General features: G+C 33.9%; 44 protein-coding genes (2 of these 44 only partly in view). 25 read left to right on the top strand and 19 right to left on the bottom strand.

From position 1 onward, the window contains the following. Positions 1–190, bottom strand: the start of a protein-coding gene (locus AC3ITQ_RS07810) for a SusC/RagA family TonB-linked outer membrane protein (RefSeq protein WP_489237830.1). It extends 2930 nt beyond the left edge of the window; the window shows 190 of its 3120 coding nt (coding positions 1–190); its start codon is at positions 188–190; the stop codon falls past the left edge of the window. 345 nt (positions 191–535) lie between these two features. Here AC3ITQ_RS07810 and AC3ITQ_RS07805 point away from each other — a divergent pair, with 345 nt between their 5' ends. After that, complete coding sequence (locus tag AC3ITQ_RS07805; RefSeq protein ID WP_489237828.1) at positions 536–3406, top strand: triple tyrosine motif-containing protein; 2871 nt, start codon at positions 536–538, stop codon at positions 3404–3406. 38 nt (positions 3407–3444) lie between these two features. On the opposite strand, the gene AC3ITQ_RS07800 is transcribed toward AC3ITQ_RS07805, so the two are convergent. After that, positions 3445–4731: a UDP-N-acetylmuramoyl-tripeptide--D-alanyl-D-alanine ligase gene (locus AC3ITQ_RS07800; protein WP_489237826.1), complete on the bottom strand. Its 1287-nt coding sequence runs from the start codon at positions 4729–4731 to the stop codon at positions 3445–3447. A gap of 117 nt (positions 4732–4848) precedes the next feature. Beyond that, on the bottom strand, positions 4849–6531 hold the full coding sequence (gldJ, locus tag AC3ITQ_RS07795) for a gliding motility lipoprotein GldJ (protein WP_375033847.1): 1683 nt from the start codon (positions 6529–6531) through the stop codon (positions 4849–4851). Positions 6532–6745: 214 nt separating this feature from the next. On the opposite strand from gldJ, the gene porU reads away from it, so the two are divergent. From porU to AC3ITQ_RS07755, 8 genes are all read left to right on the top strand, one after another. Then, entirely contained in the window at positions 6746–10582 is a 3837-nt protein-coding gene (gene porU, locus AC3ITQ_RS07790) for a type IX secretion system sortase PorU (RefSeq protein ID WP_489237823.1), read from the top strand. 41 nt (positions 10583–10623) lie between these two features. Next, positions 10624–11826: a type IX secretion system outer membrane channel protein PorV gene (gene porV / locus AC3ITQ_RS07785; protein WP_489237821.1), complete on the top strand. Its 1203-nt coding sequence runs from the start codon at positions 10624–10626 to the stop codon at positions 11824–11826. A gap of 78 nt (positions 11827–11904) precedes the next feature. Next, complete coding sequence (cdd, locus tag AC3ITQ_RS07780; RefSeq protein WP_489237819.1) at positions 11905–12387, top strand: cytidine deaminase; 483 nt, start codon at positions 11905–11907, stop codon at positions 12385–12387. 157 nt (positions 12388–12544) lie between these two features. Next, positions 12545–13543: a pyruvate dehydrogenase (acetyl-transferring) E1 component subunit alpha gene (gene pdhA, locus AC3ITQ_RS07775; protein ID WP_489237817.1), complete on the top strand. Its 999-nt coding sequence runs from the start codon at positions 12545–12547 to the stop codon at positions 13541–13543. Between the two features lie 6 nt (positions 13544–13549). Next, the gene (locus tag AC3ITQ_RS07770) at positions 13550–15193 is read left to right on the top strand and encodes a dihydrolipoyl dehydrogenase family protein (RefSeq protein WP_489237815.1); all 1644 of its coding nucleotides are present in this window, start codon (positions 13550–13552) and stop codon (positions 15191–15193) included. A gap of 91 nt (positions 15194–15284) precedes the next feature. Then, positions 15285–17135, top strand: coding sequence for a hydrolase/aminopeptidase (locus tag AC3ITQ_RS07765; protein ID WP_489237813.1), 1851 nt, complete (start codon positions 15285–15287; stop codon positions 17133–17135). 480 nt (positions 17136–17615) lie between these two features. Further along, positions 17616–18167: a carboxymuconolactone decarboxylase family protein gene (locus AC3ITQ_RS07760; RefSeq protein ID WP_489237812.1), complete on the top strand. Its 552-nt coding sequence runs from the start codon at positions 17616–17618 to the stop codon at positions 18165–18167. Positions 18168–18245: 78 nt separating this feature from the next. Then, entirely contained in the window at positions 18246–19124 is an 879-nt protein-coding gene (locus AC3ITQ_RS07755; RefSeq protein WP_489237810.1) for a helix-turn-helix domain-containing protein, read from the top strand. Here the strand turns inward: AC3ITQ_RS07755 and AC3ITQ_RS07750 are convergent. Beyond that, positions 19121–20365, bottom strand: a complete 1245-nt coding sequence (locus AC3ITQ_RS07750; protein ID WP_489237808.1) for a glycosyltransferase — start codon at positions 20363–20365, stop codon at positions 19121–19123. The genes AC3ITQ_RS07755 and AC3ITQ_RS07750 overlap by 4 nt on opposite strands. Before the next feature lie 114 nt (positions 20366–20479). On the opposite strand from AC3ITQ_RS07750, the gene AC3ITQ_RS07745 reads away from it, so the two are divergent. The 4 genes from AC3ITQ_RS07745 to AC3ITQ_RS07730 all read left to right on the top strand — a co-directional run bounded on the left by AC3ITQ_RS07745 (position 20480) and on the right by AC3ITQ_RS07730 (position 26526). Beyond that, positions 20480–21061, top strand: a complete 582-nt coding sequence (locus AC3ITQ_RS07745; RefSeq protein ID WP_489237807.1) for a MiaE family protein — start codon at positions 20480–20482, stop codon at positions 21059–21061. Positions 21062–21112: 51 nt separating this feature from the next. Further along, positions 21113–23869 carry an AsmA family protein gene (locus AC3ITQ_RS07740; protein ID WP_489237805.1) on the top strand — a complete coding sequence of 919 codons (2757 nt, stop codon included), beginning with the start codon at positions 21113–21115 and terminating at the stop codon, positions 23867–23869. Positions 23870–23973: 104 nt separating this feature from the next. Further along, positions 23974–24786 (top strand): helix-turn-helix domain-containing protein, encoded by an 813-nt coding sequence (locus tag AC3ITQ_RS07735; protein WP_489237803.1) that lies wholly within the window; start codon positions 23974–23976, stop codon positions 24784–24786. A gap of 75 nt (positions 24787–24861) precedes the next feature. Beyond that, positions 24862–26526, top strand: a complete 1665-nt coding sequence (locus tag AC3ITQ_RS07730) for a serine hydrolase domain-containing protein (protein WP_489237801.1) — start codon at positions 24862–24864, stop codon at positions 26524–26526. A gap of 111 nt (positions 26527–26637) precedes the next feature. On the opposite strand, the gene rpmA is transcribed toward AC3ITQ_RS07730, so the two are convergent. Together rpmA and rplU are read right to left on the bottom strand one after the other, a co-directional pair. Next, positions 26638–26898 (bottom strand): 50S ribosomal protein L27, encoded by a 261-nt coding sequence (rpmA, locus tag AC3ITQ_RS07725; protein WP_017497241.1) that lies wholly within the window; start codon positions 26896–26898, stop codon positions 26638–26640. Positions 26899–26922: 24 nt separating this feature from the next. Then, positions 26923–27360: a 50S ribosomal protein L21 gene (gene rplU / locus AC3ITQ_RS07720; RefSeq protein WP_194658520.1), complete on the bottom strand. Its 438-nt coding sequence runs from the start codon at positions 27358–27360 to the stop codon at positions 26923–26925. Positions 27361–27632: 272 nt separating this feature from the next. Here rplU and AC3ITQ_RS07715 point away from each other — a divergent pair, with 272 nt between their 5' ends. Together AC3ITQ_RS07715 and AC3ITQ_RS07710 are read left to right on the top strand one after the other, a co-directional pair. Further along, on the top strand, positions 27633–28955 hold the full coding sequence (locus AC3ITQ_RS07715) for a M16 family metallopeptidase (RefSeq protein WP_489237799.1): 1323 nt from the start codon (positions 27633–27635) through the stop codon (positions 28953–28955). 13 nt (positions 28956–28968) lie between these two features. Beyond that, complete coding sequence (locus AC3ITQ_RS07710; protein WP_489237797.1) at positions 28969–31017, top strand: M16 family metallopeptidase; 2049 nt, start codon at positions 28969–28971, stop codon at positions 31015–31017. Between the two features lie 83 nt (positions 31018–31100). Here the strand turns inward: AC3ITQ_RS07710 and AC3ITQ_RS07705 are convergent, their stop codons facing one another. After that, on the bottom strand, positions 31101–31967 hold the full coding sequence (locus tag AC3ITQ_RS07705; protein WP_489237795.1) for a DMT family transporter: 867 nt from the start codon (positions 31965–31967) through the stop codon (positions 31101–31103). A 102-nt stretch (positions 31968–32069) separates the two neighbouring features. On the opposite strand from AC3ITQ_RS07705, the gene AC3ITQ_RS07700 reads away from it, so the two are divergent. Continuing rightward, positions 32070–32447, top strand: a complete 378-nt coding sequence (locus AC3ITQ_RS07700; RefSeq protein WP_072970444.1) for a heavy-metal-associated domain-containing protein — start codon at positions 32070–32072, stop codon at positions 32445–32447. Between the two features lie 113 nt (positions 32448–32560). After that, on the top strand, positions 32561–32800 hold the full coding sequence (locus AC3ITQ_RS07695) for a hypothetical protein (protein WP_489237793.1): 240 nt from the start codon (positions 32561–32563) through the stop codon (positions 32798–32800). A gap of 36 nt (positions 32801–32836) precedes the next feature. Here AC3ITQ_RS07695 and gldD read toward each other — a convergent pair whose 3' ends face one another. From gldD to mutY, 4 genes are read right to left on the bottom strand one after another with little or no spacing between them, the layout of a single operon-like run. Further along, on the bottom strand, positions 32837–33397 hold the full coding sequence (gene gldD / locus AC3ITQ_RS07690) for a gliding motility lipoprotein GldD (RefSeq protein ID WP_489237791.1): 561 nt from the start codon (positions 33395–33397) through the stop codon (positions 32837–32839). A gap of 1 nt (position 33398) precedes the next feature. Then, complete coding sequence (locus AC3ITQ_RS07685) at positions 33399–34694, bottom strand: gliding motility-associated protein GldE (RefSeq protein WP_489237789.1); 1296 nt, start codon at positions 34692–34694, stop codon at positions 33399–33401. 23 nt (positions 34695–34717) lie between these two features. After that, positions 34718–35158, bottom strand: a complete 441-nt coding sequence (locus AC3ITQ_RS07680) for a single-stranded DNA-binding protein (protein WP_056190304.1) — start codon at positions 35156–35158, stop codon at positions 34718–34720. 36 nt (positions 35159–35194) lie between these two features. Then, positions 35195–36241 (bottom strand): A/G-specific adenine glycosylase, encoded by a 1047-nt coding sequence (gene mutY, locus AC3ITQ_RS07675; RefSeq protein ID WP_489237787.1) that lies wholly within the window; start codon positions 36239–36241, stop codon positions 35195–35197. Positions 36242–36381: 140 nt separating this feature from the next. Here mutY and AC3ITQ_RS07670 point away from each other — a divergent pair, with 140 nt between their 5' ends. Next, positions 36382–36672 carry an HU family DNA-binding protein gene (locus AC3ITQ_RS07670; protein ID WP_007805026.1) on the top strand — a complete coding sequence of 97 codons (291 nt, stop codon included), beginning with the start codon at positions 36382–36384 and terminating at the stop codon, positions 36670–36672. 387 nt (positions 36673–37059) lie between these two features. After that, positions 37060–38604: an Rne/Rng family ribonuclease gene (locus AC3ITQ_RS07665; protein WP_375033827.1), complete on the top strand. Its 1545-nt coding sequence runs from the start codon at positions 37060–37062 to the stop codon at positions 38602–38604. 151 nt (positions 38605–38755) lie between these two features. Here the strand turns inward: AC3ITQ_RS07665 and pbpC are convergent, their stop codons facing one another. The 3 genes from pbpC to AC3ITQ_RS07650 all read right to left on the bottom strand — a co-directional run bounded on the left by pbpC (position 38756) and on the right by AC3ITQ_RS07650 (position 47674). After that, positions 38756–41131: a penicillin-binding protein 1C gene (gene pbpC, locus AC3ITQ_RS07660; RefSeq protein WP_489237784.1), complete on the bottom strand. Its 2376-nt coding sequence runs from the start codon at positions 41129–41131 to the stop codon at positions 38756–38758. Positions 41132–41289: 158 nt separating this feature from the next. Next, entirely contained in the window at positions 41290–41880 is a 591-nt protein-coding gene (locus AC3ITQ_RS07655; RefSeq protein ID WP_026983820.1) for a transposase, read from the bottom strand. A 115-nt stretch (positions 41881–41995) separates the two neighbouring features. Then, a complete protein-coding gene (locus AC3ITQ_RS07650) occupies positions 41996–47674 on the bottom strand; it encodes an alpha-2-macroglobulin family protein (RefSeq protein WP_489237782.1) in 5679 nt (1892 codons plus the stop codon). Between the two features lie 231 nt (positions 47675–47905). Here AC3ITQ_RS07650 and AC3ITQ_RS07645 point away from each other — a divergent pair, with 231 nt between their 5' ends. Continuing rightward, positions 47906–48436, top strand: a complete 531-nt coding sequence (locus AC3ITQ_RS07645) for a hypothetical protein (RefSeq protein ID WP_489237781.1) — start codon at positions 47906–47908, stop codon at positions 48434–48436. 30 nt (positions 48437–48466) lie between these two features. Here AC3ITQ_RS07645 and AC3ITQ_RS07640 read toward each other — a convergent pair whose 3' ends face one another. Both AC3ITQ_RS07640 and AC3ITQ_RS07635 read right to left on the bottom strand, forming a co-directional pair. Next, the gene (locus tag AC3ITQ_RS07640) at positions 48467–49099 is read right to left on the bottom strand and encodes a hypothetical protein (protein WP_489237779.1); all 633 of its coding nucleotides are present in this window, start codon (positions 49097–49099) and stop codon (positions 48467–48469) included. A 20-nt stretch (positions 49100–49119) separates the two neighbouring features. Continuing rightward, positions 49120–49563 (bottom strand): nucleoside deaminase, encoded by a 444-nt coding sequence (locus AC3ITQ_RS07635; RefSeq protein ID WP_489237778.1) that lies wholly within the window; start codon positions 49561–49563, stop codon positions 49120–49122. Positions 49564–49782: 219 nt separating this feature from the next. Here AC3ITQ_RS07635 and AC3ITQ_RS07630 point away from each other — a divergent pair, with 219 nt between their 5' ends. From AC3ITQ_RS07630 to AC3ITQ_RS07615, 4 genes are read left to right on the top strand one after another with little or no spacing between them, the layout of a single operon-like run. Further along, the gene (locus AC3ITQ_RS07630) at positions 49783–50619 is read left to right on the top strand and encodes an energy transducer TonB (protein ID WP_489237776.1); all 837 of its coding nucleotides are present in this window, start codon (positions 49783–49785) and stop codon (positions 50617–50619) included. Further along, a complete protein-coding gene (locus AC3ITQ_RS07625; RefSeq protein ID WP_489237774.1) occupies positions 50619–51485 on the top strand; it encodes a hypothetical protein in 867 nt (288 codons plus the stop codon). The genes AC3ITQ_RS07630 and AC3ITQ_RS07625 overlap by 1 nt, the downstream gene beginning before the upstream one ends. Before the next feature lie 53 nt (positions 51486–51538). Next, complete coding sequence (locus AC3ITQ_RS07620) at positions 51539–53326, top strand: 1-deoxy-D-xylulose-5-phosphate synthase (RefSeq protein ID WP_489237772.1); 1788 nt, start codon at positions 51539–51541, stop codon at positions 53324–53326. A gap of 35 nt (positions 53327–53361) precedes the next feature. Further along, a complete protein-coding gene (locus AC3ITQ_RS07615; protein ID WP_489237771.1) occupies positions 53362–54363 on the top strand; it encodes a DUF3078 domain-containing protein in 1002 nt (333 codons plus the stop codon). A gap of 89 nt (positions 54364–54452) precedes the next feature. On the opposite strand, the gene AC3ITQ_RS07610 is transcribed toward AC3ITQ_RS07615, so the two are convergent. From AC3ITQ_RS07610 to AC3ITQ_RS07600, 3 genes are all read right to left on the bottom strand, one after another. Beyond that, positions 54453–55799: a deoxyguanosinetriphosphate triphosphohydrolase gene (locus tag AC3ITQ_RS07610; RefSeq protein WP_489237769.1), complete on the bottom strand. Its 1347-nt coding sequence runs from the start codon at positions 55797–55799 to the stop codon at positions 54453–54455. A 67-nt stretch (positions 55800–55866) separates the two neighbouring features. Continuing rightward, positions 55867–56343, bottom strand: coding sequence for an RDD family protein (locus AC3ITQ_RS07605; protein WP_489237767.1), 477 nt, complete (start codon positions 56341–56343; stop codon positions 55867–55869). Between the two features lie 56 nt (positions 56344–56399). Then, on the bottom strand, positions 56400–56861 hold the full coding sequence (locus AC3ITQ_RS07600; protein WP_056190279.1) for an Lrp/AsnC family transcriptional regulator: 462 nt from the start codon (positions 56859–56861) through the stop codon (positions 56400–56402). Positions 56862–57018: 157 nt separating this feature from the next. Here AC3ITQ_RS07600 and metE point away from each other — a divergent pair, with 157 nt between their 5' ends. Next, a protein-coding gene (metE, locus tag AC3ITQ_RS07595; protein ID WP_489237765.1) for a 5-methyltetrahydropteroyltriglutamate--homocysteine S-methyltransferase crosses the window boundary here: on the top strand, positions 57019–57671 show its 5' portion. 1672 nt of this gene lie beyond the right edge of the window; only the first 653 of its 2325 coding nucleotides appear in the window; it begins with the start codon at positions 57019–57021; its stop codon lies off the right edge, out of view.

Here is a 57671-nt window from a genome sequence, read left to right as displayed (position 1 = left end):
TAATTTGGAATTTCCCGTCAAAATCTGATGCCGTTGATTTTGTTGTTCCCTTTAATACAATAGTTGCACCCGGAACTGGCATTCCACTCTCATCGTTTATCATCCCATTTACCGTGACATCCTGAGCCACAGCTATAACCGAGAATAACAAAGACGAAATACAAAAAATAAGTAATTTTGTTAATTTCATTTTTCTAAAAATTTTGGTTAATTAATTAGTAATTTGATGCAATAATAATCTTAATTTTTTACTATCAGCAATTTAAATTCCCTACAAAAACACATCAAAGTAAAATTTATAACGTTACAAAAACACATCATTTTTTTTATAATAATCTAATTTACAATATTTTAAAATTAAAATTTAAGATGTTATGAAAATGTTAATTATAAAAATAAACACTACAGTTGTATAAGAATGCTTATTTTTATCAATAAAACACACTACTACCTCGTTGTAGTAATTACAAAAACACATCAAATAACTGAAATACAAATAGTTATATATAAAAAATTGAAATAAATTAAAAAATTCATGAAATTGATAAAATCATATTTTATTATTATTTTTTTTACATTATTCACAACAGCATTTTTTGGGCAAGTCAAAAGTATAGGTTTGCCTGATGTAAGAAATTACAAGCGAAACGAATATAAAGGAGGAACCCAAAATTGGAACATTGGACAGGATAAAAATGGAAACCTCTATTTTGCCAATAATAATGGTCTTTTGCAATTTGACGGTTCATCCTGGAGAAAATATCCGTTGCCTAATTTAACCTCTGTACGCTGTTTAAAAATTGATGACTCAGGAAAAATTTATGTAGGCGGCTACAATGAATTTGGTTATTTCCAGCCAAATGAAAAAGGAAAACTAAAATACACATCGTTAGCCAAAAGTGTAGATAAAAACAAAATCAAAATAATTGATTTCATATGGAAGATTCACACCCTAAACAATCAAACCATTTTTCAGTCTTTTGCCAGAGCATACATCTTTAAAGATGGAAAACTTACTATTTTAAAAGCTCCAAAACGATTTCAATTTTCATTTGTAGTCAACAACAAACTATATTTTCAGGATATAGATAAAGGAATATTAGAATACCGAAATGGAAAACTATACGCTCTGCCAAACACAACCAGCCTTAATAACACCGAAGTGTGGGGAATGTATGCTCTAGACAAAAGTAAAATCTTAATTATAACACTTGAAAAAGGATTGTTTATCTATGAGAAGAATACCGTAAAGCCATGGGATACTGAAGCTAATAATTTTGTAAAAAAGAACAACTCACTGGGAGGAGCTACAATAGAAAATAATTTCATTGTTTTAAACTCTGTACTAGATGGTATTGCTATTTGTGATTTCAATGGTAAAATAATACAACATCTCAATCGAAAAAAAGGATTACAAAACAATACTGTTTTAACATCCTTTATTGACAATAAAAACAACCTATGGCTTGGTCTCGACAATGGTATTGCTTTTGTAAACGAAGGATCTCCTTTTACCTATTTTGGTTTCAGCTATGACATTAGTACTGTTTATGCCTCCGTAATTCATGAAGGAAATTTATACGTCGCAACAAACCAAGGTGTTTTTTATCATGCGTGGAACAACAGCTTTAAAGAAGACACTTTTAAACTTGTCGAAGGAACTACTGCACAATCATGGAATGTTCAGGTCATTGATAATGAATTAATTTGTTCAAACAACAGAGGAGCCCTAGTTATAAAAGGTGGAAGAGTTACCAATACAATCGATTCCAAAGGTTATTTTGGTTTTAAAAACATCCCAAACCGACCTGGCTTTTTTATAGGATCAAATTATGATGGATTTGCCATTTTTCAAAAGACATCTGGCGGATTAATCTATAAGAATCAGATTATTGGCTTTGACAAATCATCAAATAGTTTTGAGCTTGATAAATCGTTTTTATGGCTAAAAAAAGACGAATCAATTTACAGAATGTCTCTGAGCAATGATTTAACAAGATTTTCATCCATCAAAAAGATAGACCATTTAAGCACTCAATATAAAAATATTGGAAGCATCCAGAAAATTGACAATCAATTATACTTCCAGACGAATAACCATTTTTATAAATACTCTCAGGAGCAGGATTTATTTTATGAGGATAAGAATTTATCTAAATTATTCAGGAATATACCTAATATAAATGCATTGAGTGAAGATTCTCAATCGAACTTATGGTATGCCTTTGACGAATCTCTCGGTGTATTAATGAAGCGAAACAAATATTACACCAATATCGTCGCTCCTTTTTCAAACTTAACAGGGAATTTGGTTAGTAATTATTTGTCTGTCACTACCATTGACTCTAAGAATATTTTTATTGGATTGACAGACGGGTTAGCCCATTACGATTCTGAACTCTTGAATAATTATGTAACAAAACCAAAAGCTTTTATTCGAAGCTTTTCTTTTCCAGGCGATACTATTGTATTGGGAAACAACCAAAATAAAATTGAGAACATTCGAATTCCATATTCGTCAAACCATGTGCGTTTTACATTTTCATCACCTACATATGAAAACCTTGAAAATGTAGAATTCTCTTATCAACTGGAACCTTTTGATGACAAATGGAGCAACTGGTCAACCATGTCGATCAAAGAATACACAAATCTTCGTGAAGGAGATTACAAAATGAATGTAAAAGTTAGAAACAGCTACGGAATTCAATCCGAACCGTCAACACTTTTATTTACTGTTTCTCCACCTTGGTACAGACACTTTTTGGCATTCATCATTTATTTTGTTTTAATCATCATTGCGATCTATGTTATTTCGAACCGAATCAAAATGAAGATCAGAAAAAACAAATATTATGAAACGATAGAACAAAGAAGATTGTATCTTGAAAAAGAATCAAGAATCAGGCAAGAGCAATACGACCTTGAAAAAGAAATTGAAAAACTGAAAAATGATAAACTTCAGATCAAAATCCTGGCAAAAGATAAAGAATTAGTAAATAACTCTTTGCAGGTTGTAAAGAAAAATAAAATCCTAAACGGAATTATTCACAAACTAAAAGAAATTGACGTTGATGCGCTTGACGATTCAACAAAATTTCAAGTCAGCAAACTAAATAAAAGTATTGTAAAGGAAGTGAATACAGACAAAAGCTGGAAAGATCTTGAGAAACACATCAAGAACGTTCACTTTGAGTTTTTGAAGCGTTTAAAGGAAAAATACCCAACTATATCACCGCGAGAACTTGACTTATCAACTTATTTGTTAATGAATATGTCAACCAAAGAAATTGCAGAAATCATGAATATTTCGACTGGTGGAGTTGAGCTGGCGAGATATCGCTTAAGAAAAAAATTAGGCTTAAATAAAAAAGAAAACCTAATAGGTTTTCTTATGAGTATCTAAAAATTAAAAAGCCATTCGTTGTAACGAATGGCTTTTTATTATGAAATATATTCCAAAGTACGCTCGAGCGCCATTCCTCTGGAACCTTTTATTAAAATGGCATTATTTTCAAAGTGCATTGTTTTTAGATGGTTTGAAAAATCCTCAAATGTTTCAAAAAATTGAATATTTTCACTAGCAATCTTATTTTCATAAAATGCCTTTCCAATCAAATAGCAAATTGATCTATTTTGATTTAGTAAAGATTCAACGATTATTTTATGTTCTTGCTGACTCTCCTTTCCTAATTCAAACATATCGCCTAGCACCATCACTTTATTATGACTATCCAATTGAAGAAAATTTGCAATAGCCACTGCCATACTACTCGGATTAGCATTATAAGCATCGAGGATAATCTGATTAGATCCTTTTTTTAACAATTGAGATCTGTTATTTTCCGGAATATAATTTTCAATAGCCTCTTTTACAGCTTCATTATCCACTTTAAAATAACGACCAATGGAAACTGCAGCATTTATATTATTTGAATTATACAGGCCAATTAAATGCGATTCAACAGTAAAATTTTCATAATCTACCACCACAAAAGGATTTGCAGCAATGTTTTCAATTTTCACATCAGCTTGATCATTTTTTACGCCAAAAGTAAATGATTTTATACCTACAGATTTTTCGATCTGAATTGGATCCTCCAGATTAACGAAGACAATTTTATCGTTCTTGGCTAAATATTGATACATTTCGCTTTTACCTTCTATTACACCTTCTACACCTCCAAAACCCTCTAAATGCGCTTTTCCAAAATTGGTGATGTATCCATAATCAGGCTGAGCAATTTCACATAAAAATTCAATTTCTTTTTTATGATTCGCTCCCATCTCAACAATTCCAATTTCAGTTTCTGTATTAAAACTTAACAATGTCAATGGAACTCCAATATGATTGTTCAGATTTCCAACTGTCGCTTTCGTTTTGTACTTTTTAGATAAAACTACATTAATAAGTTCTTTTGTTGTTGTCTTTCCGTTACTTCCGGTCAGGGCAATAATTGGCAATTTTAAATAAGCACGATGAAATTTTGCCAATTCCTGTAAAGTTTCTAAACTATTTTGGACAAGAATAGTTCTTTCATCTACCAGATAAGATTCATTATCAATGATAACAAATAAAGCTCCTAACTCAAGTGCTTGTTTAGCAAAAGCATTTGCATCAAAGTTTTCGCCTTTAATGGCAAAAAACATGGAATCTTTTTCAATTTTTCGTGTGTCAATTGAAAGAGATTTACATTGTAAAAACAGTTTATGAATTTCCTGAATATTCATTTATAAATTTTTTATAGATCGTAAAAGTAGAAAAAAATAAATACAAAAAATTCCAAATTCCACACTGAAATATTCAGCTTTTGGAATTTGGAATTTTTGTTATTGAATTTCTAAAACTTAGTTTCTAGGCGATTTTCTTTTTTCAGCTTTTGAACCTACTCTAGACATTGCACATCTGAATCCTATGTAATCAGTTGCCATATCCTGAGGAAAATATCTTCTTTGAGCCGGATCTAACCAATATGCTCTGTCTCTCCAAGAACCTCCTTTATAAACTCTTACTTTGTCATCGATCAAAGTAGTACGTTTACTTGAGTTATCATATTTTCTAGTCATCTGACCTAAACTATCAGTAGTGATATTATGTTTAGGAGAATTATACATTGTCTGATCTGCTTTTGGCCCTGACTCAGAATCTCCAAAGTCAAAATATCTAGAAGATTGTTTATCACCATCTCTATAATTGATATTATCGCTTGTACTGAAATTTGTTCTCAAATATGTTTCTTGTTCGTCAACTGGAACCTGTGCGATTTCTCCCGGAAGATTTCTTGCTACAACTTTTCCGTTACTTAAAGTATCATATTTAATGTTAGCAGTTGAAACGATTTCAATTTTACCGTCTTTACCAATTTTGTTTTTAGCATATTGATTTCCTCTGTAGTAGTTAAAATCATTTGCTTCATTATCAATAATAGGTCTGTAAACATCGGCTACCCATTCTGCAACGTTACCAGCCATATCGTATAATCCAAAATCATTTGGCGCATAACTTTTTACAGAGTTTGTAATATCAGCTCCATCATCAGACCAACCTGCAATTCCACCGTAATCACCGTTTCCTTGTTTAAAGTTAGCCAATTGATCTCCTTTGTTTTTACGTTTTGATGAACGTGTATAATCTCCGGACCAAGGATATTTCTTTTGTCCTTTGTAAATATTGTATTCTCTTTGCCCTACATCTGCCGCAGCTGCATACTCCCATTCTGCTTCAGTAGGAAGTCTGTACTCAGGTAAAATAACTCCAGAAGAACGTTGTGCGTATACATTTTTCTCTTCTACGACACCATCTTTATTAGGTTTAGATTTTCTTCCGTTTGGATTTTTCTTTAACACCAATTCTTCGTTACCACCATAAGTAGTAGAAGGTGAAGCAAGGTAAGCTTCAGTGTTAAATAAACTTTCGGCACTTACATCATTAGTTTTAGCACCTCTTTTAAGGTATCCGTCTTTTTCAAGAACAGCTTCGTTTACACGGTCTGTTCTCCATTTACTAAATTCAACTGCCTGAATCCAGTTTACCCCAACTACAGGATAGTTAGCATATGAAGGATGTCTTAAGTAGTTATTAGTCATCGTTTCGTTGTATCCAAGACGATTTCTCCATACTAAAGTATCTGGCGATGCTCCTTCGTAAATATTCTTGTAATTTTCTTCTGTTGGAGGAAAAACTTTCTTCAACCACTCCAGGTATTCTAAGTACATACCGTTCGTAACTTCAGTTTCATCCATGTAGAATGATTGAACGTGTTGTTGAGTCGGCGTGTTATTCCAATCGTGCATAACATCATCCTGTACTTTACCCATAGTAAATGTACCTCCTTCAACAAAAACTAAACCAGGACCAGCCTGTTGTTTTTTCCCTGCATTTCTGGCAGAAGTTCCATTCTGACTATCTACGTCCCAACCTGTTGCTCGAGAAGCGTGACTGGAACTCGATTTTTTGCTACAACTAGCCGTGCCCAACATCAATACCATTGACATCATTAATTGCAAGGCTACAATTTTGTTTACTTTCATACTCATTCTTAGGTGATAAATTTAGGTGCTGCAATATAATAATTAACATTTAATTAGCAACATCTGTTCTAATAATTTTATTTCACTGTTTTTTTACCAGAAAATAACCTATAGTTACGAACGCAAAAATATACTTTTTATTATTTACTGTAACATGAAATACTATATTTTTACTTAGTAAAATAATTAAAAAATAATATCTAGTTTTCAACTTATGAAACAGCGCCTAATCTTATCTCTTTTTCTTTTTCCAATTTTGGCATTTTCCCAAATAAATGGGGGCTTCACAATAGATTGGAAAACTAAAAAAGAAATGAGTTTTGGAGATTTAAAAATAACCATTCCCTATTTTTCAGGCAACAGTTTCAGGTACGATAATTCAAAAAAAAGCATAACATTACTGCTCAATTTGAATCAAACTGACTATTCCAACTCTTCATCGATTCAAATTTCCAACATTATTTATGAATCGGTCTTACTATCGGACTTAGGTGATTTATCTCTTGAAAACATCCCCGCAAAACCAAATGAAACGTTAAAAATCGCTTCCTCAAGAGACAAAAGACAATTTTTTCTTTCTCTTTCGCCCCTCATTAAAGAAGGGAATAGCATTAAACGGATTCGGTCATTCTCATATAAAGTAAACAATAGCACATCCAAAAACAGCACTGCTTCTGTCACACAAAAATCGAGTGTTATTCAAAATTCTATATTAGCAAGTGGAGACTGGTACCGTTTTTATATCGAAAAATCAGGTGTTTATAAAATTTCAAAAGCATTTTTACAAAGTTTAGGATTTGACGCCTCTAAAGCAGACCCTAAAAGAATTAAAATTTATGGAAACGGAGGTAGAATGCTGCCTTTAATGAACAGCACTTATTATCCAGATGACCTAACAGAGAATGCTATTCAAATTGTTGGCGAATCCGATGGCATTTTCGACAATGAGGATTATATTCTTTTTTATGCCGAAGGAACGGATAACTGGAGCTCTGAGAGCCAGACAAATCTCAATTTATTTGACAACAAATCTTATTATTATATAACGGTAAGCGGTGGAGATGGTAAAAGAATTTCAAACCTGAATCAGCCTTCTGCAAGCACCACACTGGAGCTAAACACGTTTGATGACTATCAATTTCATGAAATCGACCAAACAAACATTGCACACTTAGGGCGCCAATGGTTCGGAGAATCATTCGACATTAATCAGGAACAGGAATTTACATTCGCATTTCCAAACCTCGAAACCTCAGTACCATTAAAAATTGAAGTCAACACCGCTTCAGCCGCTTACACTCCTACTTCATTTGCAATTGCCACCAACGGACAAAACATCGGCACTATTAACTTCAATGCATTGATACAAAGTTCAGAAACCAAATTTTACACCGAAAAACTACCTGCAAACACTACGTTTACCGGAGCCGAAAGCGTAAAAATAAAACTTACCTATAATAACAACGGCGTCCCGGGATCGAAAGGGTATTTGGATTACATCAATATAATTGCAAAAAGAAAACTTCTGGGAACAGGAAAACAATTTAAGTTCCAATACGATTTAGCCGGCTCTACACCCGGAATCGCAAATTACACTATTGGAAACGCAGCAGGAATTTCTCAGATTTGGGACGTTACAGACCTATATAATGTATCAAAAATAGAAAATCCCAATCAGGCCACTTTTAGCTTTAAAGCTTCTTTAGGAGAAATCCGAAAATATATCGCACTTGATCAGGCAGATTACTATACTCCTTTAAAAGAGAACCAATCAAAAATTGCCAATCAAAACTTAAAAGGAACTATTTTCAAAAACGCACAAAACAGTTTTCAGGATATCGATTATATAATTATTACCCCAAAATTTTTACTTTCTCAAGCCGAAAAATTAGCTAATTTTCATCGCTCTTATTCTAATCTAAATACAAAAGTAATAGCATTAGAAAATATCTATCAGGAATTTTCTTCGGGAAAACAAGATATAGCAGCTATTCGAAATTGTATTAAATATATTTATGAAAATTCTTCTTCGCCAGATAAAAGAATAAAATACGTAAATCTTTTTGGTGATGCCTCATACGACTATAAAGACCGAATTTCAAACAACACCAATATCGTACCTATATATCACTCACTAAATAGCAACACAATTGGAGAATCTTCGTTTGCCTCTGATGACTTTTACGGACTTATGGATCCGGACGAAGGAAACGTAACCTCGTTTTTTGGTGGCATTGACATAGCCGTTGGAAGAATGCTTGTTTCAGACAATGCCCAGGCCGGAGAAATGGTCAATAAAGTATTGGAATACCATGATATAAAATCGTATGGTAACTGGAGAAATAATTTTGTTTTGATCAGTGATGATTCCGACCAAAGTTCTGATACCTCGTTACAGTCGCGCCAAAACAGCTTAGCAGATGTTATTGCTACTGAAAAGCCATTTTTCAATATCGACAAGATTATTCTGGACTCTTACACGCAAGAAGCTTCAGCCGGAGGATCAAGATACCCAAAAGCAAGAAGCGACTTTTTCGATGCTTTTGAAAAAGGAGCTTTAGTCTTTAATTATTTAGGACATGGTGGTGAAGATGGTTTGGCAAGTGAAAGAATTTGGGAAAAATCAGATGGTCAAAACTTAAACAATCAATATAAATACCCTCTATTCATCACTATTACATGTGAGTTTTCAAGATTTGACGACCCAACAAGGCCAACAGCCGGTGAATATACTTTTTGGAATCCAAAAGGAGGTGCTATTTCTATGCTAACTACCATTCGTGCAATCGGTCAGTTTAATGCTGAAAATTTCAATGATAATTTAAGTAAAAATCTGCTCTCATACGGTTCAAACCAATACACAACAATTGCAGAAGCACTTCGAGTTTCAAAAAATGAAAACCCAAGTTATTCCAGTAACGTAATTTTTTATATTGGAGACCCTGCTTTGATGTTAGCAATTCCAAAACCTCGAATAAATTTAACAAAAGTAAATGATGTTGTGATCTCACAGCCAATTCCAGATCTTAAATCGTTGGCAAAAATTAAAATATCAGGTGAAATTACGGACGAAAACAACACTTTGTTAAGCAACTACAATGGTGAATTAGCCACCGCTATTTTTGACAAATTAATTACAGCTTCGACCTTAAATAATGATGGATATAGCCCTGCAATGTCATTTAAAACTCTTGGAGAGACTATTTTTAGAGGAAACGCAACTGTAACCAACGGTCAGTTTGAATTTAGTTTTGTTGTTCCAAGGGATATTAGGATAGCTGTTGACTACGGAAAAATCAGCTTTTATTCGAAAAAAAATCAGCTTTTAGAAAACCAATCAGGCTATAGCAGCGCAATTAAAATAGGCGGAATAAATGAAAATGCACCTCAGGACAATATTAGTCCAAAAGTGAAGTTATATATGAACGATGAAACTTTTGTTTCTGGTGGTATAACAAATAGCTCCCCATTTCTTTTGGCGCTATTAGAAGATGAAAATGGTATAAATACTGCCAGTGGAATTGGTCATGATATTATTGCAATTTTAGATGGAGATGTAAGTAATCCCTATATTTTGAATGATTATTATCAAACAAAACTAGACGATTATACCAATGGAAATCTACGATTTCCATTACGAGATTTAGCTCCAGGAATGCATACGATAAGTTTCACAGCGTGGGATGTTTACAACAATCCTGTAACAAGTGAAATACAGTTTGTCGTAGTGGGAGATGAATCATTAACATTAACACATGTTCTTAATTACCCAAATCCGTTTTCAACTTACACACAGTTCTGGTTTTCGCATAACAGACCTTACGAACCCTTAGATGTTCAGGTTCAGGTAATGACCATAACTGGAAAAGTAGTATGGACAAAAAATCAAATCATTACTACTGAGGGTTTTTTATCTAGAGAGATAACATGGGACGGAAAAGACGATTTTGGGGACCGAATCGGAAAGGGAGTTTACATTTACAAGCTTACAGTCAAATCTAATTTAACAAATAAAAAGGCAGAAAAATACGAAAAGCTTGTCATCTTATAATAATATATATATTTGTACCATAAATACCATTATTCCTATAAATGAAAAAAATATCACTTTTACTAATTTGCTTTTTAATTGTTTCATACGCAAAAGCACAAGAACGAGCAATTACCACCGGAGTTCCTTTTTTATTAGTAGCCGCTGATGCCAGAGCAGCAGGTTTGGCAGATCAGGGTGTAGCAACTTCAGCTGACGCCTTTTCTCAGCAATGGAACCCCGCAAAATATGCTTTTTCAGAAGACAAGCAAGGTCTATCGATCAGCTACACTCCTTATTTAACCGATTTGGCCAACGATATTTCACTTGGTCAGTTAACGTATTACAACAAAATCAACGACAAAAGTGCCTTCGCAGGAAGCTTTCGTTATTTTGGTTTTGGAGATATTGAACTAAGAACGACGGGAGACCCAAATGAAGCTGCAAGAATAGTATCACCTAACGAATTTGCATTAGATGGATCCTATTCTTTGAAATTAAGTGAAAAATTCTCCATGGCAGTTGCAGGAAGATATATTCGCTCCAATTTAAAAATTGCATCAGAAGATATTGATGCTTCTGCTGCAGGATCTTTCGCAGTAGATGTTGCCGGATTTTATCAATCAGAAGAAATTGCCTATACTGATTTTAATGGAAGATGGAGAGCAGGTTTTAATGTGCAAAATCTGGGACCAAAAATCAGCTATGACAATGATGACATAAGCGCTAACTTTTTACCAGCCAACTTAAGACTTGGTGGAGGTTTTGATTTTATTTTAGACGACTATAATAAAGTAAACCTTAGTGTCGAATTTACCAAATTATTAGTTCCTACTCCTCCGGGGCCAGGAACTCCGGTAGACGCTAATGGAGATGGTGACTTTACTGACCCAGGTGACATATCGCAAGAACAAGCGAATACCATTAATTACAATAATTATAACGACATAGGATGGGTTGAAGGCATTTTTAAATCTTTTACTGATGCGCCAGACGGTTTTAGTGAAGAATTAAAAGAAGTTACCTACAGTGTTTCCGGAGAATATATGTATCAGGATGCTTTTGCAGTTCGTGCAGGTTATTTCCACGAAAGCCCTGAAAAAGGAGCAAGACAATTCTTTTCATTAGGAGCAGGTTTCAAATATAACATTGTAAAAATCGATGTTTCTTATTTATTCTCAACTTCAAAAGTTAAAAATCCGTTAGAAAATACACTTCGTTTTTCTTTAACGTTTAACTTTGGCGACAAATACGAAACTTATTAAAGAGATAAAATAAAAAAAACAATAACAATCCAAATTTCTATTTTTTTAGGAATTTGGATTTTTTTTCCCATAAAAACAATGAAAGAAATAAGCGTTACATCATCATTTATAGCATATAACAATTTAGAGGAACTTTCAGCCGAAATTCAGGATCTAATGAATCAGGCTGTTGAAATTCGCAAAAAAGCATACGCTCCTTATTCTCAATTTAGAGTTGGCGCTGCATTACTTTTAGATAATGGAAAAATAGTTTTGGGATCAAATCAGGAAAATGCAGCCTATCCGTCAGGTTTATGTGCAGAACGTGTAGCCATTTTTCACGCAGGAAGTGTGTATCCGGAAGCTAAAATCTTAAAAATGGCGATTACAGCGGCTTCAGATACCAATCAAACAAAAGCTCCTATTCCACCTTGCGGTTCTTGCCGCCAGTCAATTGCCGAATATGAAATCAAGCAAGACACCCCTATAGAAATCTATTTTATGGGTGAAATAGGTGAAGTTTATCAATCAGCATCCCTGAAAAATTTACTTCCATTTATGTTTGATAAAAAGTTCTTGTAAAAAAAAGCCAAAAAGTAGCGTTTAAATTTTAGTTCTTAAATCTAATGTCTTATTTTTGCATCCCGACCTTTCGGGCGCAAATTTGTGGGAGGAAACTATTTTGCGTTATAGGCAACAATTGATAACACAAACAACTTTAGCAAAAGAAAGAATTCAGATGAAAGAAGTTACAAAAGAAGTATATTTAAAGTGGTACGAAGACATGCTGCTTTGGAGAAAGTTTGAAGACAAACTTGCAGCATTATACATTCAACAAAAAGTTAGAGGTTTTCTACACTTATATAATGGTCAGGAAGCTGTATTAGCGGGCGCTTTGCACGCTATGGATTTGACCAAAGACAAAATGATTACTGCTTACAGAAACCACGTACAGCCAATTGGTATGGGCGTTGATCCTAGACGTGTAATGGCTGAACTTTTAGGAAAAGCAACAGGAACTTCTAAAGGTATGGGAGGTTCTATGCACATTTTCTCTAAAGAACACCGTTTTTACGGAGGTCACGGAATCGTAGGTGGACAAATTCCGGTAGGAGCTGGTTTAGCTTTTGCTGACAAATATTTTGAAACTGGCGGTGTTACCATGACTTACTTTGGTGATGGAGCTGCAAGACAAGGTTCATTACACGAAGCTTTCAACATGGCAATGCTATGGAAACTTCCAGTTGTATTTATCGTTGAAAACAACGGTTATGCAATGGGAACTTCTGTTGAAAGAACTGCAAACCACACTGACATCTGGAAACTTGGTTTAGGATATGAAATGCCTTGCGGACCAGTTGACGGAATGAATCCTGTAAAAGTTGCTGAAGCTATGACAGAAGCAATTGACAGAGCACGTCGTGGAGACGGACCAACTTTCCTTGAAATGAAAACGTACCGTTACAGAGGACACTCTATGTCTGATGCACAATTATACCGTTCTAAAGAAGAGGTTGAAGAGTACAAAAAAATTGACCCAATTACACAAGTTTTAGATGTAATTATGGATCAAAAATATGCTACAGAAGAAGAAATTGAAGTAATTGACCAAAGAGTTAAAGACCTGGTTGAAGAGTGTGTGAAATTCGCTGAAGAATCTCCATACCCTGATTTACAACAATTATACGACGTAGTATACGCACAAGAAGACTATCCATTCACACCTCATAAACTATAATATATTATGGCGATAAAAGTAACAATGCCTCGTTTGAGCGATACTATGACGGAAGGAACGGTAGCGACTTGGTTAAAAAAAGTAGGCGATAAAATTAGCGAAGGAGATATCCTTGCTGAAATTGAAACAGACAAAGCAACAATGGAGTTCGAATCTTTTAACGAAGGAACTCTTTTACATATTGGAATTCAGGCTGGAGAAACTGCTCCGGTTGATTCATTATTAGCAATTATCGGAAACGAAGGAGAAGACATTTCAGCTTTATTGGCTGGTGGTGACGCTCCTGCTGCTGAAGCTCCAAAAGCAGAAGCTGCTCCAGCTGCTGAAGCAAAAACTGAAACTGCTCCTGCAAAAGCTGCAACTGAATTACCAAAAGGTGTCATAGTTGTAACTATGCCTCGTTTGAGTGATACAATGACAGAAGGAACAGTTGCAACCTGGTTAAAAAAAGTAGGTGATACTGTTGCTGAAGGTGATATCTTAGCTGAAATTGAAACTGACAAAGCTACTATGGAGTTTGAGTCTTTCAATGCCGGAACATTATTATACATCGGAATCCAGGAAGGAAATACAGCTCCTGTTGACAGTTTATTAGCTATCATTGGGCCTGCTGGAACTGACATTTCCGGAATTGCCGAAAACTATACTGCCGGAGGCGCTGCACCTGCAAGTGCTCCTGCAACTGAAGAAAAAGCTGCTCCTTCTGCTGAAAAAGCAACTGAGGCTGTTGCCGAAACTTCATCAAACGGAGGAAGAATTTTAGCTTCGCCTTTAGCTAAAAAAATCGCTTCTGATAAAGGAATCCAATTAACTCAGGTTAAAGGTTCTGGAGAAAACGGACGTATCGTAAAAAGCGATATCGAAAACTTTACTCCATCTGCGCAAGCTCAGCCTACTGCAACTTCTGCTGCTAAACCACAAGAAGCTGCTGCTCCTGCTGCACCAAAAGTATTTGTTCCTGCTGGAGAAGTTTTCACAGAAGAGATCAAAAACTCTCAAATGCGTAAAATTATCGCAAAACGTCTTGCTGAATCATTATTTACTGCGCCTCACTACAACTTAGTGATCGAAGTAAGTATGGATGACGCAATGGCTGCAAGAGCAACAATCAATACTGTTCCTGATACAAAAGTATCTTTCAACGATATGGTAATTAAAGCTTGTGCTTTAGCCTTGAAAAAACATCCAAAAATTAACTCTCAGTGGAAAGAAGATGCTATCATCATCAACCACCACGTTAATATTGGTGTTGCTGTTGCTGTTGAAGACGGATTAGTAGTTCCTGTATTGAAATTTACAGACGCTATGAGTTTATCTCAAATTGGTGCTTCGGTAAGAGATCTTGCAGGAAGAGCTAAAAACAAAAAACTTGGGCCACAAGAAATGGAAGGAAGTACTTTTACAGTATCTAACCTTGGTATGTTTGGTATTACTGAATTTAATTCAATTATCAACCAACCAAACTCTGCTATCCTTTCTGTAGGTGCAATTGTTGAGAAACCAGTAGTTAAAAACGGTCAGATTGTAGTTGGAAACACAATGATGTTATCATTAGCGTGTGACCACAGAACAATTGACGGTGCAACTGGTGCTCAGTTCTTACAAACATTAAAACAATACATCGAAAGCCCAGTTACAATGTTGGCATAATCGCTGTTAATTTTATATTTAAATCCCGTTTTGTTTACGCAAAACGGGATTTTTTATTTAATTTCATCCTCAAAATTCAATACTTCATAAAATGAAAAAACTAATCCTTGTAACTTTATTCCTGACAGCCATCGCCTGCCAGAAAAAAGAGCAAACCGAAAAACCAGCAGTTGTCGCAGACGAACACACGTTCTCTAAACCAGAACTTGCTGTAGTAAAACATTTGGATCTCGACATCAAAGTTGATTTTGATACGCAGACTATTTCAGGAAAAGCTTCCTGGAAAATTGACAATATAAGTAAAGGAAATGAAATTATATTAGATGAAAACACTCTTAACATTACTAAAGTAACTTTAGGAGATGAAGAAAAGGAAACTAAATTTGAATTGGGTGCAACAGTTGAATTTCACGGAAAACCACTTCATATTACTATTGAACCAAACACTACCAAAGTAAACATTTACTATAGCACAACCAAAGATGCAGTAGCCTTACAATGGCTAAATCCACAACAGACAGCGGATAAAAAGAAACCATTTGTTTTCTCTCAGGGAGAAAGTGTTTGGTCTCGCACCTGGATTCCATGTCAGGATTCACCGGGAATTCGTTTTACATATAATGCAAAAGTTACGGTTCCTAAAGATTTAATGGCTGTAATGAGCGCTTCAGTAAATCCGCAGAAAAAGAATGACACTGGCTTTTATACTTTTAAACAAGACAAAGCAATTCCGTCTTATTTAATGGCGATTGCTGTCGGAGACATTGAATTCAAATCGATTGATAACAGAACTGGAGTTTACGCAGAACCTTCTTTACTAAAAAAAGCTGCCTGGGAATTCGCTGAATTAGGAAAAATGGTTGGCGCAGCCGAAAAATTATACGGCCCATATCGTTGGGGACGTTACGATGTTTTGGTTTTACCTCCAAGTTTCCCTTATGGCGGAATGGAAAATCCAAATTTAACTTTCTTAACGCCAGGCGTTATTGCCGGCGATCGATCATTGACAAGTTTATTGGCTCACGAATTAGGTCACAGCTGGAGCGGAAATTTAGTTACCAATGCAACCTGGGATGACATTTGGTTAAATGAAGGATTTACAACTTATGTTGAACATAGAATTGGAGAAGAAATTTTCGGCAAAAAAGAAGCTGAAATGCAGGATGTTTTAACTCGCAAAGATTTGGACGATAATATTGCAGAATATGGCGCAACAAATCCGGATACTAGATTAAAAGTTAGTCTTACCAACAGAAACCCAGATGACGGAATCAGTCAAATTCCTTATGTAAAAGGATATAATTTCCTGAAAGTAATTGAAGCGGCGGTTGGCCGTGAAAAATTTGATCCGTTTATTAAAAACTATTTTGATGCACATGCTTTTCAATCGATCACAACAGAAGATTTCGTAAAATATCTAAAAGAAAACCTTATTAAAGATAACAAAGCACTGGCTGACAAAATCAAATTAGATGATTGGATTTACAAACCAGGAGTTCCATCAAACATTACTGCTGTTTCTTCTGATGATTTTACAGCAATTGATAATATTCAGAAAAACTGGAGAACGACCGGCGTTAAAGGATTAAGTGGCAAGATAAAATCAACTACCGAAAAACAGCACTTTATCGACTATTTACCTGCGGATATTACTATTGAAGAAATGACGGCAATTGATAATGAATTCAGTTTTACTAAAAACGGCAACTTTGTTATCAAGCGTCAATGGTTTATTCAGGCGATTCGTCATCAATATCAAACGGCCTATCCAGCAATTGAACAATTTATGATTGCAACGAGCAGAACCGGATCATTAATGTCACTTTATAAAGAATTAGTTAAAACCCCGGAAGGAAAAGTTTGGGCAAAACAAATTTTTGAAAAAGCAAAATCTGGATACCATGCAACAACTGTTCAGGCTGTTGAAGGTTTATTGAAATAAATTCCTTAAAAACAAAAACTCAAAAAAGAGGCTGTCCGAAAGTGAACTGCCCCCAAAAAGTTAGACACTATTTGGAGGCAGTTCAAAGACAGTCTCTTTTTTTATACACAATATTGTCATTTCGACAGAGGAGAAATCACATCCAGTACTTGACAAAGATTGGCGATTTTAGCCACGGAATTTCTTGTGTGATTTCTCCTTACGTCGAAATGACAAACTAAACGAAAATATTCTTATGAAAATGATTGCCATAGCCCCGATAGAAGTGGAAATCCTTTTGCTTTTTTCTTTAAAAAGCAAAAGATTGAAACGGATAGCGGGATTAGCTTCTAAAAAATACAACCTTATCACTTCAAAAAACACGCAGGGAAAATTGTCCATCACATAGCGTTAATTCTCCATGTTCTAAAATCTGTAATCGTCGCACCTTTGTAATGTCAAAAGACAACAAATAAATAACAACGTAAAAAATTAAATACAATGACACGATTAACAGCATTAAACCCAGAAGAAGTAACAGGAAAAACAAAAGATTTATTCAACGCTGTACAAGCTAAATTAGGAGTTGTTCCGAATATGATGAGAACAATGGGGAATTCTCCAGCAGTACTTGAAGGATATTTAAACCTAAGCGGTGCTTTGAGCCACGGAAAACTAAGCGCAAGAACAGGAGAATTAATCGCATTAGCAGTTTCAGAAAGCAATTCATGTGATTACTGTGTTGCAGCTCACACCTTCATTGGAGGAAAACTATTAAAAACTGACGCACAAGTTTTACAAGATGCAAGAACAGGAAATTCTGCCGACGTAAAAACGGAAGCGATTCTTCAATTTGCTAAAACATTAATCAGTAAAGGCGGATTAGTAAATAATGAAGATGTAGATACATTAAAAATTGCAGGAGTTTCAGATGCTGAACTTGCAGAAACTGTTGCTCATGTAGCTTTGAATGTTTTAACCAACTATTTCAACAATACAGCCAATACAGAAATTGATTTTCCGGCAGTTCCAAGTTTAGAGTTACAAAACTAAAAATACAAAAAACAGCTTATAAAGATAGTTGTGGATTCATTCATGACTATCTTTATATTTTTAAAAACGCTACAGATTATGAGCAATCAGAATGTTTTTACACTAATAAATCCGCAAACGGGAAATCTGGCTTTCAAACTTCTTCCGTTTGGCGACAACAGTCATTTTGATCATTTGCAACGTAATAATTTTTTCTCTTTAATTTGGGTCACCAAAGGAAAAGGAAAGGTAAAAGCCGATTTTGCCGAACATCATTTTGAAGAAAACTCCCTCCTCGCCTTCTCGCCTTACCAACCTTTTATGCTTTGCGTAAGCGAACCAATTGAAGGAATTGCAATTCACTTTCATCCCGATTTTTATTGCATTCACATGCATCAAAAAGAGGTTTCCTGCAGTGGCGTTTTATTTAATAATGTGTATCAGCCGCCTTTTGTCAAAATTACAGAAGAAGCTGCTGCAACTTTTAAAATGGTCTTAGATCAGATGAAAACTGAAATTCAAAACACTGATTTGGCACAATATGAATCTTTGGTTTCTTATTTGAAAATATTTTTGATTACAGCTTCCCGATTAAAAAATCAGCAACTAGAAGAAATGAAATCTGTTCCTAATTCTAAAGAACCTTTTATTCTGCAAAACCTAAAAGATGCTATTGAAGATCATTTCAAAACCAAACATTCTGCAGGACATTATGCAGACATGCTGAATATTTCGGCGAAAGCCTTGGCTAAATTATCGAAAAATTACTTCAACAAAACGCTGACCGATTTAATTGCGGAGAGAATAATCATTGAAGCCAAAAGAGAATTATACATGACCAATAAAACGGTAAAAGAAATCGCTTATGAATTGGGTTATGATGACGAACATTATTTCAGTCGATTTTTTAAAACCAATGCCGATGTTTCGCCACAATTATATAGAGAAACAGTTGGATTTGGGAAAATGGCAGACTAATTTTTGTTCTTAGCTTCTATCCATTTGGCCATGTACTTGGTGCTTTTTAAAGTGTGATGCTGAAGCAAACTTCCCATAAAATTTTGCAGACGATGGCTTTCAGAATCATTCAACAGCGAATTAATTTTTGTAATTAAAGCAGTCGAGTATTTACTTAATTGATAACATTCATTCACGATGGCAACTCCATTTTTTTGAGATTGTTTCCACAAATTTTCATCATGATATAATTCAACTGCTTTCTTCGCAAATGTTTCAATATCATCTGTAATAAAACCATTCCAGGGCAAATTAGCATGCATCGCTTCGGAACCAATTGTTGTAGTTACACTTGGTGTCCCGCATTGCATGGCTTCTAATAATTTTCCTTTTAAACCAGCTCCAAAACGAATCGGTGCCAAAACTATTTTCGCATTTTTTACCACTTCATTTGCATCTGCAGCTCTTCCCATTATAAAAAAGCCATTTTTAGGCTGATGCAACTGCAATACTTTTTGCGAAGGATAAGCACCATAAATCTCCAAAACGGCTTCTGGAAATTGATTTTTAATTAAAGGCCAAATCGACTCTTTTAAATATTGAACGGTATTCCAATTGGGTTCATGAAGAAAATTTCCGATGAAAACAAAATTTTTGCGTTCTTCAAATAGAGGCAATTTCAAAAGATCCAATTCGGACATTTCATAAACCAAAAATGGCAAATAATACAATAAATCCGAATCAATTTTAAAAACCTCTTTCAAAACTTTCATTTCAAATTCGGAAATAATAAATGAGAGATCGCATCTTAAAATACTGGCAATTTCACGTTTAGCTACTTCTTCTGATAATAAATCATTCAATGCAAAAGTTCTGTTTTCTTTGAAAGCTTTTTGTCTTGCGGTTCTTAAACAATGTAAATCTTCAGTATCTAATAATCGAATCGCTTTTGGACAATTTTCAGCCACACGCCAGCCAAATTGCTCTTCAATCATAAAACGATCAAACAAAACAACATCCGGATTTAATTCGATTACAAAATCATCAAAACTGGTATTATTCAATTCAATTGATTTTTTCTCTACTCCAAACTCAGATAAATTGACCATAAAATCGCTATCCATAGCCGGACTCGCAAATGTAATTTGAAATCCATTTTGCTTAAAAATAGAAATCAATTGCATCATTCTACCACCAGCCGCAGACGAATTTGGTTCGGGCCAAACAAAACCTATAATTAAAAGTTTTTTGATCTGATTCATTTTATTTGTTTCAAGTTACAAAATAATACTATTTTGCGCGGATTTGCACCAAATTTGCCGACTTTCGGTCATAAAAAAACACTAATTTTGCAGAATACTTTTTTCTATAAAATTATGTTAGGATTAAAATTAGCCACAGACCCCCGTTGGGTAAATATCGTAGAATCGAATATCGAAGAAATTTTGACGGATCATGCCTGGTGCGAGCAGAAAGCAGCTTCAAATGCAATCAGTTTAGTTACTTATAATTCTGAATTAGAGGAATTAGTAACCGAAATGCTAGTTATTGCACGAGAAGAACTAGAGCATTTGCAGATGGTTCACGACATTATTAAGAAAAGAGGATTTACGCTGGGGCGCGAAAGAAAAGATCATTATGTAAATGAGCTTTTTAAATTCATGAAGAAAGATGGAAGCCGAAAAGACGCACTTTGCGATCGTTTATTGTTTTCGGCAATGATTGAGGCTCGAAGCTGTGAGCGTTTTAAAGTACTTTCTGAAAATATAAAAGATGAAGAATTAGCCAAATTCTATCGTGATTTAATGATTTCTGAAGCTGGACATTATACTACCTTTTTAGGATTTGCAAGAAAGTATGCAGATAATGTTGATGTTGACAAACGTTGGAAAGAGTGGATAGAATATGAAGGCTCGATCATTACGAATTACGGAAAAAACGAAACAGTTCACGGATAATTACTATTTATTCGAATCTTATTCTTTATTATTTAAATACATCCATTTGTTATGACAACAAGTAAAAAGAAATCCGTTTTATTAAAAATAGCTAAATATTTTGGAATAACTTTCGTCGTTATCTTAGGATTACTTTTCTTGCTACCCATAATTTTTGCGGACACCATTAAAGAACAGATTAAAAAAACAGCCAACGAAAAACTAAGCGCTGAACTGAATTATTCAGATGTTTCCGTTTCCTTTTTTCATCATTTCCCTTCATTGACTTTAACTTTAAGTGATCTGAATCTTAACGGATCAGCTCCGTACAAAAACGAGAAATTCATTACTGCAAAAGAGATTTCTTTTGGAATAAATGTTGCCAGTTTAGTTTTTAGTAAAACAGTAAAAATTGACCAGATATACCTATCTGATTCATTTATTAATGTAAAAGTCAATGCAAACGGAGAAGCAAATTACAACATTTACAAATCTTCATCCCAAGCTTCAAACCCAAAAGACAGCACGGAAACAGCCTTGAAACTGGAGCGAATTGAGATTCTAAACAGTAAAATAATTTACGACGATCAATCAGCCAAAGTTCATTTTGATGCACTCGGATTTAATTATAAAGGAAAAGGAAATTTAGATAAAGCCGTTTTCGATTTATATTCTGTTGCTAAAATTGAAAAATTAAATATTATTTACGAAGGCGAACCTTATTTAATGAACAAAAAAGTAGATGCCGATTTAATTACTAAAGTAAATGTAAATTCATTATCCTTTTTCTTCCAACAAAACAACCTTAAAATCAATCAGCTCTTAGTTGATTTCAAAGGGAAATTTGACTTCTTGAAAGATGGATACAATATGGATTTTGTTATAAAATCGACTAACAGCCACCTGAATGATGTATTTACAGCTTTCCCGCCAAAATATGTAACCTGGTTATCTAAAACCGAATTAAAAGGAAACACCAACTTACTTTTGACTTTAAAAGGAGACTACATTGCTTCACAAAAAATAGCACCCGATCTTAATTTAGACATTAAAATAGACAGTGGTTTTGTGAATTACAACAAAAGTGCTTTTCCAGTTTCAAATCTAAATTTAGATATAAAAACTAAGGTTCCTTCTTTAAATCCGGATCTTGTAATCGTTGACGCCAAAAATTTGTCTTTAAACATAAACAAAGATTATTTAAAATCTAAATTTCACGTACAAGGCATAAACACACCAGATATTAACGGAGAGTTTAAAGCTCAAATTGATCTTGAAAAATTAATGAAAGCACTTGGAATTCCAGATGTAGAATTAAAAGGAAATTTAGTTGGTGATATTAAAACAAACGGAAAATTTGATACTAAAAACAGACTTTTTCCAGTTACAAAAGGAAGTATTGATTTAGAAAATGGTTATTTAAAAACGCCATATTATCCAAATCCAATTACCAATATTACCATTAAATCTAAAATTGAAAACAACAAAGGAACTTTTGATGATTTGAAAGTAAGCCTAAAGCCTACTCAATTTACATTTGAAGGAAAACCGGTTTTCGTAGAAGCTGATTTGAGCAACTTTGATGATTTGACTTACGACATCAAAGCAAAAGGAGAATTGGATGTCAATAAAATCTATAAAGTTTTTTCTCAAAAAGGATTGGATTTAGATGGTTTTGTAAAAGCGGATTTAGTATTAAAAGGAAAACAGAGTGATGCCGAGAAAGGGAATTACAGCAAATTACACAACAAAGGAACTCTTGAACTAAGAAATATTGGTATTACATCAGAATACCTTCCAAAGAAATTCATCATTAAGGAAGGGATTTTCAAAATCAATCAGGATAAAATGTCGTTCAATAACTTCTTGGCTGCGTACGGCCAATCTGATTTTAGAATGAATGGTTATTTACAGAATGTTTTCAATTATGCAACCACAAATACAGGCGTTTTAAGAGGCTCTTTTAAAGTTACCGCCAAATATATTAATGTAGATGAATTTATGTCGAGTACGCCGGCAAACACATCAGTTACACAAACAAAAACGGAAACTCCGGCTCCAACCGAAGCAAAACAAACAGGAGTCATTATCATTCCGTCTAATTTGAATTTACAATTGATAGCCAATGCACAAAAAGTGTATTTTGATAAATTAATTCTTCAAAATGCAACAGGAAACCTAAACATGAACAAAGGCAAGCTGAGCATGCAGAATACCGGATTCAATTTAATAGGATGCAATGTGGTTATGAATGCCAATTATCAAGCGGTGACGACTCAAAAAGCAAATTTCGACTACAATATTAAGGCTTCTGATTTTGACATTAAAAGAGCTTATAATGAAATAGAAGTTTTCAGAAAAATGGCCAGTGCTGCTGAAAAAGCACAAGGTATTGTTTCTCTAGATTATCAATTAAAAGGTCGCCTTAACGGAAATATGGAACCCGTTTATCCTTCATTAACTGGTGGAGGAACACTTTCTGTAAAAGATGTAAAAGTTAGAGGATTAAAAATGTTCAATGCCGTGAGTAAGGAAACAAGCTCTGAAGCCATGAAAAATCCGGATCTTTCTAAAGTTGATATTAAAACGACGATCAAAAACAACATCATGACCGTTGAGCGCTTCAAATTCAAGTTTGCCGGTTTCAGACCAAGAATTGAAGGAACAACTAGTTTAGACGGAAAATTGAACTTAAAAATGCGTTTAGGACTTCCTCCATTAGGAATTTTTGGAATTCCGTTAACCGTTACCGGAACGCAGGATAATCCAAAAATAAAAGTGGGAAGAAAATCGCAAGATTTAGAAGAAACAAAAGATACCGAAGAATAAATTATCGAAACCTGTTCATAATGAGCAGGTTTTTTATTTTATTGCAAATTATATTTATAGCTTTGATTTTCAAATCCAAAACAGAGCCGATAAATAACATAATCATGAAACATTCAAAAAAAGGAGAGTTTTACGGTCAGACTAACAAAACAATTCTACTTAATGGAATAACGTTAACAGATACCGTTTATACACATCCCAAAGTAGACTGGCATTATCATGAGCATGCTTATTTTACATTTATCCTTCAGGGAAATGTTATTGAAGGAAATAAAAAAGAAGTTTACAATTGCGGACCAGGAAGTTTATTATTTCACAATTGGGAGGAAGCACATTACAATATTAAACCAGAAGGCTTTACGCGAGGTTTTCATCTTGAAATTGAAAAACAATGGTTTGACGATTTGACAATGAATAGCAATAATTTACAAGGTAGCACCTCGGTCATAAATCCTGATATTAAACTACTGATGTATAAAATTTTTAGGGCAACTAAGATTGATGACATTCATTCTGATCTCTCTACTCAAACTTTATTAATCGAGATATTATCAAAACTGAATAGAGACTCTCAATCGATTTTACATAAAAATCCAAAATGGGTTTTTATGATTGATGAAATTCTTCATGATCAATTTACAGAAACCATCACGCTCGATTATTTATCTAAAATATTAAACATACATCCCATTCATCTTTCAAGAGATTTCTCAAAATATTTTAATTGTAATTTGGGTGAATATATTCGAAAATTAAAAGTAGAAAAAGCGCTTTCTTTAATTTCATCACCAAATAAATCATTAACCGAAATTGCCTACGAATGTGGATTTTCTGACCAAAGTCACCTAACCAGATCTTTTAGAGAAATAAACGGTTTGAATCCTTCTGAACATAAAAAATTACTTTTCAAGAAATAAGCAAGATGTTAATTCTGTACAATTTTTTGAATTTGCTGTGCAGTAGTTTTACATTTTAACTCTTATAAAAATCACATGATAAAACGAATCTTTTTAGCATCAATATTATTTTTTACCAGCCTTATTTCGGCACAAAACAATGATCTGGTTAAAACAGATGGAATAGTAAACGAGCTACACAAAAACAATATCGGCAAAATTACCTTTATGAATGGAAACATTCCTTTAGATCAATATAAAGAATCTGATTTTCTAAAATCTTTCGAATTAAAACGTAAATCAGACCTGAACATCAGAGTTTTCATGAATAATTCGGTTACGAATTATTTACATCAATTAAATCCTGATTTAACTGCAGAAAAGCTTCTACAAACAGGAAACCTACAGTTTTCCTTTTATGTCGACAACAAGTTTATTTATAAAGAAAACATTAATTACGGATGCAATTTTGGATCAGGCGGAAACAAAAATACTTCAACAACATTTAGAGTTCCACTTACCAGTTCAAAAGGAGAAGACTGGTGGGCGATGTATATGTGGGACAGATTTAAACTTAATGGTGGTGAAAATGCTTTGACTGAAGGCACACACAAACTAAAAATAGAAATTCGTCCCTATCTTAAAAATGATAAAGATGACGTTAAAACGGGAGACTTAATCGCAAAAGGAGAAATTCAGCTTATTATAAAAACACCTAAATTAACCGCAAAACAAATTGAAGTTCAGCCAATACAGCCAAACAGTGATTGGGAAATTTCAACTTTTCCTTTTGACAAAAAGAAAATCGAAAAGCTTAATATTGATATTGCGAACTATAAATTAAAGGAGATAACGAGTGTAGTCGCTGTTTATGATAAAAAATTGCTTATCGAAGAATATTTCAATGACGCAAACAGAAATACTTTGCACGACACTCGCTCAGCAGGAAAATCTTTTGCATCAACATTAATGGGAATTGCCATAAAAGACGGTCATATAAAAAACGAAAATGAGACATTAAACAAATTCTATAATTTAAAGGAATTTGAAAATTATGACGCCAAAAAGGATAGTGTAACAATAAAAGATTTACTCACAATGAGCTCGGCATTCGACGGGTCTGATCAAGATGGTGATTCTCCCGGAAACGAAGAAAACATGTATCCTACAGATAATTGGGTAAAATTTACTTTAGATTTAGGCATGGACAAATCTAAAACCAATGGTGGCAAATGGGATTATTTTACAGCTGGTACAATTTTATTAGGAGACATTATAAACAAATCTATCCCTGATGGATTGGAAAAATATGCAGATAACAAACTTTTTAAGCCCCTAAACATCACAAATTATCAATGGCAATATACACCTCAAAAAGTAGCCAATACCGCTGGAAGCTTACAAATGACTTCACTGGATTATGCAAAATACGCTCAATTATATAAAAATAATGGTGTCTGGAATGATAAGCAAATCATTCCGACTGAATGGGTTCGAAAAACTTTAACACATCAAATTCAAATCCCGGAAAGAGAAAATCAATTCTATGGTTATTTGTTTTGGAACAGGACCTTCACTTCCGAGGAAAAAAATTACGAAGCCTACTATTGCGCTGGTAATGGAGGAAATGAATTTATAATTTTTAATGATCTGCCGCTTGTAGTTATTATCACTTCAAAAGCGTACAACAAACCTTATGGACATCCCCAAGCAGATAAAATTATAGTAGATTATATACTACCTTCTATAATAAAGGAATAAATTTTACCGTTTATTAGTTTATATACGCCGATAAATCAATTTCAATTTTATAGTAAAACAAAAAACCCGATCTTTTCAGAACGGGTTTTTTATAATAAGTAATCTTAATGATTATGCTTCGAATGGAAGAATAGATACATAAGATTTGTTATCTTTTTTCTTTTGGAACTTAACAACTCCAGCTACTCTTGCGTGTAGTGTGTGATCTTTACTGATGTAAACGTTCTCACCTGGATTATGTTTTGAACCTCTTTGTCTAACGATGATGTTCCCAGCAATAGCAGCTTGTCCACCAAAAATCTTAACGCCTAGACGTTTTGATTCTGATTCTCTACCATTCTTCGAACTACCGACACCTTTCTTGTGAGCCATGACGTATGAGTTTAAATATTGTTATTATTCTTTAGTAGCTTCTTTTTTTGCTTTTGGAGCTGCTTTTTTAGCTTTAGGAGCTTCTACTTCTTCAGTAGCTACTTCTTCTGCCACAACCGCTTTTTTAGCTGCTGCTTTTTTAGTTCCTCCTGCTGCAGTAATACCTTCAATTACAATTTGAGTAAGATATTGTCTGTGACCATTTCTCTTTTTGTATCCTTTTCTTCTTTTCTTTTTGAAAACGATAACTTTGTCTCCTTTTAAGTGTTGTAACACTTTAGCTTCTACTGAAGCACCTTCTATAGCTGGGGCGCCTAAAGTTACATTTCCGTTATCGTCTAATAAAAGAACTTTGTCAAAAGAAACTTTTGAACCTTCTTCATTAGTCAAACGGTTAACATAAACCTTTAAGTCTTTGCTTACTTTAAATTGTTGCCCTGCTATCTCTACGATTGCATACATACCAAATTGATTTATTGATTTTTAAGGTTGCAAATATACAATTAATAATTTACTGTGCAATCTCTTATTTCAAAAATATTTATTTAACCTTAAAGTCTGTTTTTCAAGGTGTTTTAACCGCATAAAAAACCATTTTTAAAGTAAAAGACTGTTAAAGTATTATGAAAACAGGGACAGATTCTAAATTCATAATTAAAAAAACTTATTTTTGATGTAACTATAAACAAGTCTTGGCTACCTATTATTTAGGTAAATATAAATTATTAATCTCTATGAAAAATTCAATAATGATGTTAAGTGCTGCATTAATGCTCGGCGGAGTTGCTCATGCTCAAAAAGTAGCTTTTGAAGAATACAATCTGGATAACGGCATGCACGTAATATTGCATAACGATCCTTCTGCCCCTGTTGTCATTACGTCGGTAATGTACCATGTTGGCTCAAAAGACGAACGTCCTGACCGAACGGGTTTTGCTCACTTCTTTGAACATTTATTATTTGAAGGAACCCAAAATATAAAACGTGGTGAATGGATGAAAATAGTTACCGCAAATGGCGGAGTTAACAATGCCAACACATCAGATGACAGAACTTATTATTACGAAGTTTTTCCATCAAACAGTTTAGAATTGGGTTTGTGGATGGAATCTGAAAGATTAATGCATCCAATTATCAATAAAATTGGTGTAGATACTCAGAACGAAGTTGTTAAAGAAGAAAAAAGAATGCGCTACGACAATCAGCCTTATGGAAACATTTTGCCGGTTGTTAAAGAGAATATGTTCAAAAATCATCCTTATCGCTGGACAACTATCGGTTCTATGAAAGATTTGGATGCTGCAACTTTAGAAGAATTCCAGGCTTTTAATAAAAAATTCTATACGCCAAACAATGCCGTTTTAGTAGTTGCCGGAGATTTTGACAAAACCAAAACAAAAGAATGGATTCAGAAATATTTTGGGCCAATTCCGAAAGGCGAGGTAGTTAAAAAACAAACTTTTACCGAAGAACCTATCAATAAAACAATAAAAGCAACTTACGAAGACCCGAATATTCAGATTCCGATGGTAGTTGCCTCTTACAGAACTCCATCAATGAAAACAAGAGATGCAAGAGTTTTAGATTTGATCTCTTCTTATTTAAGTGATGGAAAAAGTTCGAAATTGTACAAAAAAATAGTTGATGATAAAAAAATGGCACTTCAAATTGGTGCTGTAGGTTTTAGTCAGGAAGACTACGGAATGTACATTTTATACGGATTGCCAATGGGAACTTATACCATGGCCGACATCTTAAAAGAAATGGATGAAGAAATTGTAAAAATCCAAACAGACTTGATTTCTGAAAAAGACTATGAAAAATTACAGAACAAATTCGACAATAATTTTGTAAACGCAAACGCAACCGTTGAAGGAATTGCTGAAAACCTGGCTTCTTATTACTTACTTTATGGGGATGTAAATCTTATCAATACAGAAATTGATTTGTACCACTCTATTACAAGAGAAGAAATCAGAGAAGTTGCTAAAAAGTATCTAAATCCGAACCAACGTTTAGTTTTAGAATACATTCCTTCAACAAAAGTTCAAAATTAAGAGCCGCCAAGTCATGAAAAAAATACATACAGTTTTAATCCTTTTATTCCTAACTGGAATTATGCAAGCACAAAATCGTCCGCAACCAAAACCAGGCAATTCGCCAGTAGTCAACATCAAAAAACCGCAAACTTTTGTTTTGGCAAACGGCATGAAGGTCTTGATAGTTGAAAATCATAAACTGCCGAGAGTAAGTTTCAATCTTACTTTGGATAACGCTCCTTTTACAGAAGGAAGCAAAAAAGGTGTTGATGAACTAACCAGCAGTTTAATTGGAAATGGTACTAAAAAAACCACCAAAGAAGCTTTTAATGAGGAAATTGATTTTTATGGTGCTAACATCAATTTCACCTCTCAAGGCGCATTCGCAAGTTCGCTTTCTAAATATTCAGGACGTGTTCTAGAACTTTTGGCAGAAGGCGCTTTACAGCCAAATTTTACTCAGGTCGAATTTGATAAAGAAAAAGCAAAATTACTTGAAGGCCTCAAAGCCGACGAAAAAAGTGTTCCTGCTATTGCCAATCGTGTTGTCGATGTTTTAGCTTTCGGAAAAAATCATCCTGCCGGTGAATATCTTTCTGAAGAAACAGTGAAAAATGTTACCCTTGCAGATGTTCAGGCAAACTATGCTACTTATTTCGTTCCCGAAAATGCTTATTTGGTAATTATCGGAGACATTAAATTTAAAGAAACAAAAGAAGCTGTAGAAAAACTTTTTGGCGGCTGGAAAAAACAAGCAGCTCCAAAAAATATTTATCCGGATCCTGTGAATGTTTCTAAACTTCAAATTGATTTTGTTGATGTTCCAAATGCGGTTCAATCTGAAATTTCATTGGTAAATACGGTAAATTTAAAAATGAGCGATCCTGATTTTTTTCCAACTGTAATTGCAAATCAAATTTTAGGAGGGGATTTCAATAGTTATTTAAACATGAATTTACGCGAGAAACACGCGTGGACATACGGTGCAAGTTCAAGCATTGGAAGCGGAAAATATGTAACCAAATTCAAAGCATCATCTGCCGTTAGAAATACCGTAACAGATAGTGCAGTTGTTCAATTTGTAGAAGAAATTAAAAGAATCAGAACTCAAAAAGTTTCTGAAGATGTATTAAAAAATGTAAAAGCAGGTTACATTGGACGCTTTGTAATGCAGGTTGAAAAACCACAGGCTGTTGCGCGTTACGCACTAAATATCGAAACTGAGAAACTTCCGGCCGATTTCTACGAAAAATACATTCAGACTATAAATAATGTTACACCAGATGACATTTACCGTGTCGCGAATAAATATTTCCTTTTGGATCATATGCGAATTGTAATTGCCGGAAAAGGTTCTGATGTTATTTCAGGTTTAGAAAAACTTCAAATTCCGATTTACTATTTTGATAAATACGGAAATCCGGTTGAAAAACCAGTTACCAAAAAAGAAGCTCCAACCGGAATTACCGCAAAAACAGTTTTTGAAAATTACCTTAAGGCTATTGGTGGAGAAAAAGCAGTTTCATCTGTAAAAACATTGGCTATGAACGGAACAACTACTGTTCCACAAGCTCCTGGGCCTTTAACATTTACATCTAAATTAGATTCAAAAGGTAAAATGATGGTTTCACTTGCAATGGGAACAATGAATTTAATGAAACAAGTGGTAAATGAAAAAGGTGCTTATATCGAACAACAAGGACAACGCAAAAATCTTGAAGGCAATGATCTTACTGAAATGAAAGCCAATGCAGCTCCGTTTGAAGAATTACAATTACAAAAAAGAACTGATTTAAAAGTAGACGCAATCGAACCAATTAACGGTAGCGATGCATATGCAATAAAAGATGGAAAAACCACTTATTTCTACGATGTAAAATCAGGTTTAAAAGTAGCAGAATCTAAAGTTCGCGAACAAGACGGAAAATCATCCACACAAATAACAAACTTTAATGATTATAAAGAAGTTAAAGGCGTAAAAGTTCCTTTTAATTTAATTCAGAATGTTGGTTTTGAATTGGATATCAAGATGTCTGACATTAAGATCAACGAAGGAGTTTCTGAGAAAGATTTTCTTTAAGAAAGGTTCTAAGGTACTAAGGTGCTGAGATACTAAGATTTTTTATAAGCTTTGCCAAAGTTTCAAACTTTGACAAAGCTTATTTATTTTTTAGCAGACAAATAAACGCCAATCAAAATAATAAAGGCACCAAAAAACTGAATTGGTGTCAGCATTTCATTATCTAATAATCCCCAGAAAAAAGCGATTATTGGGATTAAATATGTCACTGATGTTGCAAATACCGGCGATGACATTTGGATTAATTTAAAGAACAATACATTCGCGATTCCGGTTCCTAAAACACCCAGAATCATTACAAAAAATATAGAATGTTGCGTGGCATCAAAATTTATTCTTTGCGGAATATCGGTTGTACTTAAAATGATTAACGCTGGTAAAAGCAAAACCGCGAAGTTTCCTGTCGTAATACTTAATGAATTTAAATCGGACAAATACTTCTTAATTAAATTGACATTTATAGCATAACAAAGTGTTGCAATTACCACCAAAAGGACATAGTAATAATTCTGCCCCGGATGTGCTGATGCACCGCTTAAAACCAATAACAAACACCCAACCAACCCAACAAAAACACCTAGAACCTGGCGTTTTTGAAACTGAATTCCAAAAATAAGAATTCCCAAAACCAAAGTATTTAAAGGGGTAAGCGAATTCAAAATAGCCACAATTGAGCTATCAACCTCAGTCTCAGCAATTGCAAAAAGATAAGCCGGAGTAAAAGTTCCGAAAAGCGATGTTATGGCAACAAATTTCCATTGGCGACGCGAAATCTTCTTCAAGCTTTTAAAGCCGATAATCAATAGAAATAAGGCTGCAAAAATAATTCGGAACGAACCTACCTGAACTGCTGTCAATCCAACTAATCCTCTTTTAATTAAAATAAAAGAACTCCCCCAGATTAGTGAAAGAACCAATAAATAAGCCCACTTTAATTGTTTTGCATCCATAAAAGGTATTTTAATGCAAATTTGTAATAATTTTACGAACCAGCCTCTCGAATTTTATTAATTTTGCAACGAACTTATTGACAAATTTAAAATCTATATAGAATGAAATTCACAAAGATCATAGCAACATTAGCAATTGCAGGTTTAGTATTAGTAAGCTGCAAAAAAGAAGAAGATAAAAATTTAGCGAATATCAAAGCCATAGAAACAGCTCCAAAAGAACACAAAGCGATTGCTGCTGAAAATGTACAAACTGCGAGTTTCGAAATCGAAGGAATGACTTGCGCAATGGGATGTGCAAAAACAATCGAAAAAGAACTAACAAATCTTGACGGAGTAGAAAAAGCTACTGTAGATTTTGATAAAAAAACGGCTACTGTTGTATTTGATAAAACGGTTCAAAATCAGGAAAACTTAACAAAAGTTGTTCAGGCAACCGGAGACGGAAAAACTTATAAAGTTTCAAATATTAAATCGTAAGGATTAAAAATTCAACATTTAAAAAGGCGTTCAAATTTGAACGCCTTTTTAAATTATATTTGTTGAGAAGCACTTACCCATACAAGCGCGACGTAAAAAATAAATGAAGAATAATGGATTTAATAGAAATAATAGCAGGACGATATCTCATTGAGTTTCTTGGAGCATGCATAAGATTCACTTATTTAAATACCATGGTTCTTTTCAAAGAAGATGACTTTATTATCTTCTCAGAAATATGGTCTCCTAAAGGGAATAACAATAAAAAAAATGCTAATAGCGAAAGAAATCACATGATAGGGGTAATTTTCTTAGGAGTAACCGTCTTTCTTTTGATAATCTTTACAACATAAAAAAGGAGTTCAATTGAACTCCTTTTTTATGTCTTTTTATTTCCACTTCAGTGTCTCCATCAATCGCTGCATATCATTTTTAATATAACTCGCAGCTGGCATAATCGAATCAAAATTAGGTTTAGCATAAAAATAAACCGACCCTGTTATAAAATGTTTTGTACTGTCGGTCACATAAAATTGTGAGTTTGTAGCAGCGTTTCCATCAACCTGATAAAACATCCCGTAAACTTTTTTGTCCGGATTTAAATACGGCTGTTCCAAAATATCATCTGCTTTGATAACATGCTCATAAGTTAGTTTTTGAGCATCTTTTAGCAATTTTTCAATATCACCATTTACTGGTTTATAAGTCAAGTAAATTGTTGCCTTCATTTTTGGATACGTAATCGCAAAGCCACAATTTTTTTCTCCTTTAATAATAGCCCCCTCATTCATTTCAAAAGAAAATGGGCAATTATTTTCAAAATTAACATAATTTGCTTCCGGATAATCTAAGCGCAAATAACTTGATGGCTTAGGCAAGACATCATCTTTACAGCTTACAACTGTTAATGTCAGCAAAATGGTTGTTATTGAAATTATTCTTTTAAACATTTTATTCTATTGTTACTTTTATTTGTTTTACTCGTTTTTTGTCCACTGTTTCTATCGTAAAAACGCAGTTTTCAAAAGCAATTTTTTGATCTTTTTTAGGGAAATTCCCCAGAATTTCTAATATAAAACCAGCTAATGTTTCAGCTTCTCCTTTATGTGATTCAAAAACATCTTCATTAACATCAACAATTCTGTAAAAATCTTTCATGTTAATTTTTCCTTCAAAAAGGAAATTCTTTTCATCAATTTGTGAGAAATTCAAATTCTCATCATCAAACTCATCACTGATATCCCCTACTATTTCTTCAATAACATCTTCCAATGAAACTAATCCTGATGTTCCACCGTATTCATCCACTACAATCGCCAAATGACTTTTAAGACTCTGAAAATCCTTTAGCAAATTATCCAGTTTTTTATTCTCCGGAACAAAAAAAGCTTCTCTTATTAAAGTTGTCCAGTCAAATTCTTTCTTATCAATATGAGGCAATAAATCTTTAACGAATAAAACGCCTTCAATCTGATCAATATTGTCGCGATAAACCGGAATTCTTGAAAATCCTTTTTCGATTATCTTCGGATAAATAGCCTCAAATGACTCTGATATTTCCAAACCAAAAACATCAATCCTCGGACTCATAACTTGTTTTGTATCCGTATTTCCAAAGGAAACAATTCCTTCTAATATTTTTTGTTCATCTTTAGATGTCCCTTCAGAATCTGTAAGCTCAAGCGCCTGAGAAAGCTGATTTATTGAAAAACTATTTTTCTGTTTCCCCAATTTATGCTGCAAATATAACGTAACACTGCGCATCGGCAAACTAATTGGAGATAGTAATTTATCTAAAAAAGAAATTGGATATGCTACCCATTTAGCGAATTTTATATTGTTTCGGCTCGCATAAACTTTAGGCAAAACTTCTGCAAAGAATAAAATTAAAAACGTAACGAGAATTACTTCTAAAATAAACTTTAAAACTGGCGAACTAATATCATCAAAAATATTTTGTCCTATAAAAGAGAACAGAATTACAACACCAATGTTTAAGAAGTTATTAGCTACTAATAAGGTCGCTAAAAGTTTTTTGGGTTTATCTAAAAGATTAGAAATGATTTTCCCTTTTGGAAGATTCTCTTGTAAAGTCTCATCAATATCTTTTTGAGATAAAGAAAAAAGTGCTACTTCGGCACCTGAAACAATTGCCGATAGAAACAGCAAAATAAATATTCCGACAAAACCAATAATTAAATTGATGTCTAAAGTTGTAGTAAAAAATAAACTGGGCTCTGGGTCCAAATTAAAAAAAATTAGTTAAACAATCAGAAAGGCAAGTCGTTTATAGGCAAGCTTTCGTTCGACGCATCAAAGTTAGTATTTTTTACGGATTCCTGATCCTGATGTGGCTTATGATTTCCTGTTTCTTTTTTGGTAGTCAAGAAAGTAAACTCAGTAACCTGAATTTCGGTTGTATATTTTGTAGTACCGTCTTCGGCTTGCCATTGACGGGATTTTATACGTCCTTCAACATATATTTTATCACCTTTAGATAAATATTTTTCACAGATTTCAGCAGCTTTATTACGCACAACTAAATTATGCCACTCTGTAGAAGTTATTTTCTCGTTGGTCGTTTTATTGATATATACTTCATTTGTAGCCAACTGAAAACGACCGATGCAGTTTCCTCCATCAAAATAATGCATTTTCACATCATCGCCCAAATGGCCAATCAGCATCACCTTATTTAAAGTTCCGTTCATAGTTTATAGTGGTATTTATCCCAAAGATACATTTTTTTAGCAAATTATTTCCTGCTTTTCTATAAAATTATAAATCACAATTGGAAAAGGAAAAGTTTTTAAATCACTGGTATTCACACCGTTCACTATTTTTTCTTTAATTTTAACTTTCCAGAACTGAATATGAAGATGTTGATGTGAAAGTTTATGAATTACAGTTGTTTCCGCACATTCCTCTATACCTATTATAGTATAGGAAGAAAAAACATCAAACTGTACCGCTTTTGAGACAAAATCAAAACCAACAATTTCGTCTGTTTCTAAAAGAGGAAATTCATATAAATTATGCCAAATTCCTTTTGAAGTCCTTTTTTGAATTAAAGTATTCCCTAAAGCATCTTCTAAAACCAAATAATTAAAGAAACGATTTGTGACTTTTACCTTTTTTGATTTCACTGGTAAAGCATCTACTTTCTTTTTTTGCAAAGCCGCACAACTTTCGTTAAAAATACAAATCATACAATTTGGACTTTTAGGCGTGCATTGCAGAGCTCCAAATTCCATTATCGCCTGATTAAAAATTGCCGGGTTATCTTTTGGCATTAATTCATAAGCCAGTTCCGTAAATTCCTTTTTTGTCGCCGGCAGACCAATATCCGATTCAATATCAAAATATCTCGAAAGCACTCTAAAAACATTTCCATCAACGACAGGAACAGCTTCATTATAAGAAAAAGAAGCAACTGCAGCAGCGGTATATTCACCAACACCTTTTAATTTTAGTAACCCTGCATAATTTTCCGGAAAAACACCATTTAACTCATTTGCCACATATTGAGCCGTTTTATGCAGATTTCGGGCACGAGAATAGTATCCTAATCCCTGCCAAAGTTTCAAAACCTGCTCTTCTGACGCATTTGCCAAATCAAACACTGTAGGAAATTCTTGCGTAAAATTGAAAAAATAAGGCATTCCCTGAGCAACTCGCGTTTGCTGAAGCATAATTTCTGAGAGCCAAATTAGGTAAGGATCGGTCGTTTTTCGCCACGGTAAATCACGCTTGTTCTGTAAATACCAACTTATCAATATGTTATGAAAATCCATTGTAAAATACTTAGAAAACAAAAGTAAATGTTTATGTAATTAAAATTTAACGAATTAGCTTGATTAATTATTTTTTTAATTCCTATATTTGCAAACTCAAAAAAATAGTACATCATTTATAAAATAAAATAGGAAAGAAAATGACGAAAGCAGATATCGTAGCGAAAATTTCAGAGAAACTAGGTCTTGAAAAAGGAGATGTTCAAGCAACAGTAGAAACTTTTATGGAAGAAGTTAAAACTTCACTAGAAACTGGAGACAATGTTTACCTAAGAGGTTTTGGAAGTTTTATCGTAAAAACTAGAGCTGAAAAGACAGGAAGAAACATTTCAAAAAACACAACTATTAAAATTCCTGCACACAACATTCCTGCGTTTAAACCTGCAAAAGTATTTGTAGAAGGAGTTAAAACAAACAACGAAGCAAAATAATACTATTAATTAATCATAAAATCGACACGATATGCCAAGTGGTAAAAAAAGAAAGAGACATAAGGTAGCTACTCACAAACGTAAAAAAAGAGCGAGAGCTAACCGTCACAAAAAGAAAAAGTAGTTTTAAACTACTTTTTTCTTTTTAAACGTTCATTGAAATTGAGAATTAGTGTTCAGTCATCAGATTTTAGTATTCAGTTTATTGATTACTTAAAACTGCAAACTGCCTGCTGATTTTCCCCGGGTTCAATACCTGTTAAAAATATTGTTTAATCCATCTGTAGATAAGATTTTAGACTTTAGACTTAAGATTTTAGATTTTTTTTGAATCTATACTCTTCTCTCTTTTTCTATTTTCTGAAAAAACAGATAAAAATTTACAGTGTGAATAAAGAATTAATCATTAGATCTAGTTCTGAAGCCGTAGATTTTGCCTTATTAAAAGATGGAAAACTAATTGAATTACACAAGGAAGAAGAGAAAAGCAACTTTCAGGTTGGTGATATTTTTATTGCCAAGATACGAAAACCAGTTGCTGGACTTAATGCTGCTTTTGTAAATGTAGGCTTCGAAAAAGATGCCTTTTTACATTATCACGATTTAGGACCTAACTTAGCTTCCCAACTGAAATTCATAAAACTTGTAAGCGCAGGTAAAATAAAAGATTTCTCCCTAAAAACCTTTCAGTTTGAAAAAGAGATTGACAAAGATGGCATCATTACTGATATTTTAAGTGCCAATCAATCTGTTTTAGTTCAAGTTGTTAAAGAACCTATATCGACCAAAGGTCCAAGGATAAGCGCTGAGCTTTCATTGGCAGGAAGATTTATTGTTCTCGTTCCATTTTCTGACCGCGTTTCTATTTCTCAAAAAATAGAAGACAAAAAAGAAAAGGATCGTCTAAAAAAACTTGTTCTATCGATCAAACCTAAAGGATTTGGTGTTATTGTTCGCACAGTAGCCGAAGGCAAAAACGTAGCCGAATTAGAAAAAGATTTGCAGAACCTGCTTGGCAGATGGACTGCAATGTGTAAAAAATTACCAACTGCTCATCATCCATCAAAAGTATTAGGAGAGCTTAACAGAGCTTCTTCGATATTAAGAGATGTATTTAATGATACCTTCAGTGGTATTCAGATAGATGACGAAGAGTTGTACCATCAAACGAAGGAATATCTTCAAGAAATTGCACCTTCAAAACAATCGATTGTAAAGTTTTATCAATCAAATGACACTCCAATTTTCGAGAAATACAATATAGAGAGACAAATCAAAACTTCTTTTGGACGTACCGTTTCCATGAGTAAAGGCGCCTATCTTATTATTGAACATACTGAAGCTCTTCACGTTATAGACGTAAATAGTGGAAACCGTTCAAATAAGGCGACCAACCAGGAAGATACTGCCATGGAAGTAAATATGATTGCTGCCGCTGAAATTGCCAGACAACTTCGTTTGCGTGATATGGGCGGAATAATCGTAGTTGATTTTATCGATATGTCTAATCCTGAAAACAGGAAAGTCTTGTTCGACTTCTTGCGAGAAGAAATGAGCGACGATAAAGCAAAACATAAAATCTTACCGCCTAGTAAATTTGGTTTAGTTCAAATTACCAGACAACGCGTAAGACCAGAAGTTAATATTAAGACCAGAGAAGAAGATCCAAACAATGAGCATGGCGAAATTGAAGCGCCAATTTTAATCATTGATAAAATCGCACTGGATTTGGACCGACTTTTAAAAACCCACAAAAATGTTGTGCTTAATGTACATCCGTTTGTGGCTGCTTACCTCAGTAAAGGTTTTCCATCCTTACGTTCAAAATGGTTTTTTGAACATAAGAAATGGGTGAAAATCATACCTCGTGACGCTTACACGTACTTAGAATACCATTTCTATGATAAAAAAGGAAATGCTATTTCAGAATAAACAAAAACCGCCTCTCGAAAGATTGGCGGTTTTTTTATGTCTTTTTTTTCAGGAGCTATTTCCCGCTGTCCTTCCAATCTTTTGTGCCGAACCCCGGCACAAAAGGATTTTCCCTCCCATCAGGGCTAGGGAACTCATTTTCATAAGACTATTATTCCCTCACAATTTCAATTTTTCTTCTAATTTCATTTCCAAAAGCATCCACAACCGTAATATAATGAGTTCCCGAAGTTGGCGTAATTGGCAATTCATGAAACGTTTTGGTGGTCGCTTTATAAACATCATCAACATACCAAAAAAGTTCTTTATCTCTTTCTGAATAAGCAACTTTCAAAATTACAGGCTGTACTTCGCTATTAAAATTCTTCGTTAAATAAATTTTACTATTCGTTTTCGGATAAATAAAATCCATTGTGGTGGTTTGCGTTCCCTGACAATCTTCCTTAAATGGCGGCAAAGGCAAATATTCAATATGCTGACTTTTGTAATACCACGCCATAACCGGAGGCAAAACAAACCAGCTTTTAGTCACAATATTATCAACGCTTTCACAACTGCTATTGACCTGGAATTGCTCCGATTTATCTAAATGAACCTTTTTATGATACGGACAAACTGCCGTAGATTTTCCTTTTTTAGAAACCCACTGTTTGATTTTTGGACAATCTTCTTTCGCCAGATAACCACTTAAACGGCAAACCTCAACTTCTTCTAAATCCTTATAAGGCGTTGCGAACCACTTTTGTCTCGGCAATAAATTAAAAACATCAAATAAAATAGGTGCAGCGCTAGTTACTCCGGTTAAAGTTGGTCTTCCTTCCCCAGTAGCATTTCCAACCCATATTCCAACTACATATTTTGAATTTGTTCCAATGGCCCAGGCATCTCTATTTCCAAAACTTGTTCCGGTTTTCCAGGCAATTTTCAACGAACTGTCATAAAACTTCCAGGCTTCATCGCCTTCTGGTCGGTTCACTTCTTCCATCGCATTATACGTCAGCCAAATTGCTCCCGCTCCCATTATATTTTTCTGATCCGTTTCTGATCCAAAATCGGGTTCAAAATCATTTTTATAATTTAATTCTACAAATTCCTTAGTTCGATACTTTGCCTGGTTTTTAGTATAATAATTAACTGTGGACGATAATCCTGCATATGTTCGGCATAAATCCCATAAATTACTTTCGGCACCACCCAAAATAAGCGACAATCCGTAATGATCTGGTGTTTTATTGATATCTCTTAATTTGAATTTTTGCAATTCTTCATAAAACTTATTTACACCAAAATCCTGAAGCATCAAAACGGCCGGAATATTCAGTGATCGCGACAATGCGCGATGCGCCGGCACCGCTCCGTCAAATGTGAGATTAAAATTTTGCGGGGTGTAACCCGCAATTTGAGTAGGTACATCAGCCACTAAAGTATTCGGTAGCAATTCGCCATCGTCCAGCATTCCGGCGTATAAAAGCGGTTTTAGAATACTTCCTGTACTTCTTGGTGCATCAATAATATCGACATCTTTTTGATGGTCTTTATCTGTTGGTGCATTCCCAACATAGCTCATTACATTTCGATTCGAAACATCAATAACCAAAATCGCTAAATTATTTACTTCGTTCTGTTTGTATTGATTATAATAATACTTCGCAATTTGATTGACTCTATTTTGCAAAGCATAATCAATAGTAGTTTTCACACGGGTTCCTTCTTCATTTTTTGCCACGCGCTGCAATAAATGAGGAGCAATTTGAGGTAAATCATAAGGTTTTTGTGGTAATGGTTCTTCTATTGACAATTCATAAGTCTGTCTATCAATTATCCCTTCCTGATGTAATTTCAATAAAAGCCGGTTACGCTTATTCAATAATTTTATCTGATTCTTCCCTGGATAAATTAAACTTGGAGCATTTGGCAAAACGGCCAAAGTCGCATTCTCTGCCCAGGATAATTGATTTGACTGCACTCCAAAATAACGCCATGATGCCATCTCTAAACCTACGACATTCCCACCAAAAGGAGCATGAGCTGCATACATTTCTAAAATTTTATTTTTAGAATATCCTAATTCTAGCCGGGTTGCGAGAATAATTTCGATTAATTTTTCAAAATAGGTTCTTCCTTTTCCTTTTCGAGATAAACGAATAACCTGCTGTGTTAATGTACTTCCACCTCGGACAACTTTTCCAGCCTTTTTATTTTGCTTAATAGCATTTACCATCGCAACGGGATTAAATCCGGGATGTTTGTAGAAGTATTCGTCTTCAAAATAGACAATACATTTTTTGAATTTATCAGGCACACTGTCTTGGGCAGGAAAACGCCATTGTCCGTCATCGGCTATTTTCGCTCCAAGTAATTCTCCTTCTTTACTTTCAATTACTGTAGAATAAGGCTCCTGAAATAATGTTCGCGGTAAAGAGAAATAATAAATCAGCAAAAGCAGAAATGCAATTGCCGATTTTATTTTATTCTTTTTTATCCAATTTATAATGCGTTGTGAGAACGCTATTAATTTATTTTTCAAAGTAATTCGAAAGTTTTTTTAGTATCCTAACAGGTTTTCAAAACCTGTTAGGTATCTTTTTAATAATAACTATAAGAAAATCAACTTTCTCTTAATACCATACCTAACAGGTTTTGAAAACCTGTTAGGAGAGAAAACTAAATAATAAAACGGCTCTTTTAATCGTCACTTAAACTTACGTCATTTAGTATTCCTTCATAAACAATTCTTCTTTCATCATGACAAAATTTAAAGTTTTCTAAGTCATCAAATAATTCAAGAATAAATTGTCTATCAATACTACTTTGTTTAACTGATAAATAGGAACGATACGATGAATGTAAATAATTATCGAAGTGTTCAGTAAATTTATGCTTAATCGGATTCAAATGAACATAAATGATTAATTGCTTTAAATAATTTTCATTTTCAATTCTATTGCGTTGCAGATGTTCTTGAAATAGGCTCCCAGTTCTATTATATGCTTTATTGATACTTTTAGAATAGGCATTAAACAAATTCGAAAATGGTAAATGAATTTTTTCTTTAAATTTTTCCGGTATATCTTTTCTATCCTTAATTCGTAAAACTATATGAAAATGATTCTTAAGTAAACAATAGGCATAAATATCAGCAATTGGAATAATATATTTTTTTAATTTTTCCAGAAAATAATTATAATTCTTTTCTTCAATAAAAATATTCTCTTTGTTATTTCCTCTATTATAAATGTGATAATATTGTCCTTCTTCGAAAAAATCCTTCTTCACCTTCTCTAATTTTATTATCCTAACAGGTTTTTATTAAAACCTGTTAGGTATATTTTTCTTTCTTTAACTAACACCAATAATACCTAACAGGTTTTAGAAACCTGTTAGGATACGTTTATTTCACCACCTCAACCCAGAATCCTTTTGTTCTGGCTAAGAAAGTATTATCATACATCGCCTCACATTGTAAACCTGGCAAGTAATAATTCCCAAGATAAGAAGCGTTTAATAAAATTCGGAATACTTTTGTTTCTCCGGCTTTCATTCCAAAATAGAAATTAGTTCGGTCGTCTCGAATATCAATATAATCTGCAATGTTGTTTGTTGCATCGCCATAATCGGTAAAACGGGTATTTACGATTTCGAATCCTGAAGGCAGAATTTGAGATAATGCGACATTTTCTACATGTTCATTTCTTTGATTTCGTATTGTCACTTCAGCAACAAATTCAGTTCCCTGACTAATTTTTGAAACATTAATAACACTTCCTTTTCTGTTTTTGAAAACAATAGAAGCCGAAACATCACTCGCAATTGCTTTCTCTTGTCCGATTGGCAATATTCCAGTGTTCAAAACACGAACATAAACTGTGTTGTTTTTAATGTTTTTCAGTGTTATGCTATTAGCGCCCGTTTGAGCAACCAAACTTCTGTCTGCGATTGTTTTTTGAGTATTTATCGTCTCGCCTTTTCCGTTTTTGCTAAACTGAATATTGATTCCTTTTGGACCGTTACTTACAGCAAATTTCGACATAGCATATAAACAATAAGCCGTTGTCTGCGTGCTCATCCATTGATTATTTGACATTTGTTTAGCTAATTTTGAAGCCATCACAAATGCTTTTTGTTTTTGTCCTAACAGCAACATTGTTTCCAAAGCCATTGCTCTGTTTCTTTCGCTTGAACCGTAATAGTAATAATTGTAGTTACTAGATTCGTCTTCAATTTTGCTATGCAAAAACAAGTTCAATCCAGCCGATTTTTGACCCGCCAAAACATATGCTGCAGCCAAACGCAGTTTACTTTCATTTGAAATCCCTTTAGTTTCTCTTAATCTGTTCATTGAAGATAAATCGGCATTTCCAACTAAAGCTAAAGTGTATAATCTATACGACTGAGCCAAATCATTTCCGTATTTCGCTTCAAAACGCCATTGTTTTGCTTCGCGTTGTTGATACGAAATCCATTTTGATTTGAAATTAATTGGCAACACATAGCCTTTTTTCTCTGCTTCAATCAGGAAATGTCCGGCATATGAAGTTCCCCAATCATCTGCAATTGTATTGCCTTGCCAGTAAGCTACGCCTCCATTTGACAATTGAAAACTTCCTAATCTTGTAATTCCGGCTGTAATATTCTTTTGAATAATTCCTCTGCGTGTTGCATCTAAATCAACAACATCATTTAAATACAATTGTGGAAAAACAGACGAAGTCGTTTGCTCCACACAACCATGCGGATATTGAATAAGATATTGTAATCTTCCATTCAAATTCATCGTTGGCATTGACGAAACTTCCAATCTTGCTTTATTGCTTCCTGAAACTCCAAAAGTTTTCCATGAAATCGTTTTGGTGCTGTTTGGAGGCAGAATTACATCCGTAAAAGTATTCGTAACCGGATTTGGATTTGTCATATCGATTTCGACATCGTAAACCGATTTCTCTTTTCCTGAAGTAGCAACAACCTGAACTTTGGCAATTCCTGTCGCAGAACCTACAACCAAATTAAAATAGGCCATTTTTTCGTCAGGCGAAGCAAAAGTCAAGGATTGCGTTGCGCTTCCCATCACTTTTAACCCGTTGCTTGTTTTGATCTGAATCGACACATTTTTGATACTATTTTCCGTTGCAAAAACCGTAACCGGAATCGTTACTTTTTCTGAAGGCGAAATTTTTCGTGGCAACGAAGCCAAAACCATTAACGGACTTTTAACCGGAGTTGCTTTTTCAACACTTCCGTAAGCGCTTGTGTTCGCATCTCCCGCAACCACCATAGTTCGAACTGAACCAATATATTTTGGTAATTTTAATTGATGTGATTTCGTTTGTCCTTTTTCCAATTTAAACGGCCCATAATACAAAACAACAGGTTTAAAACGGTTTGCTTTTTTAGCTTTTCCCCCGCCTAAATCCTGATCCCCACCAATACTGAAAATCTGATTTATTTTTCCGCCATACGCTCCAATTACATCATCGTAAATATCCCAGGTTTTAACGCCTAAAGCCTCACGAACATAAAAACTATCCCAGGCATTTGGTGTTTTAAAACGGGTTAAATCCAGTAAACCTTCATCAACAACCGCAATGGTATAGGTCATTTCTTTTCCGGTTTTTTCTCCCACTTTTACCGTAAAGGTTTGCTCTGGTTTTAAAACATCCGGCATTGAAAGTGTTGGTGCCAAAATCGTATTTTTATCCACCACTTCAATAGGAACGATTCCGTACATACGAATTGGCGAATCGTTTTTCGTTGAAGCGTGAGGTTGTAATAATGTGATATTAAAATACACATTTGGAGCCATTGCCGAAGTTATTGGTACTTCAACTTTTGTTTCTCCTTTTTGTGTTTTTGCCCAAATGGTCTGTACCACTTTTGATCCGTTTTCGATAGAAATCAAAGCTCTTCCGCCTTCACTTGAAGGAAAAGAAATCTGTGCTTTTTCTCCAACAGCATAGTTTTTCTTATCTGTCGAAAAAACCAACATATTGGCTGTTGAAGCATCTCTGTTACGCGTTTTTCCAGACCAAATTGGCCAGTCAATATTTACCGTTAAAGCTGTTGCATGACCGTCTGCATTATCTGAAACACGAATCAAATAACGTCCCCATTCTTCATCGGTTAAAGAAAACTGAACACTTCCTTTTCCGCTTGAATCGGTATTGATTACAAATGTTTTGTATGAAGTTGTCGCATTCGAAGAATTATAATTGGATAAATTATCGCTCGAAGCGTCCCACCACCAGCGCCATTCTACTTTATACACTTTAACTTCAAGATTTCTAACCGATTTAGGCCTTCCATTTTCATCGACCGTTACAATATCAAAACGATTGTTGGTTCTGGTTTCCAGCATTCCATATTTGTTAGGTTCCGGAGATTTAATTCCGACATAGGTTTTGTATGGCGAATAAGTAGTCGAAATTACATCGGTACTAAAATCTCCCCCCTCTTCATATACTTTTGTAATGAACGAAGCACGAAGCATTCCCGGTGCCTGACCTTGTAATTTTGGCTGAATATTTACTGATGCCTTTCCGTTTTCATTTAATTTTCCGGAGAAAACATTAATTTCTTCTGTGCTGAATTGACGTACTAAATCATCAAAACTAAATTTCTCATATCCTTTAAAAGTGGTAGTTTGCTGGGAAAATTTCGCCTGCATTTCTACATTCAGATTTTTAGCAATCGCACCATGAAGCCAGGTTACTTCTAGATTATCAGTATTTGGATAAGATGATGAAAGTGTTTTTCTTGTAAATGTATTTTTGATTTTTAAACGATTGGGCTTGATCGTTTCAATTTTGATGCTTTTGTAAAATTTAGCACCACCAACACTTACCATTGCTTCCCAATTTCCTGTTGGTGCATCCTGACTTGTTGGAACGGTAAAAGCATAATGGTTTAATTCATTTGTTTTCTGAACCGTCTGATAAACAGTCTTACCATTTGGATCATTCAATCTAAATTTGATTGGATGTGATTTCGGAAGTTTATTTGATGCATCATTCAAAATGAAAGACAAATACAAATTATCGCCCGGACGCCAAACGCCACGTTCTCCATAAATAAATCCTTTTAAGCCTTTTTGTAAAGTTTCGCCGGCAACATCAAAATTACTAACGGACAACGAAAGTCCGTCATCCAGCTTCACGTAAGTGGATTGATTTCCTAAGGAAACAATAGCAAAATAAGCGAATTTATTCAGTTGAAAAGATGCAATTCCTTCGCTGCTTGTTGCAGCAGTAGCTATTTTTTGCTGTTGATAGGTGTACAAATCCACTCTTGCATTTGAAACTGGTTCTGTTGTTACAATATTGTTTACAGCGAATACATACGATTTATTCTCTCCTCTTTTTGCAATTACACCTAAATCTGTTGCCAGAATATTAGTTGCAATTTTAGCATTATAATAATAAGAGCTGGTGCAAGGATCCTGGCTTTCTCTCCATTCGTAATCGTCATAATAGTAATCATCGTAAGAGTTCTCACTATAGTTCACATCATTCTCATCGACTTCTTCTTCCTCTTCTTCATTTTGATCAGCCTCTGAAGTTTCGCATTTGTATAGAGAATATTTCTTTTTGTAGACAAATTCTACTCTGTAAATGGCGCCGGGTTCCGGTGTGATTATTTTAGATAAATCCAAAGCAAAAGTGTTCCACTTAGCTGGGTTTATCAATTTGCTTTCAATTAAATTCAAAGTAGTTTTGGCGATGGGCTGAGCCACTTTCTTGAGATTTTGAGCTCCGTTTAATTCATTGTACTGCAAAAATTGCAGTATATTATTCTTGTAAATTTTATAAACTTTTACATCAACCGCACTTAAGTTTACGGCTTCGAAATTCAGTTTTAAATTATTAGAACTTGGTAAAATAGTTCCGTTTTTAATGAATTTGATGCTTGGTTTTATTTGATCAAAAGAGATTTTCTCAGTGTAATTTGAGTCCATTTTTTTGCCATACTGACTTTCGATTCCCTGAAAAACTTCAATCAATAAATCTCCCGCCAAAATTTGTTCGGGTTCAGACTGTGGTTCTTCTTCCTGAACCACTTCTACTGCATCATCTACAACCGCCGCAGCGCTATCAACTACAACTGTAGCCGAATCTACTAACGAAACCGCCGTTTCTTCTACAGGTACGGAAACCGTAACTTCTTTTTGAACTGGTGCTTTTTCATTATTGAAATACACTTTCAGTAAATTTCCCTGGGTTGAAAATTTTAAATTATTGGTATTCTGAATCGAAACCAAACCTGCAAAATCCTGTCCTTTTTCTAAAGGTTCAGAAAAGTTAATCAAAACGGATTGATTGCTTCCGTCCGGAACTTCAACTTTGACGATTTTAAATTCGTTTATATTCGTAATCGGCACATCAATTTGTCCTTTCTGGTCAATATCAAAATCGCTTCCGTCATAAATAATCTCCAGATTTGTGGCTTCAGAATAACGCTGAATACTGTCAATTATAAAATTGAATTCTTTTGCAGAACCCGATTTTGCATCAAATTTAATTTTAAGATTATTTCCCTTTTGTTTTGCTTCAACTAACTTCTTAGCGGTTTCAATATCAATATTATCCGCTGTTTTAAGAACGCAGTTCAGGTATTGATATTCTTTGCTGTACGATTGAATATCAGCCGTATTTATGGTAAAATCCTGCTTAATTGTTTTGACGGTAAAATTAAAATCTGAAAGTTCCTTTTCTTTCTCTTTTGGAAGTGTAATTAGTTTATCTAAGTTTAAAGTAACCTGATATTCTGTTCCCGGTTTCAGCTTTTTTTCTGGAATAAAAGCAATGGTGTTAGGAGAAAGTGCCACCACTTTTCCATCGACACTTGGAGAAATATCAAACAAATCACTGTCTAAAACCTGATTGGCTTTCCATTCTTTTTTATCGAAGGCCAAAACTACCCTAATGTCCGATTCCGACGAGACTATTCCCCCCGTGAAACTGACTATATACTCTTTAAATAATGAAAAATCGGAATTGAAATCGGCTGCTGATTTTCTGCCGCAAGATTGAAAAATAAAAAACACACAAAACACGAGAACTAATCCTTTTGCTTTCACTTTTATTTAGAGTTAATGGGTTACGAATTTTAAAGAAATGACAGAACGTTTTAACATTTTACTATTAAAACCATAACTAGCCAAATGCCAATTATATTGTAGTAAATGTAAAGTATTTTTTGAAATATTTTAAGAGGAAAATTCGCTACTCTGACTATTTAACTTTTGTTGAAGTTTTTAAAAAATGAATTATTAAAATACTATATTTCAAAACGTTTAATACTATAGAAAATGGCAGAGCAATCAAATAGATATTCTACTGAAAATGAATTTATTGTAAAAAATAAAAATGTAATTATATATCTGCTAGGTGTAGTAACATTTTTTATTTTGATTGGTTTCATTGATTATTATCTTTTACCGGTTTCAAAAACCACTGATGTAATAACTCATTACAGCATTCAAACGACTGGAAAATCCAAACAAAAAATTTCTTACCATTATTTTACACAAAAAGGATTTAGATTCTCAACAGCAAAAGAATACATTGAAGACAATAAGATTGAGATCAAAACTTCTTTATTGTTTAAATCGATAACAGAGGTTAAATCAAAAACAAAAAACTATACCAACCTACTTTCCAGTAGCTTAAGCACCAACGGTATCCTGTTTTATTTTTGTCTTGTTTTACTTTTTTCAATAGGAGTAAGTTTAAAAATACTTATTTCAGAAAAAGGTTTCTCAGAAAATACATTTTATAATATAATCTGTTTTAATTCCTTTATGATTTTCGTATGTCTTTATATGACTTACTTATTCTGATACAATAAAAACAGCTTTTTACCAGAATTTTTAAAGCTCTGTTCCAAGTTTAGACAAAACCTTATCCATTTCGGCAAAATGTTTTTTTGTATTGGCGGCATAAAATAATTGATTGTCCTCTATGATTATAATTACATCGTCCTTGTAATTACCATAAAAACTTATTCCGCCCAGCCATTGCTTAAAAGAGAATCCTTTATTTTGAAAATTTTCAGCAGTAAACTTTAATTCATGTGGTTCTAATTCGTAAAATGTATTACAAGGATATTCCAATGCATAACCTGCCTGAAGAAAAGCCATTGCAGTAAAAAACTCAGTTAATGTGTCCGTCTCCACTTTCCATTCCTTTCCATCTTCACTTATGTAAACAGGTGGATTAGCTTTTGATAAATCATTTTTATGGATTCCCCAAACGCAAGCTCTCTGATTTTCAGAATAAAATATCAAATGATCAATTTGTTTGTAATACTGAAAACGTTCCGGTACAATTAATAAATCTTGTGTATGATTTAAGTTTTCAATTTTGCCCAATTCAGTATAATAATCAACAAATACCTGTGGAAGTTTGCCAAAAATATCTTTAACAATTTGAATCTCATCACTAGTAAAACCTTTAGGTTCTGTAATGTGATATAGCTCTTTTATTATTGAAAAATCAGTCATTATTTATCTTACCAAAAATTTTACTTTCGCCTTTCTATAAAAAAACGTTTCATTAAATCAGCAGCTTCATTAGCCATAATTCCGGAAACGACGGTAGTTTTGGGATGCAGTTTTGTTCCCATAACTATAAAACCGCGTTGTTCATCTCGTGCACCGAAAACAATTTTCGAAATCTGACTCCAGTACAAAGCGCCGGCACACATTTGGCAGGGTTCGAGCGTCACATATAAGGTACAATCTTTTAGATATTTTCCACCAAGAAAATTTGCTGCAGCTGTAATGGATTGCATTTCGGCATGAGCCGTAACATCGTTCAACAATTCGGTTAAATTATGACTGCTCGCAATTACTTTATTGGCTACTACAATTACAGCTCCAACGGGAATTTCACCTTTATCAAAGGCTATTTCAGCTTCCTGTAAAGCTTTTTTCATAAAATATTCGTCGGTGAAAGGATTTATCATAGTTGCAAAAGTACATTTTTGAAATAATTATTTCTGGGTTACAAATCAAAAAACATCAATGAAAACCTTAAATTTTTTCTCTCCTTAACTTCTTATCAAAAATTAATCGCCTCAAATAAAGCGTTTTTTTGAGGCGATTAATACAATTAATTGCCTCATTCTTTTTGAAAGTGATTTTCATATCTATTTTTTATTACATTTAAATATTGAAATTCAAACATGGAAAGAAAATACAAATTAACAATACCGGAACCTTGTACAGAGAACTGGGACAAAATGACTCCAAAAGAAAACGGTCGTTTTTGCCTAAGTTGTTCAAAAACCGTTGTTGACTTTACTTCGATGTTACCTAATGAAGTACAGCATTTTTTCATCCAAAATCAAAACCAGAATATCTGCGGAAGATTTAAAACTCAACAATTAGAAACCATAACGATTCAAATTCCGAGTCAGGTTTTATATTCACAAATTTATTACCATAAAATGTTCCTACTGGCATTATTTATTGCTATGGGAACAACTTTATTTAGTTGTCAGGATAAAAACGGAAATAAAAATAAAATTGATAAAATTGAGATCGTTGACAATACAGAAAACTATCAAGATGAAAATGACGTTCATCCTTCATGTTATGGGCATAAGATTGAATCTAAAAAACGAAAAACAAAAGAACAATTTACTGGCAGAATTACACAAGGAGCGGTAGTACCTTCTTCTTATATTGAAGAAGGAGCTTATAAGTATAATATTATATACAATTCAACTGACTTAGACATTGTACCAGTTCCAGAAGATGGAATGATAAAATTCCTTGCTTTTTTTAGCAAAAATTATAATACTCCAAAAACAGCAGAAGGATTTAGAGGAAAAGCTTTTATTATATTTGTTATCGAACAAGATGGCAGTTTAAGTAATTTCAACATAGTTAAAAATACGCCGAAGGAAATAGGAGAAGAAGCGATTAGAGTTTTGAAAACAGCTCCAAATTGGATTCCCGGAAAGCTTAATAGCAAAATCGTACGTTCTTCTTATATTTTACCAATCAAAATTAAATAATGGAAAGAAAATACAAATTAGCGATTCCAGAACCTTGTCAAGAAAACTGGAATAATATGACGCCAAAAGATAATGGTCGTTTTTGCCTGAGCTGTTCAAAAACCGTTGTTGACTTCACATCGATGTTACCTAATGAAGTACAGCATTTTTTCATCCAAAATCAAAACAAAAAGATCTGCGGAAGGTTTAAAAATTCCCAATTAGATTCAATAACGATTCAAATTCCGAATCGCGTTTTATACACTCAGATACATTATCCTAAAATGTTTTTACTGGCTTTGTTTATTGCAATGGGTACAACTTTGTTTAGCTGTCAGGATAAAAATGGAAATAAGCAAAAAATTAATAAAGTAGAAGTTGTTCAAGATGATGTTCCGGTAGAACATATTTCTGTTGGTGACCCAAAAATTAATACTTTAAACGATACCATTGTACCACCCCCTCCACCTCCTCCAAAAGTAGACCAGGTTAAATTTAAAAAACCAGTTTCTGTAAATTCCAGCAAAAACATTACAGATAAAAAACATCCTTCAAATCAGGCTAAAGAAGATGATTCCCAATTTGTTACGGGTGCTGTAATGCAGACAAATGCAGAATTCCCAGGAGGTATTGATCCATTCTATACCTTTTTTGGAAAAGAATTTAAAACACCGGAAAATGTAAATGCCAAAAACCTCAAAATTCGAATCTCTTTTGCAGTAGAAAAAAACGGGTCTTTGTCCTATATTGAATCAGTACCGGTAGTTGACAAAACAATAGAGCAAGAAATTATTAGAGTTTTAAGCTTATCCCCAAAATGGCAGCCGGGAGAATCTAATGGAAAAAAAATAAGAATGCAATATTCCTTACCAATTGTATTAGAATAAGATCTCACTTAAAAAATTAAATTTAAAACCGTAAATTTGCTTTTTACCTTACAATGAAAAGCAATTTACTCTCCAACATAGTCAACCCTGCCGATTTACGTCTTTTAAAAGAAGAACAGCTTCCAGAAGTCGCGCAAGAATTACGTCAATTTATTATTGACATTGTTTCTGTGAAAGAAGGCCATTTGGGCGCTAGTTTGGGCGTTATTGAACTGACAATTGCGTTACATTATGTTTTTAAAACGCCTGAAGATTTATTGGTTTGGGATGTTGGCCATCAGGCTTACGGACATAAAATTTTGACCGAAAGAAGAGAAAATTTCCATACTAACAGACAAATCGGAGGTATTTCCGGTTTCCCGAAAAGGAGCGAAAGTGTGTACGATACTTTTGGTGTTGGACACTCGTCTACTTCTATTTCTGCGGCTCTCGGAATGGCAATTGCTTCCCAATTAAAAGGCGATTTTAACAAACAACATATTGCAGTTATAGGCGATGCTTCAATTGCAAGCGGAATGGCTTTTGAAGGTTTGAATCATGCCGGAGTTACCGATGCTAACTTACTGGTTATTCTGAATGACAATGCTATCGGAATTGACCCTAGCGTTGGTGCGCTTAAAAAATACCTTACTGCTGTAAAAGAAGGGAAAAATCCGAAGAAAAACAACATGATCAAATCCCTGAATTTTGATTATTCAGGCCCAATTGACGGTCATGATCTTCCGAATTTAATAAAAGAATTAAACCGATTAAAAAATATAAAAGGCCCTAAATTCCTTCATATTGTCACTACCAAAGGAAAAGGTCTGCAGCAAGCTGAAGAAAATCAGGTCAAATATCACGCTCCTGGAAAATTTGATGCTGCAACAGGGGAACTGCTTTTAAAATCAGAAGAAAATTTACCTCCAAAATATCAGGATGTTTTTGGCTTAACGATTTTGGATTTAGCCAAAAAGAACGAAAAAATCATTGGAATTACTCCCGCAATGCCATCTGGTAGCTCTCTAAAGTTTATGATGGATGAAATTCCGGAACGTGCTTTTGATGTTGGAATTGCAGAGCAACATGCCGTAACGCTTGCTGCCGGAATGGCAACTCAGGGTATGATTGTGTATTGCAATATCTATTCGACCTTTCTACAGCGCGCCTATGATCAGGTTATTCACGATGTGGCTTTACAAAATCTTCCAGTTATTTTTTGCTTAGACAGAGCCGGCTTAGTTGGTGAAGACGGCGCAACCCATCATGGCGTTTTTGATATTGCTTATTTGCGAGCAATTCCGAACATGATTATCTACGCGCCAATCAACGAAATTGCACTTCAAAATATTTTATATACTGCTCAATTAGGACTCGACCATCCAATCGCCATTCGATATCCACGCGGTCGAGGTGTTTTACCAAATTGGGAAGTAGAAAATTTCGGACATTATGAAAAAATTAAAATAGGTGAAGCCAGCTGCCTAAAAAACGGCACAAAAATTGCGGTTTTATCAACAGGAAGCATAGGTAATAATGTTATTGAAGCACTGAATGAATGTTCAAATGCTGACGAGATTGCCCATTATGACTTTCCTTTTATTAAACCACTAGACAACAATATATTACACTCTATTTTTTCTAGCTTCCATCGTATAATCACTATCGAAGAATCAACAATAAATGGAGGATTTGGAAGCGCTATTTTAGAGTTTTCTGCTGCAAATAATTACAAAAATGATATTCAAATTTTGGGTATTCCGGACGTATTTATTGAGCATGGAACTGTAAATCAATTGCAACAATTGTGTAAAATTGACGTTAAAAGTTTGGTAAATCTTTTTTCTAACGATTCAAAATAATTATTTTGCACAACCGAAATATTAAATTCAACCTAATGAAATTATTGCGTTCTACCCTTTTGTTGCTGTTGCTTTTGTGTACTTCAAATAACTTCGCTCAAATTATCCAAACAACTTTAGACCCGAATCAATTACCAAAATTACCCTCTAACTGGACTAAAAAAAACCAAGTAGGTTTTGACATTTCAGAAATTGCTTTTGTTAACTGGAGTGCCGGGGGAACAAGTTCTATCTCAGGTTTATTTAAGGGTGAATTTGGAAGAACTTATGCAAAAGGAAATCATAAATGGGTGAACGAACTTATTGTAAAATATGGTTTAAATAAGCAAGATGGTACCGAACTAAGAAAAACGGATGATGCATTCCAATTAAACTCAACCTATGGATTTAGAAAAGATACCGTATCGAATTGGTATTATTCAGCGAAATTCAATTTCAATACGCAATTTTCAAACGGTTATAATTATCCGAATAAAGATATTGAGATTTCCAAACCTTTTGCACCAGCCTATATCTTTTTAGGAGCCGGAGCTGAAAACTCAAATAAAGCAAAAAACAGAACGTTTTATTTCTCACCAATCACTTTAAAGACTACTTTGGTACTAGACGATTATTTAGCTAATCAGGGATCTTTTGGTGTTAGAAAAGCCGTTTATGCCCCAGATCCGCTTGATCCTGCAGCTCAGATACTAATTGAAGAAGGACAAAAAGTAAAAGCTGAATTTGGTATTCTGTTTACCGCATATATGAAAAGCGAGGTCTTTAAAAATATATTTTACGAAAACAGATTAAGCCTTTATACTGATTATTTAAACAAATTCGGAAACGTCGATGTCGATTATGACACACGTTTAGATCTTGTTGTAAATGCTTATGTAAAAGCAAATATTGGCATCCATTTAGTTTATGACGATGATATCAAAACTAAAAAGGATGTTGTTGATCCAACTACCGGAGCAACATCTCAGGTTAATGACGGACCAAGAGCACAGTTAAGACAGGTTTTAGGTGTTGGTTTGGTTTATGCTTTTCAATAGTAAAAAATCAATTTTAAAAAAATAAAAACACCCCATAAAATGATCATTCTATGGGGTGTTTTTTTATTAGTTAAACCTGAAAGATCTAATTAATTATTTTTTCTTCCGTTGATTGTCTCAAATAATTCCAACGCATTTCCGTCAGTTAAAAGTGAAACATAATGACAAATATGAAGCAAACGCTCGTATAAATTTCCTTTGTCTAAATGATGCTTTTCCGGCAGCATTTTCAAAATCAATTTATCATAGTTTGAAGCAGTTCCATCATATTTGTTGTTGAACGCTGTTATGAATTTATCCAGCAAAGTCTGTATAATTTGATAGCCAACAATTTCTTTCTCGATTACTTCACGGCTTTGATAAATTTTCTCAACACTTAAATTGATAATATCATTCATCTGAGCCTTATACTTACTTTTATCGGTTAAGGCAAACGGAAATTCTCCACGCAGAATTGCTTCTTCATTTTCAATAAAAACATCAACAGCATCATTGATCAAAGCACCAATTGCCAAAGCACGTAAATAACTGATTCTGTCTTCTTTTGTTTCTAACAACTTATATTTAGCAACTCCAATATTATCTTTTACCAATTTTATAAGATATTCTAAAGCATAATCCTCGGAAACCAAGCCTAAGTTTATACCGTCTTCAAAATCGATAATAGTATAGCAAATATCATCTGCAGCTTCAACTAAATACGCTAACGGATGTCTTTCAAAACCAATATCACCATCTTCTTTATTGGCGATCATTCCCATATCATTAGCTACTTCTTCAAAGAATGCTTTATCAGTCTGAAAGAAACCATATTTTTTATCTGCAATGTTATTTGTTGGTTTTTTAGGAAGGCTTTCTTTTGGATATTTCATAAAAGCCCCTAAAGTGGCATATGAAATTCTAAGCCCGCCTTCAATTCCAGGACGACTTGCCGTAAGAACCGAAAATCCATTGGCATTTCCTTCAAAATCTATTAAATCCTGCCATTGTTTTGCAGTCAGCTTATCTTTGTACTTCAGTCCATTTCCAATGGAAAAATATTCTCCAATTGCTTTTTCACCCGAATGTCCAAAAGGAGGATTCCCAATATCGTGCGCCAACGAAGCCGCGGCCACAATCGCTCCAAAATCATTCATATGGTAGCCATGAATTTCTTTTAAGTAAGGATATTTCTCCAAAATTTTTTTCCCAACTAAACGTCCTAAAGAACGCCCAACAACCGAAACTTCCAAACTGTGCGTTAATCTCGTGTGAACGAAATCTGTTTTAGAAAGCGGAATAACCTGGGTTTTATCCTGCAAAGATCGAAACGCAGCCGAAAATATAATTCGGTCATAATCTACCTCAAAACCTAATCGTGTATCATCTTGTTCTACACGTAATCTTTTGCTAGTGTCGCCTTGGCGTTTTAGTGATAAAAGTTGTTCCCAGTTCATTTTTTATTTTAGATTTCAGATTGTTGATTTTAGATTTAGGATCTAAACGTCAAAATTACATTTTATTTTAGGACTTTTCTAAAGATACTAATTCAAGATGTTCTTTTATTTGTTCTTCTAGTTTTGACTTTACAACTACAAAAGTTTGAGAATTTTTATCATGCAAGCCTAAGGCACGTCCTCTTAAAAAAGTCAATGCTTCAAAAGGTAAAATACGCAATAAGGTTCGAGCTAATATGGTCACTACGGTTGGTTTTGAACCGTCTTCCATTACAACAATTGTTTTAGTGAAATATTTCGCTGGAGATCTTGCAAGAAATGTCTCTGTTATTCCAAAATACACAAAACTAATAACACTCCAGAACAAGTAACGTTCGATCATATCAAATGAAGCTATTCCTTTTGCAATCTCAGAAATATTTATAAAAGTTATTGCCAGCCTAACAATAATCAGTTTTACTATACCATCAATAATAAAGTTTAAAAACCGTTTTTGTTTTGATGCTAATAAATAATTCGAGATTTCAAAACCTTCATTTTTCATTTTTATTCCTGATTTAAAAAGCTAAAAATACATTTTATTTTATGATTTTTCAGCCATTAAAACTCCAATGCCGTGCTATGCTTAATTTCTCCCATTACAAAAATACTATTCGTATTTCCGATGTTTTCAATCGTTGACAATTTATTCATTACAAAATCCTGATAACTAGCCATATCTTTCACTAAAATTTTCAGCATAAAATCATAATCTCCGGCAATATTATAACATTCTATAATTTCAGGAAGCGCTACAATATCTTTCACAAAATTGCTTCCCACGTTTTTTGCATGCTCTTTTAATCGCACATTACAAAAAACTGTCATTCCACGATTCATTTTATTCTTGTCAAGCAAAGCCACATATTTGGTAATATATCCGTCTCTTTCTAACCTTTTTATACGCTCATAAACTGGCGTTACAGTAAGAAATAATTTACTGGCAAGGTCTTTTGTGTTGATATTTGAGTTTTCCTGAAGGTGTTTCAGAATCAATAAGTCGGTTTTATCCAGGTTTTCCATAGTAATTTTTACGGCTAAAGGTTCTTTATAAAGATTTTCACAGTATTATAATCTTCAAAAATCAACTTTTAAAAGACTATTTACTTAAATAATGGTCAAATATAAGTTATAAAATCTAATACAATAAATTTGTTCAGTAAAAAATACTGAATCAAAAATGAAAACAAATAATTTAGGTTACCCAAGAATTGGAAGCAACAGAGAACTAAAAAAAGCCTCAGAATTGTATTGGGCAGGAAAAATTTCTGTAGAAGAATTAATCGAAACCGGAAAAGACATTCGTCGCAGAAACTGGCATTTGCAATTAGAAGCAGGAGTTGATTTGATTCCGTCTAATGATTTTTCTTTTTACGATCAGGTGCTGGATTTGACTTTGACTGTTGGAGCAATTCCACAACGTTATCAGGAATTTGCCAAAACAAATTCTGCTATCGATTTGTATTTTGCAATGGCAAGAGGCGCGCAAAAAGACGGACAGGATGTTGTGGCAATGGAAATGACAAAATGGTTCGACACCAACTATCACTACATTGTTCCTGAATTCACAAAGGACCAAAAATTCGAATTGTTTTCTGAAAAAATAATCAATGAATTCAAAGAAGCAAATACGTTAAAAATTGCTACAAAACCAGTTTTGATTGGACCAATCTCTTATTTGCTTTTAGGAAAAGAAAAAGAAGAAGGTTTTCACCGAATTGATCTTATCGACAAATTACTTCCTGTTTATTTCGAAATTTTCGAAAAGTTACAAGCAGAAAGTGTAGAATATATTCAACTAGATGAGCCATTTTTAGCTTTAAATTTAACGGA

The organism is Flavobacterium sp. KH_001, from assembly GCF_057840745.1.
This window is presented reverse-complemented; position numbering and strand designations above follow the sequence as displayed.

Excerpts from the sequence above, each read along its gene's own strand:
- AC3ITQ_RS07680 (WP_056190304.1), bottom strand. The coding sequence starts at position 35,158 with ATGAACGGAACTTTAAATAAGGTGATGCTGATTGGCCATTTGGGCGAT.
- AC3ITQ_RS07710 (WP_489237797.1), top strand. The coding sequence starts at position 28,969 with ATGAAAAAAATACATACAGTTTTAATCCTTTTATTCCTAACTGGAATT.
- AC3ITQ_RS07670 (WP_007805026.1), top strand. The coding sequence starts at position 36,382 with ATGACGAAAGCAGATATCGTAGCGAAAATTTCAGAGAAACTAGGTCTT.
- AC3ITQ_RS07620 (WP_489237772.1), top strand. The coding sequence starts at position 51,539 with ATGAAAAGCAATTTACTCTCCAACATAGTCAACCCTGCCGATTTACGT.
- AC3ITQ_RS07645 (WP_489237781.1), top strand. The coding sequence starts at position 47,906 with ATGGCAGAGCAATCAAATAGATATTCTACTGAAAATGAATTTATTGTA.
- AC3ITQ_RS07610 (WP_489237769.1), bottom strand. The coding sequence starts at position 55,799 with ATGAACTGGGAACAACTTTTATCACTAAAACGCCAAGGCGACACTAGC.
- gldJ (WP_375033847.1), bottom strand. The coding sequence starts at position 6,531 with ATGAAAGTAAACAAAATTGTAGCCTTGCAATTAATGATGTCAATGGTA.
- AC3ITQ_RS07805 (WP_489237828.1), top strand. The coding sequence starts at position 536 with ATGAAATTGATAAAATCATATTTTATTATTATTTTTTTTACATTATTC.
- porU (WP_489237823.1), top strand. The coding sequence starts at position 6,746 with ATGAAACAGCGCCTAATCTTATCTCTTTTTCTTTTTCCAATTTTGGCA.
- mutY (WP_489237787.1), bottom strand. The coding sequence starts at position 36,241 with ATGGATTTTCATAACATATTGATAAGTTGGTATTTACAGAACAAGCGT.
- gldD (WP_489237791.1), bottom strand. The coding sequence starts at position 33,397 with ATGTTTAAAAGAATAATTTCAATAACAACCATTTTGCTGACATTAACA.
- AC3ITQ_RS07730 (WP_489237801.1), top strand. The coding sequence starts at position 24,862 with ATGATAAAACGAATCTTTTTAGCATCAATATTATTTTTTACCAGCCTT.
- AC3ITQ_RS07605 (WP_489237767.1), bottom strand. The coding sequence starts at position 56,343 with ATGAAAAATGAAGGTTTTGAAATCTCGAATTATTTATTAGCATCAAAA.
- AC3ITQ_RS07765 (WP_489237813.1), top strand. The coding sequence starts at position 15,285 with ATGAAAAAACTAATCCTTGTAACTTTATTCCTGACAGCCATCGCCTGC.
- AC3ITQ_RS07600 (WP_056190279.1), bottom strand. The coding sequence starts at position 56,861 with ATGGAAAACCTGGATAAAACCGACTTATTGATTCTGAAACACCTTCAG.
- rpmA (WP_017497241.1), bottom strand. The coding sequence starts at position 26,898 with ATGGCTCACAAGAAAGGTGTCGGTAGTTCGAAGAATGGTAGAGAATCA.
- AC3ITQ_RS07695 (WP_489237793.1), top strand. The coding sequence starts at position 32,561 with ATGGATTTAATAGAAATAATAGCAGGACGATATCTCATTGAGTTTCTT.
- AC3ITQ_RS07740 (WP_489237805.1), top strand. The coding sequence starts at position 21,113 with ATGACAACAAGTAAAAAGAAATCCGTTTTATTAAAAATAGCTAAATAT.
- AC3ITQ_RS07630 (WP_489237776.1), top strand. The coding sequence starts at position 49,783 with ATGGAAAGAAAATACAAATTAACAATACCGGAACCTTGTACAGAGAAC.
- AC3ITQ_RS07635 (WP_489237778.1), bottom strand. The coding sequence starts at position 49,563 with ATGATAAATCCTTTCACCGACGAATATTTTATGAAAAAAGCTTTACAG.
- AC3ITQ_RS07750 (WP_489237808.1), bottom strand. The coding sequence starts at position 20,365 with ATGAATCAGATCAAAAAACTTTTAATTATAGGTTTTGTTTGGCCCGAA.
- cdd (WP_489237819.1), top strand. The coding sequence starts at position 11,905 with ATGAAAGAAATAAGCGTTACATCATCATTTATAGCATATAACAATTTA.
- AC3ITQ_RS07715 (WP_489237799.1), top strand. The coding sequence starts at position 27,633 with ATGAAAAATTCAATAATGATGTTAAGTGCTGCATTAATGCTCGGCGGA.
- porV (WP_489237821.1), top strand. The coding sequence starts at position 10,624 with ATGAAAAAAATATCACTTTTACTAATTTGCTTTTTAATTGTTTCATAC.
- AC3ITQ_RS07770 (WP_489237815.1), top strand. The coding sequence starts at position 13,550 with ATGGCGATAAAAGTAACAATGCCTCGTTTGAGCGATACTATGACGGAA.
- AC3ITQ_RS07760 (WP_489237812.1), top strand. The coding sequence starts at position 17,616 with ATGACACGATTAACAGCATTAAACCCAGAAGAAGTAACAGGAAAAACA.
- AC3ITQ_RS07745 (WP_489237807.1), top strand. The coding sequence starts at position 20,480 with ATGTTAGGATTAAAATTAGCCACAGACCCCCGTTGGGTAAATATCGTA.
- AC3ITQ_RS07755 (WP_489237810.1), top strand. The coding sequence starts at position 18,246 with ATGAGCAATCAGAATGTTTTTACACTAATAAATCCGCAAACGGGAAAT.
- AC3ITQ_RS07705 (WP_489237795.1), bottom strand. The coding sequence starts at position 31,967 with ATGGATGCAAAACAATTAAAGTGGGCTTATTTATTGGTTCTTTCACTA.
- pdhA (WP_489237817.1), top strand. The coding sequence starts at position 12,545 with ATGAAAGAAGTTACAAAAGAAGTATATTTAAAGTGGTACGAAGACATG.
- AC3ITQ_RS07735 (WP_489237803.1), top strand. The coding sequence starts at position 23,974 with ATGAAACATTCAAAAAAAGGAGAGTTTTACGGTCAGACTAACAAAACA.
- AC3ITQ_RS07625 (WP_489237774.1), top strand. The coding sequence starts at position 50,619 with ATGGAAAGAAAATACAAATTAGCGATTCCAGAACCTTGTCAAGAAAAC.
- rplU (WP_194658520.1), bottom strand. The coding sequence starts at position 27,360 with ATGTATGCAATCGTAGAGATAGCAGGGCAACAATTTAAAGTAAGCAAA.
- AC3ITQ_RS07800 (WP_489237826.1), bottom strand. The coding sequence starts at position 4,731 with ATGAATATTCAGGAAATTCATAAACTGTTTTTACAATGTAAATCTCTT.
- AC3ITQ_RS07615 (WP_489237771.1), top strand. The coding sequence starts at position 53,362 with ATGAAATTATTGCGTTCTACCCTTTTGTTGCTGTTGCTTTTGTGTACT.
- AC3ITQ_RS07700 (WP_072970444.1), top strand. The coding sequence starts at position 32,070 with ATGAAATTCACAAAGATCATAGCAACATTAGCAATTGCAGGTTTAGTA.
- AC3ITQ_RS07640 (WP_489237779.1), bottom strand. The coding sequence starts at position 49,099 with ATGACTGATTTTTCAATAATAAAAGAGCTATATCACATTACAGAACCT.